The 56283-nt window shown below is 72.3% G+C and carries 49 protein-coding genes (2 of these 49 running past the window's edge); 22 read left to right on the top strand and 27 right to left on the bottom strand.

Going from position 1 to position 56283, the window contains the following annotated elements:
* From ACIBUY_RS35420 to ACIBUY_RS35405, 4 genes are all read right to left on the bottom strand, one after another.
* Positions 1–319 carry the 5' portion of an ATP/GTP-binding protein gene (locus tag ACIBUY_RS35420; RefSeq protein ID WP_365575223.1) on the bottom strand. Its footprint begins 287 nt before the window's first position, so the window shows 319 of its 606 coding nt (coding positions 1–319); its start codon is at positions 317–319; its stop codon lies beyond the left edge, outside the window.
* A 77-nt stretch (positions 320–396) separates the two neighbouring features.
* Positions 397–804, bottom strand: coding sequence for a DUF742 domain-containing protein (locus ACIBUY_RS35415; RefSeq protein ID WP_365575226.1), 408 nt, complete (start codon positions 802–804; stop codon positions 397–399).
* A gap of 9 nt (positions 805–813) precedes the next feature.
* Positions 814–1251, bottom strand: a complete 438-nt coding sequence (locus ACIBUY_RS35410; RefSeq protein ID WP_365575229.1) for a roadblock/LC7 domain-containing protein — start codon at positions 1249–1251, stop codon at positions 814–816.
* Entirely contained in the window at positions 1248–4016 is a 2769-nt protein-coding gene (locus ACIBUY_RS35405) for a nitrate- and nitrite sensing domain-containing protein (RefSeq protein WP_399154835.1), read from the bottom strand. Before ACIBUY_RS35405 ends, ACIBUY_RS35410 begins: the two co-directional genes overlap by 4 nt.
* A gap of 352 nt (positions 4017–4368) precedes the next feature.
* Here ACIBUY_RS35405 and ACIBUY_RS35400 point away from each other — a divergent pair, with 352 nt between their 5' ends.
* Positions 4369–4827, top strand: coding sequence for a hypothetical protein (locus ACIBUY_RS35400; protein WP_399154845.1), 459 nt, complete (start codon positions 4369–4371; stop codon positions 4825–4827).
* 149 nt (positions 4828–4976) lie between these two features.
* Here ACIBUY_RS35400 and ACIBUY_RS35395 read toward each other — a convergent pair whose 3' ends face one another.
* Positions 4977–5303: a bifunctional 3-phenylpropionate/cinnamic acid dioxygenase ferredoxin subunit gene (locus ACIBUY_RS35395; RefSeq protein ID WP_399154834.1), complete on the bottom strand. Its 327-nt coding sequence runs from the start codon at positions 5301–5303 to the stop codon at positions 4977–4979.
* Positions 5304–5461: 158 nt separating this feature from the next.
* Here ACIBUY_RS35395 and ACIBUY_RS35390 point away from each other — a divergent pair, with 158 nt between their 5' ends.
* The 4 genes from ACIBUY_RS35390 (at position 5462) to ACIBUY_RS35375 (ending at position 11329) form a co-directional block, all read left to right on the top strand.
* Positions 5462–6298: an IclR family transcriptional regulator gene (locus tag ACIBUY_RS35390; RefSeq protein ID WP_399154833.1), complete on the top strand. Its 837-nt coding sequence runs from the start codon at positions 5462–5464 to the stop codon at positions 6296–6298.
* A gap of 240 nt (positions 6299–6538) precedes the next feature.
* Positions 6539–9010, top strand: a complete 2472-nt coding sequence (locus ACIBUY_RS35385; RefSeq protein ID WP_399154832.1) for an FAD-dependent oxidoreductase — start codon at positions 6539–6541, stop codon at positions 9008–9010.
* A 29-nt stretch (positions 9011–9039) separates the two neighbouring features.
* The gene (gene solA / locus ACIBUY_RS35380) at positions 9040–10200 is read left to right on the top strand and encodes an N-methyl-L-tryptophan oxidase (protein ID WP_365575244.1); all 1161 of its coding nucleotides are present in this window, start codon (positions 9040–9042) and stop codon (positions 10198–10200) included.
* Positions 10201–10210: 10 nt separating this feature from the next.
* Positions 10211–11329, top strand: a complete 1119-nt coding sequence (locus ACIBUY_RS35375; protein ID WP_365575246.1) for an aromatic ring-hydroxylating dioxygenase subunit alpha — start codon at positions 10211–10213, stop codon at positions 11327–11329.
* Here ACIBUY_RS35375 and ACIBUY_RS35370 read toward each other — a convergent pair.
* The 4 genes from ACIBUY_RS35370 to ACIBUY_RS35355 form a co-directional block, all read right to left on the bottom strand.
* Positions 11326–15978, bottom strand: coding sequence for a hypothetical protein (locus ACIBUY_RS35370; protein WP_399154831.1), 4653 nt, complete (start codon positions 15976–15978; stop codon positions 11326–11328). The two genes, ACIBUY_RS35375 and ACIBUY_RS35370, sit on opposite strands and share 4 nt — an antisense overlap.
* Positions 15979–16041: 63 nt before the next feature.
* Positions 16042–16941, bottom strand: coding sequence for a hypothetical protein (locus ACIBUY_RS35365; RefSeq protein ID WP_399154830.1), 900 nt, complete (start codon positions 16939–16941; stop codon positions 16042–16044).
* Between the two features lie 31 nt (positions 16942–16972).
* Positions 16973–18499: a hypothetical protein gene (locus ACIBUY_RS35360; protein WP_399154829.1), complete on the bottom strand. Its 1527-nt coding sequence runs from the start codon at positions 18497–18499 to the stop codon at positions 16973–16975.
* Positions 18500–18668: 169 nt separating this feature from the next.
* Positions 18669–19367, bottom strand: a complete 699-nt coding sequence (locus ACIBUY_RS35355; RefSeq protein ID WP_365575255.1) for a GntR family transcriptional regulator — start codon at positions 19365–19367, stop codon at positions 18669–18671.
* A 132-nt stretch (positions 19368–19499) separates the two neighbouring features.
* On the opposite strand from ACIBUY_RS35355, the gene ACIBUY_RS35350 reads away from it, so the two are divergent.
* The gene (locus ACIBUY_RS35350) at positions 19500–20312 is read left to right on the top strand and encodes a putative hydro-lyase (protein ID WP_399154828.1); all 813 of its coding nucleotides are present in this window, start codon (positions 19500–19502) and stop codon (positions 20310–20312) included.
* Between the two features lie 247 nt (positions 20313–20559).
* Here the strand turns inward: ACIBUY_RS35350 and ACIBUY_RS35345 are convergent, their stop codons facing one another.
* The 5 genes from ACIBUY_RS35345 to ACIBUY_RS35325 form a co-directional block, all read right to left on the bottom strand.
* Positions 20560–21396, bottom strand: coding sequence for an SGNH/GDSL hydrolase family protein (locus ACIBUY_RS35345; protein WP_365575261.1), 837 nt, complete (start codon positions 21394–21396; stop codon positions 20560–20562).
* Positions 21393–22544, bottom strand: coding sequence for a glycosyltransferase (locus ACIBUY_RS35340; RefSeq protein WP_399154827.1), 1152 nt, complete (start codon positions 22542–22544; stop codon positions 21393–21395). Before ACIBUY_RS35340 ends, ACIBUY_RS35345 begins: the two co-directional genes overlap by 4 nt.
* Positions 22541–23665, bottom strand: a complete 1125-nt coding sequence (locus ACIBUY_RS35335) for a glycosyltransferase family 1 protein (RefSeq protein WP_365575267.1) — start codon at positions 23663–23665, stop codon at positions 22541–22543. Before ACIBUY_RS35335 ends, ACIBUY_RS35340 begins: the two co-directional genes overlap by 4 nt.
* 226 nt (positions 23666–23891) lie before the next feature.
* The gene (locus tag ACIBUY_RS35330) at positions 23892–25307 is read right to left on the bottom strand and encodes a HEAT repeat domain-containing protein (RefSeq protein ID WP_365575270.1); all 1416 of its coding nucleotides are present in this window, start codon (positions 25305–25307) and stop codon (positions 23892–23894) included.
* A 280-nt stretch (positions 25308–25587) separates the two neighbouring features.
* On the bottom strand, positions 25588–25980 hold the full coding sequence (locus ACIBUY_RS35325; RefSeq protein WP_399154826.1) for an ankyrin repeat domain-containing protein: 393 nt from the start codon (positions 25978–25980) through the stop codon (positions 25588–25590).
* Positions 25981–26261: 281 nt separating this feature from the next.
* Here ACIBUY_RS35325 and ACIBUY_RS35320 point away from each other — a divergent pair, with 281 nt between their 5' ends.
* A complete protein-coding gene (locus tag ACIBUY_RS35320) occupies positions 26262–26456 on the top strand; it encodes a hypothetical protein (RefSeq protein ID WP_018534760.1) in 195 nt (64 codons plus the stop codon).
* Positions 26457–26493: 37 nt separating this feature from the next.
* A complete protein-coding gene (locus ACIBUY_RS35315; RefSeq protein ID WP_365575275.1) occupies positions 26494–28086 on the top strand; it encodes a hypothetical protein in 1593 nt (530 codons plus the stop codon).
* Here ACIBUY_RS35315 and ACIBUY_RS35310 read toward each other — a convergent pair.
* Positions 28083–29582: a PLP-dependent aminotransferase family protein gene (locus ACIBUY_RS35310; protein WP_365575278.1), complete on the bottom strand. Its 1500-nt coding sequence runs from the start codon at positions 29580–29582 to the stop codon at positions 28083–28085. The genes ACIBUY_RS35315 and ACIBUY_RS35310 overlap by 4 nt on opposite strands.
* 98 nt (positions 29583–29680) lie before the next feature.
* Here ACIBUY_RS35310 and ACIBUY_RS35305 point away from each other — a divergent pair, with 98 nt between their 5' ends.
* The 4 genes from ACIBUY_RS35305 to ACIBUY_RS35290 all read left to right on the top strand — a co-directional run bounded on the left by ACIBUY_RS35305 (position 29681) and on the right by ACIBUY_RS35290 (position 33161).
* Entirely contained in the window at positions 29681–30367 is a 687-nt protein-coding gene (locus ACIBUY_RS35305) for a hypothetical protein (RefSeq protein ID WP_365575280.1), read from the top strand.
* On the top strand, positions 30364–31131 hold the full coding sequence (locus ACIBUY_RS35300) for a glycerophosphodiester phosphodiesterase (RefSeq protein ID WP_365575283.1): 768 nt from the start codon (positions 30364–30366) through the stop codon (positions 31129–31131). Before ACIBUY_RS35305 ends, ACIBUY_RS35300 begins: the two co-directional genes overlap by 4 nt.
* Before the next feature lie 45 nt (positions 31132–31176).
* Positions 31177–32532 carry an MFS transporter gene (locus tag ACIBUY_RS35295; protein ID WP_399154825.1) on the top strand — a complete coding sequence of 452 codons (1356 nt, stop codon included), beginning with the start codon at positions 31177–31179 and terminating at the stop codon, positions 32530–32532.
* A 254-nt stretch (positions 32533–32786) separates the two neighbouring features.
* Positions 32787–33161, top strand: coding sequence for an RNA polymerase-binding protein RbpA (locus ACIBUY_RS35290; RefSeq protein WP_003977404.1), 375 nt, complete (start codon positions 32787–32789; stop codon positions 33159–33161).
* Between the two features lie 120 nt (positions 33162–33281).
* On the opposite strand, the gene fxsA is transcribed toward ACIBUY_RS35290, so the two are convergent.
* From fxsA to ACIBUY_RS35270, 4 genes are all read right to left on the bottom strand, one after another.
* Positions 33282–33878, bottom strand: coding sequence for an FxsA family membrane protein (fxsA, locus tag ACIBUY_RS35285; protein ID WP_399154824.1), 597 nt, complete (start codon positions 33876–33878; stop codon positions 33282–33284).
* A gap of 46 nt (positions 33879–33924) precedes the next feature.
* Positions 33925–34707 (bottom strand): polyprenol monophosphomannose synthase, encoded by a 783-nt coding sequence (locus ACIBUY_RS35280; protein WP_399154823.1) that lies wholly within the window; start codon positions 34705–34707, stop codon positions 33925–33927.
* A 418-nt stretch (positions 34708–35125) separates the two neighbouring features.
* A complete protein-coding gene (locus ACIBUY_RS35275) occupies positions 35126–36739 on the bottom strand; it encodes an amidohydrolase (RefSeq protein WP_399154822.1) in 1614 nt (537 codons plus the stop codon).
* Between the two features lie 111 nt (positions 36740–36850).
* Complete coding sequence (locus ACIBUY_RS35270) at positions 36851–37291, bottom strand: Lrp/AsnC family transcriptional regulator (RefSeq protein ID WP_018534770.1); 441 nt, start codon at positions 37289–37291, stop codon at positions 36851–36853.
* A 128-nt stretch (positions 37292–37419) separates the two neighbouring features.
* Here ACIBUY_RS35270 and ACIBUY_RS35265 point away from each other — a divergent pair, with 128 nt between their 5' ends.
* Together ACIBUY_RS35265 and ACIBUY_RS35260 are read left to right on the top strand one after the other, a co-directional pair.
* The gene (locus ACIBUY_RS35265; RefSeq protein ID WP_365575298.1) at positions 37420–37548 is read left to right on the top strand and encodes a hypothetical protein; all 129 of its coding nucleotides are present in this window, start codon (positions 37420–37422) and stop codon (positions 37546–37548) included.
* A 191-nt stretch (positions 37549–37739) separates the two neighbouring features.
* A complete protein-coding gene (locus ACIBUY_RS35260; RefSeq protein ID WP_365575301.1) occupies positions 37740–38183 on the top strand; it encodes a hypothetical protein in 444 nt (147 codons plus the stop codon).
* A gap of 6 nt (positions 38184–38189) precedes the next feature.
* Here the strand turns inward: ACIBUY_RS35260 and ACIBUY_RS35255 are convergent, their stop codons facing one another.
* The 3 genes from ACIBUY_RS35255 to ACIBUY_RS35245 all read right to left on the bottom strand — a co-directional run bounded on the left by ACIBUY_RS35255 (position 38190) and on the right by ACIBUY_RS35245 (position 42180).
* A complete protein-coding gene (locus ACIBUY_RS35255) occupies positions 38190–39296 on the bottom strand; it encodes a phosphotransferase family protein (RefSeq protein ID WP_399154821.1) in 1107 nt (368 codons plus the stop codon).
* Positions 39297–39324: 28 nt separating this feature from the next.
* Positions 39325–40398 (bottom strand): hypothetical protein, encoded by a 1074-nt coding sequence (locus ACIBUY_RS35250; RefSeq protein WP_399154844.1) that lies wholly within the window; start codon positions 40396–40398, stop codon positions 39325–39327.
* A gap of 618 nt (positions 40399–41016) precedes the next feature.
* A complete protein-coding gene (locus tag ACIBUY_RS35245) occupies positions 41017–42180 on the bottom strand; it encodes an acyl-CoA dehydrogenase family protein (protein WP_399154820.1) in 1164 nt (387 codons plus the stop codon).
* A gap of 470 nt (positions 42181–42650) precedes the next feature.
* Between ACIBUY_RS35245 and ACIBUY_RS35240 the strand changes: the two genes are divergently transcribed.
* Positions 42651–43892 (top strand): glycoside hydrolase family 18 protein, encoded by a 1242-nt coding sequence (locus tag ACIBUY_RS35240; protein ID WP_399154819.1) that lies wholly within the window; start codon positions 42651–42653, stop codon positions 43890–43892.
* Between the two features lie 61 nt (positions 43893–43953).
* Here the strand turns inward: ACIBUY_RS35240 and ACIBUY_RS35235 are convergent, their stop codons facing one another.
* A complete protein-coding gene (locus ACIBUY_RS35235; RefSeq protein WP_365575313.1) occupies positions 43954–44583 on the bottom strand; it encodes a TetR/AcrR family transcriptional regulator in 630 nt (209 codons plus the stop codon).
* A gap of 100 nt (positions 44584–44683) precedes the next feature.
* Between ACIBUY_RS35235 and ACIBUY_RS35230 the strand changes: the two genes are divergently transcribed.
* The 3 genes from ACIBUY_RS35230 to ACIBUY_RS35220 are packed head-to-tail and all read left to right on the top strand — an operon-like array spanning position 44684 to position 47111.
* Complete coding sequence (locus ACIBUY_RS35230) at positions 44684–45277, top strand: DUF6230 family protein (protein ID WP_365575316.1); 594 nt, start codon at positions 44684–44686, stop codon at positions 45275–45277.
* The gene (locus tag ACIBUY_RS35225) at positions 45268–46203 is read left to right on the top strand and encodes a DUF6114 domain-containing protein (RefSeq protein WP_399154818.1); all 936 of its coding nucleotides are present in this window, start codon (positions 45268–45270) and stop codon (positions 46201–46203) included. The genes ACIBUY_RS35230 and ACIBUY_RS35225 overlap by 10 nt, the downstream gene beginning before the upstream one ends.
* On the top strand, positions 46200–47111 hold the full coding sequence (locus tag ACIBUY_RS35220) for a hypothetical protein (RefSeq protein ID WP_399154817.1): 912 nt from the start codon (positions 46200–46202) through the stop codon (positions 47109–47111). The genes ACIBUY_RS35225 and ACIBUY_RS35220 overlap by 4 nt, the downstream gene beginning before the upstream one ends.
* Here ACIBUY_RS35220 and ACIBUY_RS35215 read toward each other — a convergent pair.
* On the bottom strand, positions 47089–47244 hold the full coding sequence (locus ACIBUY_RS35215; RefSeq protein WP_365575322.1) for an SCO1431 family membrane protein: 156 nt from the start codon (positions 47242–47244) through the stop codon (positions 47089–47091). The two genes, ACIBUY_RS35220 and ACIBUY_RS35215, sit on opposite strands and share 23 nt — an antisense overlap.
* 191 nt (positions 47245–47435) lie before the next feature.
* Between ACIBUY_RS35215 and ACIBUY_RS35210 the strand changes: the two genes are divergently transcribed.
* Positions 47436–48947 carry a M1 family metallopeptidase gene (locus ACIBUY_RS35210; protein WP_399154816.1) on the top strand — a complete coding sequence of 504 codons (1512 nt, stop codon included), beginning with the start codon at positions 47436–47438 and terminating at the stop codon, positions 48945–48947.
* Positions 48948–49298: 351 nt separating this feature from the next.
* Here ACIBUY_RS35210 and ACIBUY_RS35205 read toward each other — a convergent pair whose 3' ends face one another.
* Positions 49299–50672, bottom strand: coding sequence for a peptidase C39 family protein (locus ACIBUY_RS35205; protein WP_399154815.1), 1374 nt, complete (start codon positions 50670–50672; stop codon positions 49299–49301).
* 240 nt (positions 50673–50912) lie between these two features.
* Here ACIBUY_RS35205 and ACIBUY_RS35200 point away from each other — a divergent pair, with 240 nt between their 5' ends.
* From ACIBUY_RS35200 to ACIBUY_RS35190, 3 genes are all read left to right on the top strand, one after another.
* The gene (locus ACIBUY_RS35200; protein ID WP_399154814.1) at positions 50913–51554 is read left to right on the top strand and encodes a uridine kinase; all 642 of its coding nucleotides are present in this window, start codon (positions 50913–50915) and stop codon (positions 51552–51554) included.
* Between the two features lie 415 nt (positions 51555–51969).
* Entirely contained in the window at positions 51970–53838 is a 1869-nt protein-coding gene (locus ACIBUY_RS35195; RefSeq protein WP_365575336.1) for an AAA family ATPase, read from the top strand.
* 32 nt (positions 53839–53870) lie between these two features.
* Positions 53871–54530 (top strand): hypothetical protein, encoded by a 660-nt coding sequence (locus tag ACIBUY_RS35190; RefSeq protein WP_399154813.1) that lies wholly within the window; start codon positions 53871–53873, stop codon positions 54528–54530.
* Positions 54531–54540: 10 nt separating this feature from the next.
* Here ACIBUY_RS35190 and ACIBUY_RS35185 read toward each other — a convergent pair whose 3' ends face one another.
* Together ACIBUY_RS35185 and ACIBUY_RS35180 are read right to left on the bottom strand one after the other, a co-directional pair.
* Positions 54541–55626 carry a hemolysin family protein gene (locus tag ACIBUY_RS35185; protein WP_365575342.1) on the bottom strand — a complete coding sequence of 362 codons (1086 nt, stop codon included), beginning with the start codon at positions 55624–55626 and terminating at the stop codon, positions 54541–54543.
* Positions 55623–56283: the 3' end of a hemolysin family protein gene (locus ACIBUY_RS35180; RefSeq protein WP_365575345.1), read on the bottom strand. The gene runs 677 nt beyond the window's last position; 661 of the gene's 1338 nt are visible here — the last part of the coding sequence; the start codon falls outside the window, past its right edge; its stop codon occupies positions 55623–55625. Before ACIBUY_RS35180 ends, ACIBUY_RS35185 begins: the two co-directional genes overlap by 4 nt.

The following is a 56283-nucleotide window of genomic DNA, read 5'->3' as shown; positions in this document are numbered from 1 at the left end:
CACCGGTGGCCAGTTCGTCCCACAGGAACCAGAAACGGTCCTGGCCCGGGGTGCCGAACAGGTACAGGACCAGGTCGTTGCGCACGGTGATCCGGCCGAAGTCCATGGCCACGGTGGTGGTGTGCTTGCCCTCGACGCCCTGGGTGTCGTCGACGGGGCGGCCCGCCTCGCTGAGCAGTTCCTCGGTGCGCAGCGGCCGGATCTCGCTGACCGCGCCGACGAGGGTGGTCTTGCCCACGCCGAAGCCTCCGGCCACCAGGATCTTGAGCGTGACGGGCTCGACGGGGACCTTCGCACGCGCGGTACGCCCAAGGATCATGGGTGTCTCTCCTGCCTCACTTGCTCACTGACTCACTTGCTCACTGACACACTGACTCGCTGAGGTCACGGGGCTCTTCAGAGGGCCCTGAGGCCGTCGATGACGTCGCGCAGGATGCTCTCGTCCGGCAGTTCGGCGGGCGGTACCGGACGGGTCACATGGACCAGTTCGTCGTCCACCAGGTCACCTATGAGGACGCGGACCACGCCTATGGGGAGGTCGAGTTCCGCGGCGAGTTCGGCGACCGACTGCGGGCTGTCACGGCACAGTTCGACGATGTCGACGTGTTCCGGCGACAGGGTCTGGTCGGCCACCGGGTCGGCGCCGCCGCGGACCTGGGCGACGACGACCGCGATCAGGTCGAGCCGGTGCTGGGCCGCGCTGCTGGTGCGGCCGCGCGTCATGGCGTACGGACGGACCACCGGCCCGGCGTCGTCGTCGAACCAGTGGTGCGTCTCCTGCGTCTGCTCCCCGTCTGCGCTCATGCCGACCCACTACCCCCCGGCGGGCAGGTCCGTGCGCGGAGCCGTCCCCAGATGTGCGCCCACCCGCTTGACCAGCAGGGTCATCTCGTAGGCGACGAGGCCGACATCGGAGTCCGCGTCGGACAGGACCGCGAGGCAGCTGCCGTCCCCCGCCGCGGTGACGAACAGGAAGGCGTCGTCGAGTTCGACGACGGTCTGCCGCACTCCGCCCGCGTCGAAGTGCCGGCCGACCCCCTTGGCGAGGCTGTGGAACCCGGAGGCGACGGCGGCGAGGTGCTCGCTGTCCTCCCGGCTGAGGTCCTGCGAGACCCCCGTCGGCAGTCCGTCGCCGGAGAGCACGATCGCCTTGCGGATGCTGGCGACACGCTCGACCAGGTCGTCCAGGAGCCAGTTCAGCTCCCCGGAACCGCCGTTCGTGGTGTGCGCGCCGGCCTTCGGTGCGGTCATCGACCGTCCCCCTCAGAAGTCGTTCCCTGTGCTGTGCCGTCGGCGCTCTGGTCACTCTCGGCGCTCGCCGTGCTCTCTTCGTTCTCCGCGTTCTCCGCGCGGCCGCGCTGCCAACCGCGCTGGAGCGAGGCCATCCGGCTGCGCACCTCGTCGGCGTCCCGGTCGGCGGGCGATGCGGAGACTGTCTCGTCGCGGCCCGTCGCGCGGTCGCCGCGCAGATCGGGTCCGTCCTTCAACTGCGGTGCCAGATTGGCCTGTCGTACGCGCTTGGGCAGGCCCTCGGCAGGCGCGTCCGGCCGCTCGGTCCCGGCGGGGACGCCGGGCGCGGCAGGCGCTGCGGGTGCCGTGCCCCGGGCCCGCCGCCTCGGCAGGTCGGCCAGGGGCGTCGGCGGTGTCGCGCGCAGCCCGTCGGCGCCGTCGCGGTCGTGCTGCTCGCCCGGTTCCCCGACGCCTCGGTCGAGCGGCACCGCCCGGGTCCGGGTGACGGGTCGGCCGTGGGAGCTGACGAGCTTGGGGGCACGCCTGCGCGGCAGCGGCACGAGTCCGTCCGGCGTCGTGGCGCGCTCCCCGCCGTGGCCGCCGTCGGCGTCGACCGCGTCGTCGGCCTGCGCGTGCTGCTCGCCGGGGATTCCGGCGACCGGGCGGCGCGGGCGGAACAGGTCGCCGCGCTCGCTGTCCTCGTCGCCGAGAGCGCCCGGGAACGCGGTCATGTCGGACGTGGTCAGCGGCGCTTCCAGCTCGACGGGGCCGTCGAGCACGGAGGCCGGCAGGCCGGGCAGACCCGGCAGTCCGTCGGACGTGGCGAGCCCGGCAGGCTTGGCGCGCAGCACGGCGTCGGGCCGGTCGAGGCGGAACCCCGCGCCCTCGGTGTCGGGCGCGTCCGTGAGCAGCGCGTCCGGAAGGAAGACGACGGCGGTCGTGCCCCCGTACGGAGACGGCTGCAGGGAGACGCGGACGCTCTGCCGCTGGGCGAGGCGGCTGACGACGAAGAGGCCGAGCCGGTCGGTGTCGGACAGTTCGAACTCGGGAGTCTCCGCGAGCCGCAGATTGGCGTCCAGGAGGGCGTCCGCCGCCATGCCGAGGCCGCGGTCGTGGATCTCCAGGGTGAAGCCGTTGGCGACGCGTTCGCCGAGGACCTGGACCGCGGTGTGCGGCGGCGAGAACACCGTGGCGTTCTCCAGGAGTTCGGCCACGAGGTGGGTGAGGTCGGCGACGGCGGGCCCGGTGACGGCGATCCGCGGCAGGCGGCGCACCTCGATGCGCTCGTAGTCCTCGACCTCGGCGACGGAGGCCCGCACGATGTCCATGAGCTGCACGGGCTTGCGCCACTGCCGGGAGGGGGCGGCCCCGGAGAGGATCACGAGACCCTCCGCGTGCCGGCGCATGCGGGTGGTCAGATGGTCGAGGCGGAAGAGGTCGGCGAGTTCGTCGGTGTCCTCGGTCCTGCGCTCCATGGTGTCGAGCAGGGTGAGCTGCTTGTGCAGCAGGACCTGGCTGCGACGGGCGAGGTTGACGAACACCTCGGAGACGCCGCGGCGCAACTCGGCCTGTTTCACGGCCGCTTCGACGGCGGACCGCTGCAGCGTGTTGAGGGCCTGGCCGACCTGCCCGATCTCGTCCTTGTCGTACTCGAGGCGCGGGGCCTCGGTCTCCACGTCGACCTCCTCGCCCGCGGCGAGGCGGCGCATCACGCCCGGCAGCCGGACGCCGGAGGCCTCGTGGGCCTCCATGCGCAGGCGTCGCAGGTCGCGGACGAGGCTCCGGCCGATGCGCATCGACATGAACAGGGAGACGAGCAGCGCGAGCAGACCGAGGACCCCGGCGATGCCGGCCCTGACGAACACCTGGACGGCGACGGGCCTGGCCCGGTCCTGGTAGCGCTCGGCGGCATCGGTGTTGCGGTCGACGAGTTGATCGAGCACGTGTCCCGCGGCCTTGTCCCAGCTCGCGGACGTGACGCCCTTGGGGGTGCCCGGCGAGGCGCTCACCACGGCGTTCTCGGCGATGCGCAGCGGGGTGGTGTCGGGGCCGCGCCAGTACCGCTCGAAGCGCAGGCGCTCGTTCTCCGGCAGCAGCGCGAGGCTGGTGTCGTACAGGATGCTCCGCTGGGCGACGAGGTCGGAGGCCTGGCGCAGCTCGTCCTTGTCCAGACTGCCGGTGAGGAGGCCGGAGCCGACCAACGCGTCTTCCTGGGAAAGGAGTTCGCGCGCCTTGATGACGCCGACGATCGCCCGGCCCTGCCGCTCGACCTTGGCGTCGTCGAGTGCGGTCAGCTCGAGGAGGAAGTCGTACGTCGGCTGGATCAGCCGGGTGTAGTCGGTCAGGGCCTGCACGCGGCTGACGGTGCCGTCGTCGACGTTGCGGCGCAGCGACTCGATGCCCTCGAACCCCTCGACGGCGGAGTCGAGCGCGGAGCGCGCGTCGCTGTCCAACTCGTCGCGGACGTCGCCGTTTTGAGCCTTCTGCTTGATGCGCGACATCTGCTCGTCGGCGGCGGAGCGCCGGGTCCGCAGGGTCGACTGGGCGTCGGAGGCGCGCGGATCGGCGAGATAGACGAGGGTCTGCCGGCGCTCGGCCTGCAGGGCGCGTCCCGCGTCGACCAGCGGATAGCCGATCGCGTCGGCAGCCCGGCCTGCGTCGAGCAGCTGTACGGCGGCGCGGCCTGTGATCACCGAGGCGAAGGCCCAGATCGCTGTGAGCGACAAGAGCGGCACGAGCAGCAACGCCACGATCTTCCGGCGGATGGACTTCCCGCGAAAGCGCATGGCCTCCCCCAGATCGGCCCCGTGCGGACAGGGGCACACATGTGCGTCAACAAACGGCGTGAGCCTACTACTGAGACAGGAGCAACTCGAAGGGCTGTCCGGATGCCGTTCGACTCAACACCGGTGAGGACGTCATGAGTTGTCCGGGCATGAGGGGAGATTGCATCCCGGGAATTCCGTACCGTGAGACGCTCACAATCGGACACTCCCACCGTGCAGTTGGCCGGAAATATTCGCTCTCTCCTTCCCATCCGGGGCAGTTGCCCGATTCTGGGAATCTTTCCCGGTTCCCGTTCGTCCTCATGACAGGTCGACCTCACCGTGGCGTAAAGCAGAGCAAACCGGGCAGTCACTGTGCAGGCCAGTGCAGGGGCATCGAGGCGAGGGCCCGGGAGCGGTGGGGAGTGACGTGGCGATGAGTACGGCGGAGCGGCGGGAGCTGTGGGTCGAGGAGCCGGCGAAGCGGCGCCGGATGCCCGACCCTGTGCGGACGGCGGCAGTGCGGGCCGTCCTCATCGTCGCGCTCACCCTGATACAGGCGATGGTCGCGTTCCTGTGCACGCTCGCCGACTCCTGGCTGGCGTTCCCCATGGTGCTCAGCAGCGTGGGCAGCACGGTGGTGGCGACGTGGGCCGTGCTGGACGTCTGGGTGACGCGCCAGGTGTGGAACCAGCGGAACGGGGTCGTCTCAGTCCCGGCGAGCACGGCCCGGCGACTGCGCAAGGAGCGGCGCCAGGCCCGCCGGGCGGCGCGACGGGCGCCGGAGAGCATACGGAGGCCGGGCGGGACCGGGCAGTTGACGCACGGCTGACCTTCGTACGGGGCTCGCCGGTACGGCTGCGCGGCCGCACGGGGCTCGCCGGTGCAGCTACGCGGCCGCACGGGGACGGGTCGTACGGCCACGCGGACGTACAGAGACGGGTCGTACGGCCCGCGGCCGTAAAGGGACGGGGCGTACGGCTACGCGGCGCTGCCCTCCTCGGCGGTCGCCGGATGGACATGGATCACGCCGTCCTCGACGGTGACCCGGTGCGTGCGCACGGGACGGCGGGCCGGCAGGCAGACCGGCTGCCCGGTGCGGAGATCGAATGAAGCCGCGTGGAGCGGGCATTCGACCTGACAGCCCTCCAGCCAGCCGTCGGACAGCGACGCGTCCTGGTGGGTGCAGGTGTCGTCGATGGCGTACAACTCCCCGTCCTCCGCGTGGAAGACGGCGATGGGCGGGACGGCGTCGATGCGGGCGGACTCACCGACGGGGAGGTCTTCGAGGCGGCAGACGGGAATCACGGGCCCCCTCCGGGTCCAGGACTCTTCGGTAACATGATGTTTCACATGGCGCTCGAAGTAGCGCTATGCGCAACAGAATCCGGTCGGGCGGCCGTCGCGTCAAGGGCTTCTCGAAGATGCGGCCTGCCCACGGGCCGCCAGGTGGTGAGAGTTGAGCTATGACCCGCAAGCAACTGCAGGTTGAGCCGGGCGCATCGGATCCGAAGGGCGTGGCGGGCGCGGACAGACCGGCCAAGGGCGGGGTCGGCGCCGTCCAGTCGGTGGACCGTGCCGTGAGCGTCCTCGAGTCCCTCGCGCGGCACGGGGAGGCCGGAGTCACCGAGATAGCCGACGAGTTGGGCGTGCACAAGTCCACCGCGTTCCGCCTGCTCGGCGTGTTGGAGAACCGGGGCCTGGTCGGGCAGGCCAAGGACCGCGGCAAGTACTACCTGGGCGCGGGGATGCTGCGCCTGGCCGGGGCGGCGGCGGTGCGCCTGGACATCTCGCAGGAGGGCGCGCCCGTCTGTCGTGAACTGGCGGACGAGCTGGGCGAGACGGTGAACATCGCGGTGCTCGACGAGGACATGGCGGTCAACATCATGCAGGCGCGGGGCGCCGCGTCCGTGACCGCGCAGAACTGGCTGGGCCGCCGCACCCCGCTGCACGCCACCTCCAGCGGCAAGGTGCTGCTCGCGCACCAGCCGCAGGTGCTGCGGGAGGGGCTGCTCGCGCGCACGCTGCCGCGTTTCACCGAGCACACGGTCACCGGCACGAGCGCGCTGCGCACCGAGCTGGACGCGGTGCGGGAGCAGGGATTCGCCGTGGCCGTCGAGGAGTTGGAGCGCGGTCTCGCCGCGGTCGCCGCGCCCGCCCGGGCGCACGACGGCAAGGTCGTCGGGGCGATCAGCGTGTCCGGCCCCGCCTTCCGACTGACCGAGGACAGCCTGCCCGCGCTGGCCAAGCGCACCGTGGCGGCGGCGGCCGAGCTGTCCCGTCGGATGGGGCACAGCCTCTGACGCCTTCGCGCCCATGGCGCCCTTCGCGCACGCGGAGCCGACCGGTTCAGGATTCGGGGCGGCTCCGCGTGCGCGCGTTTCGGGCGCGTTTCATGGCGCCGCCCCGTTTTGCCAAGGCTTAACTCCCGCCCCTTGACGGCGTCTTGATGGCGTTCCCACTATGTCTCCCATCGTCTCTCATCACGCAATGGCTCCCGCGATACGCAACAGCCGCTCATGTCATGGAGACTCAGGAGGGGCATGACCAGCGCACCGCAGTCCGACTCCCCCAAGGTCGTCGTCATCGGCGCCGGCATCGTCGGATGCTCGCTCGCCGACGAGCTCACCGCGCGCGGCCTGCACGACGTCACCGTCCTCGAACAGGGTCCGCTCCCCGCCCCCGGCGGCTCGACCTCGCACGCCCCGGGGCTGGTCTTCCAGACCAATCCGTCCAGGACGCTGACCGCGTTCGCCCGGTACACCGTGGAGAAGTTCTCCGCGCTCGAAGCGGACGGCCGCTCCTGCTTCACCCCGGTCGGCGGCCTGGAGCTCGCGACCACCCCCGGACGCTGGGCCGACCTGCACCGCAAGGCGGGCTGGGCAGCCTCCTGGGGCGTACGCGGGGAACTGGTCACGCCCGCCCGCTGCAAGGAACTGTGGCCACTTGTCGATGAATCGATGATTCTCGGCGGCTTCCACACCCCCAACGACGGCCTGGCTCACGCCGTACCCGCCGCCCTCGCCCAACTGCGGCGCGCACAGGGCCGAGGCGCCCGCTTCCTCGACCGCCACACCGTCACCGGCATCGAGCAGCAGGACGGCCGGGTCACCGCTGTGGTCACGGACCGCGGCACGTTCCCCGCCACCCACGTCGTGTCCGCGGCCGGTTTCTGGGGCCCGGTCATCGGCCGCATGGCGGGCGTCGAGGTCCCGCTCCTCCCGCTCGCCCACCAGTACGCGCGGACCGGACCGCTGCCGGAACTCGCCGCCGCGAACGGCCCCCGCATCGAGGCCTCGAAGCCGATCCTCCGCTTCCAGGACCGCGATCTGTACTTCCGCGAGCACAACGACCGCCTGGGCATCGGCAGTTACGCCCACCGGCCGTTGCCCGTCGACCCGTTCGCCGTGCTCCCCTACGACGAGGCGCGCGCCCGGGACCTGGACATGCCGTCGTCGTTCCCGTTCACCGAAGAGGACTGGGCGCCCAGCTGGGAGGATGCCCGGTCCCTGATGCCCGCCCTGCGTGACGCCGCCGTCGACGACGGCTTCAACGGCGTCTTCTCCTTCACGCCCGACGGCATGCCGGTCCTCGGCGAGTCCCGCGCGCTGCGCGGCTTCTGGCTCGCGGAAGCGGTGTGGGTGACGCACTCGGCAGGCGTCGCGCGCGCGGTCGCCGAGTCGATCGTCGACGGCCACGCAAGCCTCGACCTGCACGAATGCGACGTACACCGCTTCGAGGAGGCGCAGCGCTCGCCGGCGTACGTGCACGACCGCGGGGCGCAGCAGTTCATCGAGGTGTACGACGTCCTGCACCCGCTGCAGCCGATGGAGCAGCCGCGGCCGCTGCGCGTCAGCCCGTTCCACGCCCGCCAGCAGGAACTCGGCGCGTACTTCCTGGAGGGCGGCGGCTGGGAGCGCCCGCACTGGTACGAGGCGAACGCCCCGCTGGTCGGCGAGAACAGCGAGTCCACCAAGGTCCCCGCGCGCGATGCCTGGTCGGCCCGGTACTGGTCCCCCGTCGTCGCCGCGGAGGCCAGGGCCACGCGCGAGCGGGTCGCCCTGTACGACATGACGCCGCTGCGCCGCCTGGAGGTCACGGGGCCGGGCGCGCCCGCGTTCCTGCAGCACATGACGACCAACAACGTCGCGAAGAAGCCGGGCGCGGTGACGTACACCCTGCTCCTCGACGAGAAGGGCGGCGTCCGCTCGGACCTGACGGTGGCCCGGCTCGCGCCCGAGCGGTTCCAGGTGGGCGCCAACTCCCCGGCCGATCAGGTGTGGTTGGAGCGTCACGCGCCCGACGACGTCCACATCCGCGACATCACCTCCGGCACCTGCTGCATCGGCGTGTGGGGCCCGCTCGCCCGCGCCCTCGTCCAACCGCTGACCCGGGACGACTTCTCGCACGAGGCCTTCGGCTACTTCCGCGCCAAGGAGACGTACATCGGGCACGTCCCGGTCACCGCGCTGCGCGTCAGTTACGTGGGCGAGCTCGGCTGGGAGCTGTACACCACCGCCGATCTGGGGCTGCGGCTGTGGGACACGCTGTGGGCCGCGGGGCAGGAGCTCGGCGTGGTCGCGGCCGGGCGGTCGGCGTTCAACAGCCTGCGCCTGGAGAAGGGCTATCGCGCGTGGGGCGTCGACATGACCGAGGAGCACAGCCCGTACGAGGCGGGGCTCGGTTTCGCCGTCCGGCTCGACCGGGGTGACTTCCTCGGCCGTGCGGCCCTCGAACAACTTCCGCCCGTGGCACGCCGGTTGACGCCGCTGCTGCTCGACGACCCGGCGGCCGTGGTCCTCGGGAAGGAGCCGGTGTACGTGGGCGGGGTGCCCTCGGGATACGTGACCAGCGCCGCGTACGGGTACACGCTCGGCCGCTGCGTCGCGTACGCCTGGCTGCCGCCGCTGCCGGCCGGGACCGACGTTGAGGTCGAGTACTTCGGCGAGAAGGTCCCGGCGACCGTCGCCGAAGAGCCCCTGTTCGACCCGAAGATGACCCGCATCCGCCGCTGAACGCCCCACTGCCTCGGGAGGCCCGGGACATGTCCCCCACCTACGACGTGATCGTGATCGGCCTCGGCGGCATGGGCAGTGCCGCCGCGCACCACCTGTCCGCGCGCGGGGCGCGCGTGCTCGGTCTGGAGAAGTTCGGACCGGTGCACAACCGCGGCTCCAGCCACGGCGGTTCACGCGTGACGCGCCAGTCGTACTTCGAGGATCCTGCGTACGTCCCGCTGCTGCTGCGCGCCTACGAGCTGTACGAGGACCTGGAGCGGGCCACCGGCCGTGACATCGCGACGCTGTGCGGCGGCGTCATGGTCGGCCGGCCCGACTCGCGCACGGTCGCGGGTTCGCTGCGCTCGGCCGAAAAGTGGGACCTGCCGCACGAGTTGCTCGACGCGACCGAGCTCCGGCGCCGCTTCCCGACGCTGGCGCCGCAGGACGACGAGATCGCCCTGTACGAGGAGAAGGCCGGGCTCGTCCGCCCGGAGAACATGGTCGCCGCCCACCTCCAGCTCGCCGCGCGGGCCGGCGCCGAGCTGCGGTTCGAGGAGCCGATGACCCGCTGGGAGCCCTGCGCGGGCGGCGGCGTGCGGGTCCACACAGCCGAGAACACATACACGGCAGGGCAGTTGGTGATCTGCCCGGGCGCCTGGGCGCCGCAGCTGCTCACCGACCTCGGGGTCCCGTTCACCATCGAGCGGCAGGTCATGTACTGGTTCCAGCCGAGCACCGGGGTGGGCCCGTTCGTGCCCGAGAAGCATCCGATCTACGTGTGGGAGGACGCGGCCGGCGTGCAGGTCTACGGGTTCCCCGCCATCGACGGGCCCGCCCTCGGCGCCAAGGTGGCCTTCTTCCGCAACGGCGCGGAGTGCACCCCTGAGACCATCGACCGCACGGTCCACGACGACGAGGTCCGGGCCATGGCGGACCACATGGCGGGCTGCATACCGGCCCTGCCCGGCACCTTCCTCAAGGCCGCGACCTGTATGTATTCCAATACGCCCGACGAGCACTTCGTCATCGCCCGACATCCCGCGCACCCGGATTCGGTGACCGTGGCCTGCGGGTTCTCCGGGCACGGCTTCAAGTTCGTGCCCGTCGTCGGGGAGATCGTCGCCGATCTGGCGCTGACCGGCACCACCGAGCACCCCATCGAGCTGTTCGACCCGCGCCGGCCGACCGCCGCGCCCGCCGTCTGAGGAGTCCGCCGTGCCGACGCTCCCCCTGCCACCGAGCCTGGTGGCCACGCTTCCCGGCCGCTACTACACCGACCCCGGGCTCTTCCGCACCGAGCAGGAGCGGATCTTCGAGCGCATGTGGTTCTGCGCCGTGCGCAGCGCCGATCTCGACCGGCCGGGCGCGTTCCGCACGGTCCAGGTCGGCCGCGAGAACGTCCTCGTCACGCGCTCCCGCTCCGGCGCCCTCAGCGCGTTCCTCAACGTCTGCCGGCACCGCGGCGCCCGGCTGTGCACCGAGGAGCAGGGGCAGGTGCGGCGCGCGCTGCAGTGCCCGTACCACGCGTGGACGTACGACCTCGAAGGGAAGCTGATCGCGGCGCCGAACCTCGTGACGATGCCGGACGTCGACCGCGCCGCGTACGGCCTGGTCAAGGTCGCGCTGCGGGAGTGGCTCGGGTACGCGTGGGTGTGCCTGGCCGACGAACCGCCGTCGTTCGAGGAGACGGTGCTCGGCGCGGCGGTCGAGCGGCTCGGCAGCGTGGCCGCGATCGACCACTACGGCACCGACCGGCTCGCCCTGGGCAAGCGGATCACGTACGACGTGCGCGCCAACTGGAAGCTGATCGTCGAGAACTTCATGGAGTGCTACCACTGCGCGACGATCCACCCCGAACTCACCGATGTCCTGCCGGAGTTCGCACAGGGTTACGCCGCGCAGTACTACGTCGGGCACGGCGCCGCGTTCGGGGACGGCGTCAAGGGGTTCACGGTCGACGGCAGCGAGGGCTTCGCCGCGCTGCCCGAGGTCGCCGATGACCAGGACCGCCGCTATTACGCGATCACCGTGAAGCCAACGGTCTTCGTGAACCTGGTGCCGGACCACGTGATCCTGCACCGCATGTTCCCGCTGGCCGAGGACCGTACCGTCGTCGAGTGCGACTGGCTGTACGCACCCGACGTCGTGGCGTCCGGCGCCGACGTGTCGAAGTCGGTCGAGCTGTTCCACCGCGTGAACGCCCAGGACTTCGCCGCGTGCGAACGCACCCAGCCCGCCATGGCGTCACGCGCGTACCGCGACGGCGGCGTCCTGGTCCCGAGCGAGCACCACATCGGGACCTTCCACGCGTGGGTCCGCGAGCGGATCGGTTAGACCTCGTCGCCCTCAGGGTCGTCCGCGGGCCGCTTGAACATCCGGGTCGCCGTGATCTCACCGTGCACCGTCTCCCCAGCCCCGTCTGCGTACTGCTGCGGCAGGCCCGGGCGCAGATGCTCCTCCACGCTGATGTACTTCAGGCCCGCGCGCAGGTCCGCGTCGTTGCGCAGCCGGATCACGAGCGGGAACTCGGCGAGCGCCGTCGTGTCGAACAGGCCCGTGGTGTACAGGAGTTGGACGCCGAGCGCGTCGGACACGGCGCGCTGGAGCTCAAGGAGGTACGTGGCGTTGGCGCGGCCGATGGGGTTGTCGAGGAAGAGCGTGCCCGCGTGGCGGTGCTTGTCGCGTCCCCGGTCGTTCGACCGCAGCGCGGCCATCGTGCAGTACAGGGCGATGGCCGCGGTGAGCAACTGCCCTCCGGAGAACACGTCGCCCATCTGCCCGACGGGGACGCGCTCGGCGCGCAGCACCGCGTCCGGCTTGAGGATCTCGACGGCGACGCCCTTGGGCTCCAGGGCGGCGCCGACGCCGCGCAGCAGCAGGGACATGCCGTCGCGCCGCAGGTCGGAGTTCTTCTTCACGGCCGCGCGGGTCGCCTCGTCGATGACCTCGCCGAGCCGCTCGGTGAGGGTGGCCTGGTCGGGCTCCTCGAAGCGGATCCGCAGGAACTCCTGGCCCGACCACTCGCCGAGCCCTTCGGGAAGCCGGGACAACCGCTGGGCGGAGCGGAGGGTGGCGAGCGAGGACTCCACGAGCCCCCGCAGCCGGTCCACGATCGAGTCCCTGTTCCGCTCCAGCTGCGCCAACTCGTCCGTCAGCACCCGCAGTCGGGGCGCGAACGCGTCCGCCCACTTCTGCGCGTGCTCCGGCAGCGCGGCTGCGGGCAGCTCACGGATCTGCTGGCGCGCGGGCGTGCGCACCTGCTCGTAGCGCGTGGAGTTCGCATGCCGTACGAGGATGTCGCTCGCCTCGCGGACCGCTGCCTCGGCGGCGGACAGGTCGGCGGAACAGCCGCGCAGGGAGCGGCGGGTCTCGGCGGCGGCCGTGCGGGCCTCTTCCAGGGTGCCCGTGTGCGGCTCGGGCTGGTCCTGCTCCTCGCTCTCGGCGGTGTGGTCGCGCAGCAGGTCGCGCAGGAGCGCCGCGGTCTCGTCGAAGCCGCCCGCCCCGTCCTCGGCGGCCCGGTGGGCGTCGAGCAGCTCGCTGTGCGCGGCGCGTGCGGTGCTCAACGCGTCGGTGCGCACGGCGAGTTCGGTGGTGGCGGTGCGCAGCAGGGCCTGCGCGTGCTCGGTGTCGCGCGGGACGAGCTCCTCGGGCAGGTCGGTGTGGGCCTCGCCGTCCTCGGGCGCGTGCCGCTCGGCCTCGCCGCGCAGTCGGCCGAGCTGCTCGCTGGCCGTGGAGGCGCGGGTCTCCAGGAGCTGGACGTGCTCGTCGGCGCGGGCCGCGGCGGCCTGCCGGGACGGGCCGTCGGCTCCTTCGGGTGACTCGAGGAGAGCGGCGGCGCGCGTACGCACCTTGTTGCTGAGCCGGGTCAACTCGGCGAGCGCGGCGGACTCGTCGCTCTCCGCGCGGGCCTGCTCGGCCCTCAGGTCGGCGCCGACGCCGACCTTTTCGTACACCTGGGAGGCGGCGCGGTAGGCCTCGCGGAGCGCGGGCAGCGACGCCTTGGGAGCGTCCCCTTCGGGTACGTCGTCGGGGGCGCCGGCGATCTCGGCGCGCTCGGCGCGCAGGGTCCGGGCGGTGCGGTGGGCGTCGTCGGCGGCGCGCTGGGCGGCGCGCCGGTCCTCGTCGGCGGCGCGGGCGTGCTCCAGGCAGGACTGGGCGCGAGCCTCCGACTCGACGGCCTCGTCGGCGAGTTCGCGGACCTTGGCCTGCCAGGCGGCGCGCTCGCGGAGGCGGAAGGCGAGGCCCGCGAGCGCGTCGGCGGCGCGGCGCGCCTTCTGGGCCGCTTCCTGCCGCTCGTCGCGGACGCGGGTCGCCTCGGCGGCGGACTCGTCGGCCTCGGCGCGCACGGTGCGGGCCTCGGCCAGCTCGGCCTCGGCCTCCTCGGCGAACGTGCGGGCTTCCCGTGCCGCTGCGGCCAGTTCGGCGAGGCGGCCCGCCGGGCAGCCGGAGCGCCAGGAGCCGATCCGGGCGGTCAGCTCGCGGTCCTTGGCGAGGCGTCCGGCGAGGGTGCGGATGTCCTCGTCGCGCTGGGCCGCACGCGCGCGTAGTGCCTGTCGCTCTTCGTCGGCTGCGTGTTCGTCGTGCATCGCCGGGTTCGGCGGGACGAGGAAGACGGCTGTGTCCTCGGTGGACGACCTGTTCTCCGCCGGGGTGGGGGCGAGCAGCGCGGCGGCGGTGCCGACGGCGACGGCGGAGCGGGGCAGCAGGGCGGCACCGGCGAGGGCTTCGCGGGCCCGGACGTGGGAGTCGGGGTCGGTGATGACGACGCCGTCGACCAGCTCGGGCCGGGCGGCGAGCACGCGCGCGTGGTCGGCCGGGTCGACGGACTGCGCGAGGTAGCGCCAGCCCGGCAGGGCCGGGATGCCCTGCTCGCCGAGGAACTCGACGGTGGCCGTCACGTCACGGCCCGGCGGTAGCAGTCCGCCGTCGCCGAGGGCGCCGAGGATGCGGGAGTCGTCGGCGGCGGCCGTGCGCAGCTCGAACAGTTGCCGCTCGGCGGAGGCGACGGAGTCGTCGAGCAGGGTCTTGAGGTCGTCGGCGGCCCGGTCGAGGTCCTCGGCGGTGAGCGGGGCGTCGGCGGCCTCGGCGCGGGCACGCACGGCGCCGGGGAAGCCCGCGCTCTCCGGAGTGCTCAACGGGCCGTCCACGCCGAGCAGTTCGGCCAGGCGCTCCTCGGCGGCGAGGGAGGCGGCGGCCCGCTCGTCGGCGCGGTACGCGTGCTCCGCGGCGCTCGCGGCGTCGGCGGCGCGGGCCGCGGTCAGCTCGGCGCGCGCCTCCGCGGCGGCGGCCTCGCGCGCGTGCTCGGTGGCCCGTCGGGCTGCCTCACGGGCGGTGTCCCAGGCGGCGACGGTGGACTTCTCCGCGTCGGACGCGGCGAGCGCGGCGCGGGCCGGGTCGGCGTCGGGCGCGCTGTCGTCGAGCCAGCCGGCGCGGACGGCCTCGGCGGTCTCCTGCTCGACCTCGGCGAGGCGCTGGCGCAGGTGGCCGAGCTCGCTGCGGGCGCGCTGGGCCTCGGTGGCGGCGGCGGTCGCGTCGCGGTGCGCGGTCTCGCCCGCCTCCTGGAGGACGGCGGAGCGCTCCTCGCCCTCGTTCGCGTGCTGCTCGGCCTTCTCGGCGGCGCTGTGCAGGGCCCGGACGAGTTCGGAGGCGGCCTTGGCGCGGGCGGCGAGCGCGGGGGCGGCGTCGCGCTCGGCCTCGCGGATGGCGACGGCCACGCGCGCGGAGCGGTCGGCGGCGGCACGGTGGCGAAGGACGGCCTCGGCGGCCTGCCAGGCGGCGTGCAGGGTGCGGGCGTCGGCCAGCTCGCGCTTCTGCGCGGCCGCGGCCTTCTCGGCGCCCGCGAGGGCCAACGAGGCGTGCCGATAAGCCAGTTCGGCGGCGATCAGGGAGCTGCGGTCGCGCGCGGACTCGGCCTCGGTGACGGTGTGCCCGGCGGCGGTGACCTGCTGGGCGAGGTCTCCGGCGCGGCCGCGCTCGACGGCGGCGCGGGCGGAGAGCCGCTTCGCGAGTGTCCGCGTACGGCGCTCGGCCGCGGTGTGGATGTCCCGCGCGCGTGCCCGGGTGTCGGCGGCTTCGACGATGCGGGTGAGCAGGTCGACGGAGCCGGCGGTGAAGTCGCGCTCGGCGATCAGCTCGGCGCGCCTTCCCAGCTTGTTCCCGAACCCGCTGACCAGGTCGGCGAGGCCGTCCGTGTCGCGGGTGTCGGTGACGGCGCGCAGCAGCAGGTCGGTGAAGTCGGAGTCCTTCTTGACCGCGAAGAGTCCCGCGGCCTCGCCCTCGTCCGCGTTCATCTCCCGCTGGTAGCGGAAGAGTTCGGGGTCGAGACCGAGGTCACCGAGGTGTTCGTTCCACCGGTCGTGGATCTCTTCCCAGTGCACTTCCAGGTGGGGGTACGCCTTGACGGCCTCGGTGAGCGCGTCCCGGAAGCCCTTCATGGTGCGGCGCCGCCCCTGTGCGCCGGAGGCGCCCTCGGCGGAGGGGCGCACGGCCGTCGACTCGGCGACGGGCAGGGAGTCCAGGCTCAGGCCCGGGCCGGGCCGGAACGAGTACCAGGCCTCGGCGAACTTCCGCGGGTCGTTGGAGACTTGACGCCCCCGCCACTCGCTCACCTTGCCGACCACGACGCATTCACCGGTGAGCGTGTGCTGCCACTCCAGGGCGACGTGTCCGCAGTCGTCGGCGAGCAGGAACTTGCGCAGCACACCGGAGCTGGCACCGCCCAGCGTGTTCCGGTGGCCGGGCAGCATCACGGAGAAGATCAGCTTGAGCAGGACCGACTTGCCGCCGCCGTTCTCCAGGAAGAGCACGCCGGCGGGCGCCGGGCGACGCGGCGGGCCGACCGGCTCGTCCGCGAAGAACTCCGCCTGGGTGGGGGCCGGGTCGGGCACGGGCGCGCCGACGCCCCGCAGGTCGAGCACGGTGTCGGCATAGCGCGCACCGGCAGGACCGATGGAGTAGAGGCGAACCCGGGACAGCTCGTACATGGCGGACTCTCGTGGTAGGTACGGAACGTGAGACGACTGGGGTGACTGGGGTGACTGGGGTGGCTACGCGTGGAACGGCAGGCCCGCGTCGGCGACGAGCTCGCCCGCGTCCTCCTCCATCGGCGGCACCAGGCTGGCCGACCCGTCGGTGACGGGGACGACGCCGAGCTCGAGCAGTTCGCCCATGGCGGCGGTACCGGCCATGTCGCGGACCTGCAGCTGATAGCGGGCGGTGGTGCGGTACGTGCCGCCGCCGTCGTCGCCGGTTCTCTGCAGGAACCCGGAGTCGGTCAGGAACGCGAGGGCCTTGCCGACGATGCCGGTGGTGGAGCTGGCGAGGCGGCGGGTGTCCTTGGTCGCGCCGGTGGAGCTGCGCCGGGCCCAGATCCGCCAGGCCGCTTCGAGGCCGGGGGCGTCGGTGGCCGGGTCGGTGTTCTCCCCCGTCTCCTCGGCGCGCTCCTCCAGCCTGCGGCAGGCCTGGCGGACGAACGCGTCCACCCCGTTGACACTGACCCGCCCGATGTAGCCGTCGTCGGCGAGGTCCTCGGGGCGCGGGAAGGCGAGCGCGGCGACGGCGAGGTGGGCGAGGCCGTGCAGGAAGCGGTCGGTCGAGTCGGTGGCCGCCTTGCGTGCGTAGTCGCCCATGCGGACCGCGAACACGGAGTCCTCGGCGGCGGTGACGGCCATCCCCGCGCGCGGGGACACCTCCAGGACGACGAGGCCGAGCCCGGAGGCGACGGCGTCGGCGAGCCGGGCGAACGCCGGGTCCTCCCGGTAGCGCCGCAGCAGCTCCTGGTACTCCTGGTCACGGGACGGCTGGAGCTTGGGCTGCAGGCCGAAGGCGACGAGCCGGGCCGCGTCGGCGGCGTCGGCGGGCGTGACGGGAGCGGCGGTCTTCACCGAGCCCGAGCCGGCGGCCTCGGGCTCGCCCCACTCGGCGTGCTCTTCGGGGTGCTCGGTCACGGGCGGTGCTCCTTGATCATTTCTGGGTACGTCACGCCGCCTCCGTCCGGTCCGCGGCCATCCCGACGGCGTCGAGCAGCGCGGTGCCCACGATGAGGTCGGCGCCGCCGAACTCGGGGTCGTCCAGTTCGGTGCCGTCGTCGACGGCGAACAGCAGCTTCTCCTCGCCCTGCCGGTAGGCGGTGCCGACCGCGGGACTCGCCGCGTGGACCGACAACAGGGCTACCAGGTACGGCAGTTCGGGGTCGCGCCTACGGGCGTCGGCGAGCAGTCCCGACAGTCGGCGCGGGGCGTCGGCGGGCAGGTCGAGCAGCTCCTTGGCGTGCGCGAGCTGCTCCTCGCTGAAGCGGCTGTCGTCCGGGGTCGCGATGAGGTCGGGCTCGGGCATCTCGGCGCCGAGGTGCTCACGCTCCATGGGCGGCGTCAGCAGTATGTCGACGAGGTCGCCGACGCGTACGGACACGGGCGTGCGCAGCCCGGTGCCGTGGGCGAAGAAGGTGTCGGTCACCTTGAGCGCGCTCTCCACGGGCAGCGGCAGCAGCGGGGCGACCAGCTGCCCGTACAGATCGAGGCCCGCGCGCGCGGTGGGCGCGGCGAAGGCCTGCCGGTCCTGCTCGGCACGGAACAGCGGCCCGGCCTCGAGCAGGCGCGACTGCAGCTGCGTGTGGCGACGGATGCAGTCCTTGACGATGTCCACGAGCTCGGCGGCGCGGCGCTTCTGCTCGGGGTCCTCGGACTCGTCGCGCGCCTTGCGGATGTTCGTCAGGATCGCGTTCTCGTGGCGGTAGCGGTCGGCGACGTGGTCGAGGGCCTCGGCGATCATGTCGGGCACGGCCCGCAGCCAGTCGACGGCTCGCACATTGCGGCGCGTGGCGTCCAGCGCCTTGCGCAGCGTCTCCGAGTACTGCACGGTCCGGTAGCGGGCCTGCTCGGCGGCGAGCTGGGCGTCCGCGAGGCGGCCGCGGCTGATCAGGACCTCCAGCTTCACCTCGGCGGCGATCTGCGCGCTGGTGACGTCGGTGTCGAGCGCGCCGACGAGGACGTTCACCGCTTCGTCGGTGGTGCGGAGGTAGACGCCGCCCCCGTAGCCCGGGACCTCCTCGATCAGCTTGAAGTCGTAGTCACGGCGCACATAGGAGCCGTCCGTCGCGAACGTGCCGTACACGGCGCGGAATCCGCGGTCCACGCTGCCGACGTTGATCAGGTTCTCCAGGACCCAGCGGGCGACGCGCTCGTGCTCGGCGGTGGGGCGCTGGGGGGCCTGCGCGGCGATGCGGGGCACCAGGCGAGCCACTATCTGGTCGTGGTCGGCGCCCGTGTCGAAGTCCATGTTCAGTGTGACGAGGTCGATCGCGGAGAGGGCCACCTCGGCCATCCCGTACGTCGAGTACTCGCCCGCGAGATTGGCCTTGCGCACGTCGAGGTCGTGCAGCGGCGCGGTGCAGGCGAGCGCGCGGAGCCGCCGCGCGAGTCCTTCGTCGGCGGCCGGCCCCGGTGCGGGGCGCGGCCCCGCGCTGAGCTGGGGCGGAACGGATTCCGTGGTGGCAGGCGAAGTCACGGAGCACAGACTAGGCGCTGGGTCTGACAACGGTCGAAACGACGCAGATGCGACGGTGGCTCCCGGACGACGAAGGGACGGCGACGGGACGGCGACCGATCGACTGCCGATCGACTGCCGGTCGGCCACCAGCCGGACCTCGGTCGGCAAACGGCCGGGCCTCGGTCGGCTATCGATCGGCCGGTACCCGGTGCCCGTACGCCTGGACGAGACCGTCGCGGGAGTCGTCGAGGTACTGCGCGAGGAGTGCCTCCGCCTCGTCCCGTCGGCCGGCCTGCAGCGCTTCGACGATCGCGAGGTTCCGTGCGAGGTAGGGCTCGTGCAGGCCGCGCGGATCGTCCACGACGTGGAAGGCGAGCCGCAGTTCGGCCAGGACGCTGCGCATCAGTTCGTCGGTGCGCTCGCTGCCCGCGAGGGCGACGAGCTCCCGGTGGAAGTGGATGTTGGCGGTCGAGACGCCCTTCCACTCGCGCGCCTTGGCCGCGCGCTGCCCGTCGGCGACGGCGGCGGCGACCCGGTCGAGGGCGTACGGGGGCGTGCCGAGGGAGCGCACGACGGAGCACTCGATCATGCGCCGGGTCCGGTAGATGTCCTTGACGTCGTCGACGCTCAGGACGCGCACGAAGACGCCCCGGTTGAGCCGGTGCTCGAGAAGACGCTCGTGCGTGAGCAGCCGGAAGGCCTCGCGCAGGGTGTTGCGGGACACCCCAAGGGCGCCGCCGATGCTGTCCTCCGACAGGCGGGTGCCCGGCGGGAAGAACCCGTCGGCGATCCGGCTCCTGAGGATGTCCGCGACGCGCTCGGCGGTGCTGGTGCGGCCCAGCAGCGCGCGGTCGTCGGCGAGTGCGTTCAGATCTTCGGTGGCCACGGCCGAATTCAAGCGCACCGGGAAGAACGAAACAACGTAGGTATTGAGGGATTGTTCAACGATCCTCTACCTTGGCCTTCCGGGCAGACCCGGCACCGGGCCCCTTCTGTCCGTCCCGCGCTCACCGGCTCCATGGGAGGAACTCCTGTGCCCCGTACGGAAGAACGCACCGCCACCTGGTCCCCGTCCCGCGCCCGCACCCACTTCCGCGCGGGAGCGAGCACCCCGACCGCGGGCTGGTCGCGCGGACACACGCAGGCGAACCTGATCGCCGTACCGGCCGACTGGGCCTACGACATGCTGCTGTTCTGCCAGCGCAACCCGAAGCCGTGCCCCGTCCTGGACGTCACCGACGCCGGTTCCTGGACGACGGTGCTCGCGCCTGGCGCCGATCTGCGCACGGATCTGCCGCGCTACCGGGTCTGGCGGGACGGCGAATTGGTGGCCGAGCCGACCGACATCGCCGAACACTGGCGCGGCGACCTGGTGTCGTTCCTGATCGGCTGCAGCTTCACCTTCGAGTGGGCCCTTGCCGGGGCCGGGGTCCCGCTGCGCCACATCGAGCAGGACAAGAACGTGCCGATGTACGTCACCACGCGCGCGTGCCGACCCGCCGGCCGCCTGCACGGGCCGCTGGTGGTGTCGATGCGGCCGGTGCCGCCGCAGTCGCTGGACGCCGCGGTGCGGGAGAGTTCGCTGATGCCCGCGGTGCACGGCAGCCCGGTGCACCTCGGCGCCCCGGACCAGCTGGGCATCGTCGACCTCGGCTCGCCCGACTTCGGCGACGCGGTGGACCTCGAGCCGGGCGACGTCCCCGTGTTCTGGGCCTGCGGCGTGACACCACAGGCGGCCGTGATGGCGTCCCGGCCGCCGTTCGCGATCACGCACGCGCCGGGGCACATGTTCGTCACGGACACGCGCGACGCCCAGCACCGCGTCTTCTAGGGGGTGTCTTCAAACTCCCTCCCCCAGCCTTCGGCCGGGGGGACCCCCACGCCCGGAGGGCGGCCTTGCGGCGTCTGGTGCGTGCTCTGGGGGTCCCCCCGGCCGAAGGCTGGGGGAGTGCCGGGTGCCGACCCTCGTACTGGATGTACTTGGGTCTGCGCCCGGTGCGGCGAGAGTGCGTGCCAGGCGTCGTGAGGCTGGGGGCACCTCCCAGCGTTAGCTGGGGGAGGGAGTTTGAAGACACGCCCTAGGGCGTCGACAGGGCCGAGAGCGCCGCGGCAACCCCGCTGGACGCCCGCAGATCGAGCCGGGCGCTGGTGCCGCGCAGTCCGTGCCGCACCTCGTCGGCCGCGAGTGCCAGCAGCTGCGGCAGCAGGTCGGTGCAGCGCCGGGCCACCCAACCGGTACCCGCGGTGGCCAACCACCAGAAACCGGCCGTACGGGTCGGTGCGGGCGACTCCGGTTCGGTGCTGGGCGCCGGGCCGCGGGCCGCCCCCGAGGCGGTCAGTTCGGCATGGAAGCGGGCGGCGAGCAGCCGGTGTCCCGGCTCCCCCGGGTGGAGCCGGTCCGCGCTCCACATGGCGCGGTCGGCGACCCAGTCGCCCTCCGCGGCGTGCACATGGACCGCTCCGTGCCGTTCGGAGAGGGCGTGGACCACGGAGTTGACCGCGCGCTGGCGACGCGCGAGCGGGCGGGCCAGGGCCCCCGGCAGGCCCAGCATCGCGCCGGGGTCGGGCAGGCACGCGGTGAGGACGACCGCGCCCCGCTCGGCGAACGCGCCGTAGACCGCGTCGAGATGGGCGGCCACGGTGTGGATGTCGAAGGTGCAGCGCAGGGTGTCGTTGACGCCGACGACGACGGAGACGATGTCGGGCGCGAACGCGAGCGCATCCGGCAACTGGCGCCCGCGCACGTCGGAGGTCTGTGCGCCGCTGACCGCGAAGTTCCGGAACTCCACGGGGACTTCGGCGGGCGCGAGCCCTTCGGAGAGCAGTGCGGCCCAGCCCCGCCACCCGCCGTCGACCGGATCGCCGATCCCTTCGGTGAGGGAGTCACCGAGCGCCGCGAACCTGAGCGCCTTCATGCCGTGCCCCTTTCCCGCACCCGCACGGGCGCCTCGTGAGCCGCGAGGAACGCCTCCACGGCGGTGCCCCACCCGAAACACTCGGCACGCGCGCGTGCCGCTTCCCTGCGCTGCCGCGTGGGCCGCGCCAGCACCTCCCGCACCGCGTCCGCGAAGGCCGCACCGCTGTCGCCCGCCACGGCACCCGCCGCGCCGACGACCTCGGGCAGCGCCGACGACGCGCTCACCACGACCGGGGTGCCGCAGGCCAGCGCCTCCAGCGCGGCGAGCCCGAACGTCTCGGCGGGCCCCGGCGCCAGGCACACGTCGGCGGCGGCCTGCAGCGCGGCGAGCGCGTCCCGGTCGACGACGTGGCCGAGGAAGTCGACGGGCAACCGCCGTGTCCGTGCCCGCTGTTCGAGGCGCGTGCGCAGCGGCCCGTCCCCCGCGACGACCAGCCGCACCGGCACACCGCGCCTGCGCAGCTCGGCCACCGCGCCGAGCCCGGTACCGGGCCGCTTCTCCACGGACAGGCGCGTGCACATGACGAGCAGAATCTCGTCCACGCGCGCGTGCCGCCCTCGTACGCCGCTGTCGGCGGCCCCGGGACGACAGCGCTCGAGGTCGGCCCCGAGCGGCGCCCGGACGACGTTGCGCGCGCCGATGCGGACGAACTCCCGCTCGGCCCACTCCGTGGTGCACACCACGCGCGCGTAGGCGTGTGCGGTACGGGAGTTGAGCACGTCGGCGGCGCGCCGTGCGGCGCCCTCGGGCAGGCCCCAGGTGCGCAGGACGCCGTGCGCGGTCTCGTGGGAGACCATCACCGCGGGCACCCGGGCGCGGCGCGCCCACTCGCCCGTCCAGCGCAGGGTCGTGCGGTCCGAGACCTCCAGGCGGTCGGGCCGCAGCTCCTCCAACAGCCGTGCCAGACGCCTGCGTTCGGTGAGCACGCGGTACCCGCCGCTGCCCGGGAGCAGGGCCCCGGGCAGCGAGAGGACACGCCCCTGTGCGCTGTCCGCGTCCGAGAACCGCTCCCCGGGCACGATCAGCACCGGCTCGTGCCCGGCGGCGCGGTAGCCGGTCCCCAACTCCCGCAGGGCGGTGCGCAGTCCGCCGGAGGCGGGCGCGACGAAGTTCGCGAGCCGGACGATGCGCAGCCCCGCGCTCATGCCGCCACCGCCGTCCGTGCGTGCAGGACGTCGGCGTAGTGCTCGACGAGCTGGTCCCCGACGGCCTCCCAGGTCCGCCCGGCGACGGCTGCCCGCCCGGCCGCTCCGTAGGCCGCCCGCAGCCCCGGGTCGGCGGCCAGCGACCACACGGCGTCGCGCACGGCATCGGCGTCTCCCGGTGGCACGAGCAGCCCGGTCCTGCCGTGCGCGACGAGGTCGAGCGGCCCGCCCGCGGCCGGGGCGATCACCGGGACGCCGCTGGCCATGGCCTCCTGCACGGTCTGGCAGAAGGTCTCGAACGGCCCCGTGTGCACGAACACGTCCAACGAGGCGAAGATCCGGGCGAGTTCGTCGCCGGTGCGCCGCCCGAGGAACACGGCGCCGGGCAGGGCGCCGCGCAGCGACGTCTCGCTCGGCCCGTCGCCCACGACGACTACGCGTACTCCGCTCAGCCCACACGCGCGGGCGAGCAGTTCCACCTGCTTCTCGGGCGCGAGCCGCCCCACGTAGCCGACGAGGAGCTCGCCGCCGGGGGCGAGTTCGGCCCGCAGCAGGTCGTCGCGCCGCTCGGGCCGGAAGCGCAGGGCGTCGACCCCGCGCGGCCACAGGCGGACCCGGGGCACCCCGTGCGCCTCCAGGTCGAGCAGAGCGGCGGTGGACGGGGCGAGGGTGCGGTCGGCGGCGGCGTGCACGCCCCGGATCCGCCGCCACGCCGCGGCCTCGCCCGCCCCCATGTACGTACGGGCGTAGCCGGCCAGGTCGGTCTGGTAGACGGCGACGGCGGGGATCCCTTGCCGCGCGGCGGCCGCCATGCCGCGCACGCCGAGCACGAACGGGCTGGCCAGATGGACGAGTTGGGCCCGGTGCGCGGCGACGGCCTGCGCGACGCGGCGGCTGGGCAGGGCGACGCGGACCTGCGGATAGCCGGGCAGCGGCAGGGACGGTACGCGGACGACCGGGCAGGGTGCGCCCGCGTCCGCCTCGGGCCCGGCGGCGGTGGCCGGGGCGACGACGAGGGGGTCGTGACCGCGGGCGGCGAGGTGCCGCGCGGTCTGCAGGGCGCAGTGCGCCACACCGTTGATGTCGGGCGGGAAGGACTCGGTCACGATGACGACTCGCATACGGGAGTTCTCGCCGCGCCGGACGTGGCCACGTCAACGTGGATCTTTCCTGGCGAGGAACGTCCCATGAGCGTTGCCCCGCCCGGGAAAACAAGGGGCAACGAGGGCGAACAACGGGAGGCGGCCCCTGACCGACGGGCCGCCTCCCGTACACGAACCGGCTACGTCAGCCGGTCACATCGGCTGGTCACGCCCACCGGTCGCATCTGCTGGTCGCGTCCGCCGGTCACAAGGCCGTCGTCGGGTCGGATCCGATCCTGGCGCGGACGGCGGTCTGCACCTCGGCCTCCTCGGCCGGATCGGCGGCGAGCCTGCGCAATTGGTCGACGACCCGGGCGTCACCGGTCTCGGCGTGCCGTGCGGCGATCTCGCGGGTGGATTCCTCGCAGTCCCACAGGCACTCGACCGCGAAGCCCGCGGGGAAGGAGGCGTCGGTGGCGGCGAGGGCGCGGGCGGCCTGCCCGCGCAGATGGGACGAGGCGGTCTCGCGGTAGACGTGGCGCAGTACGGGCGCGGCGCCCGCGATGCCGAGGCGTCCGGCGCCGTCCACGAGGGGCCAGAGGGTGGGGGCGTCGGGCCCGTCGCCCCGGACGGCTTCGCGCAGGGCCCAGAGCACGAGGTCGCTGTCCTGGGCACCGCCGCGGCAGGCGAGCACCCGGCCGGCCGCGGCCCCGAGCGCGTCGGGCCGGGGGGCCCAGCGTCGGGCGCGCTCCACGGAGGCGACGCTGCGCATCCGCTCGAAGGCGTCGAGCGCGGCGTCCACGACGAGGCGTGAGGGTGATTCGACGGCGGCCTCGATGAGATCGAGCACGTCGGGATCGTGGGCGTCGGAGAGGTAGCGCAGGGCGGTGCAGCGCGCCCCGTCCGTGCCGTCCTGCGCGGCCCGCAGGATCTGCGCACGGTCCTCGGGTCCGGCGACCGCGGACAGGCAGCGGGCAGCGGGCACGTACAGCACGGCGCCGCGCTCGAAGCCTTCCTGCGCCCAGTCGAAGACGGCCTGCACGCTCCACTCGGGGCGCGGCCCCGACGGCCGCATCTGTCGCTGCCAGCGGTCGAAGGAGCCGCCCTCCTGTGCGGCACGCACGCGTGCGCCCACATGGGGCCGCGGATCCTCGGCCCACAGCCGCCAGGGCCGTGGCTCGAAGGCGTCGCGGACGGCGGCGACGAGGTCGGCCTCGGCGTCCGCGGGGAATCTGGCGAGGATCGGCTCGGCGAGGGCGCGCAGGCCCGCGTCGTCGTCGCGCAGGGCCAGCTCGTCGAGAGCCCAGGCCCAGTTGCCGCCGAACGCCGCGTACCTGCGCAGCAGCTCGAGAGCGTCCCGCCTGCCGTACGAGGCGAGGTGGCCGAGGACCGCGAGCGCGAGCCCGGTGCGGGACTCGTCGGTGTCGAGGACGTCCTCGGGATCGAAGAGGTGCCGCTCGATCTCCCCGAGCTCGCCGTGGAGGTCGAGGTAGAGACGGGCGTAGTACAGAGAGCGGTTCTCCACCTGCCAGTCGTGGCGGGGGTCGCTCAGGACACAGTGGTTCAGAGCCGCGAGAGCCTCGTCCCGCGGCGCCGTCAGCGCGTGCAGGGTGCCGTCGCCGCGGCCCCTCTGCAGCAGGCCGAGCAGCGTACCGCTGGGCGCTATGAACGGTTCGAACATGGGAAACAGCCTCACATCAAGCGTCGACGCAACCGGGAACCTGCAACTACCTGGCCACGCGACAACACGTCGGAGCGCCCGCCGTCTTTTGCTTGCTGTAAGCCATCTCTCTGCCTCTCGTCCAAGGCCCGAATCCGGGCCGCTTACGGCCCACGCGGCACGTGGGCACCACCTGCCCCGCCGTCGCGTCCGTAAATCACGCCGTCATCATGACCCAGCGGTTCCGCCCGCCGCGACCACATTTCCCGCACCCCCGTTTTGCCTGGTCAGAGCCGGTGCTTCAGGAAGCTCCGAAGAGCTCCAGGAGCTCGGCCTTGCCGAACATCCGAGCCGTGTCGAGCGCCGACGGCGTCCCTGCGGTCGGATCGGCTCCCCCGTCGAGCAGCGCCCGGATCACGCCCTCCTCGCCCTTGAAGACCGCCCCGGCGAGCGGGGTCTGGCCCTTGTCGTTGGCGCGGTTGGCGTCGGCTCCGCGCGCGAGGAGCTCGCGCACGGCCTCCGAGTGCCCGTGGTAGGCGGCGAGCATGACGAGCGTGTCACCGCGGTCGTTCGTGAGGTTGGCCGGAACGCCCGCGTCCACGTACCCCACGAGCGCCTCCGTCTCGCCCCTGCGGGCGAGGTCGAAGATCTTGGTGGCCAGCTCCACGACCTCCGGGTCGGGGGCTTCGCTCATCGGCCGAACCGCCTTTCGCATGCGTGCTGGTACGACCGTGCGGCCGTACGAGTGAATCGCCAGAGTACTGCCCGCCGGGGCACATGAGCCGACCCCGCCGAGGCAAAGATCACCAGCAGTGCGGACGACCGTCCGGCAGCACGCCCGGGTGGCTCACCAGCCGCCTGCCGATTGGGTGAAATCTCTAAAAATCCACCCATTTGCACCTTTTATCGTATAGATACATGCTGTGAGCCTGGAAGAACTCATGGTGACTGTCCCCATCAACCAGGAGAACCCTCATGATCCTGTCCATCTCGGGCGTCGTGCTGCTCGGCATCATCGTCTTCCTGTTCTTCCGCAAGGACGGCCTCAAGGCTTCGCACGCCCTGGTCTGCGCCCTCTTCGGCTTCTATCTGGCGGGCACGGCCATCGCCCCGAGCATCAAGGCGGGCGGCGCGAGCCTGGCCAGCCTGCTCGGCGGGATCAAGTTCTGACGGACCACTCACCCGCACACACCTTCAGGAGACCGACGTGGCCAGGCGTCCACTTCCCCGCATTCTGAGCACCGGCAGCGCCCCCATCGCCCGAGGCCGGGAAGTGGCTACCCGTAGCCGGGAAATGGCCCGGACGGCCGCCGACGGCGCCACCGACGTCCTCCACCCCCTCATCACGATCACCCGCGGACTGCGCCGCCTCGCCTCGGCAGGACGGCGCAAGTGGGCGGGCACCCCCAAGGACCGACGCGGACCGCTGCTGTTCCTGGTGGCCGCCGTGGTCCTGGTCGTGGTGTTCCTTCCGTACGGGCCGCTGCTGGCGCTCATCACCCTGATGGCGGCGGCCGCATGGAAGGGACGCGACCCCAAGCAGCCGGAGCCGACCGGCCCCGACGAGTCGCAGGTCCAGCGGCTGTCCTCGCTCTACGAAGCACTTGTCCCGTATTTCTCCGTGCCCGAGGACCCGAGCCCCCTGTACGCACACGGGGGCGAGTGGGAGAAGGCCTTCGAGACGTACGACTTCGACGGCGACGGCCGCTTCGACCGGCTGTCCATCCGCTACCCCGCCTACTTCACCGACGGCGAGGCCGAGTCCCGCGCCCGCATCGAGCAGTTGCTCCACGCGAAGCTCGGCCGGGGCCGCGAGTACCACTTCCTGTGGGACGAGGAGGGCAACCACCTGACCGTGACGGTCCTCGATCCGCTGCCCACGGACATCGCCGCCCAGCGGTTCGTGACCTCCCCCGGCGAGACCGTCCTCGGCTTCACGGACGAGACCGGCGTACAGCGCACGTTGCCGGTCATGGACGGTGAGGAGCAGCGGGACGTGCCGCCCGTCGTGTGGCGCACCGGCATCCGCTCCACCGAGCCCCATCTGCTGATCGTCGGCCAGCCAGGCAGCGGGACGACGTCCCTCGTCCGCTCGATCGCGCTCCAGGCCCTGCAGCACGGTGACGTCCTCGTCGTCGAGGGCAGCGGCACCGGCGACTTCGCGTGCCTGGTCGGGCGCGACGGGGTTCTGGCCGTCGAGTGCGGTCTCGCGGGCGCGCTCGCCAGTCTCGAATGGGCCGCGCACGAGACCGAGCGCCGGCTGATCGCGGCGAACCGGGCCCGCCAGGCCGGGCACCCCGCCCCGGACGACATCAAGCGCCCGCTGTGGATCCTGCTCGACCGTCCCAGCGCCCTCGGGCACCTGGCGGCGGCGGACGGGCGCAAGGACCCGCAGACGCTGCTCCAGGTACCGCTGCGGCACGGCCGGGCGGCCGGCGTGACGGTGGTCGTGGCCGAGCAGTTCGACAGCCTCGACGGCCTGATCGAGCCGGTCCGGCAGCACACCCGCGCGCGCGTGGTGCTCGGTCCGGCCACGCCGGAGGAGCTGCACGACGTCCTCGGCACCCTGCCCCAGACGACGCCGACCGCCGACGTCCCGCCGGGTCGCGGCTATGCGCGTCTGGGTGCCGGACCGGTGCACCGCCTCCAGGTGCCGGCCACGCCCGACCCGTACGACGAGGCGACGAGCGAGGCCCATCGGCAGGCCGTGACGGCCCTGCTGCCGCGGCGCGCGACCCCCGCCGACGCGACCGGGACCGAAGCCGTCCCCGAAGAGGCCGAGGCGCTCGCGGAACGCTAGGCGATCAGGGTGCGCGGCACGTCCCCGCCCGCACCCTGGCCCACGCCGACCTGCCGGGCCGCCGCCGCGAGCCGCAGAGCCGCCTCGTCCGCGACGGCACCGCCCACGGTGAACGGCAGGCGCACATAGCCCTCGAAGGCGCCGTCGACACCGAACCGCGGGCCGGACGGCACCCGCACCCCCACCCGCTCGCCGACCTCGGCCAGGCGTGAGCCCGACAGGCCACCCGCCTTCACCCACAGGGTCAGCCCGCCGTCGGGGACGTCGAACTCCCAGTCGGGCAGCTCCCGGCGCACCGCGGAGACCAGGGCGTCCCGGTTCTCCCTGGCCTGGCCGCGGCGCAGCTCCACGGCCTCCTCCCAACCACCCGTGCTCAGCAGCCAGTTCACGGCCAGCTGTTCCAGGACGGGCGTGCCCAGATCGGCGTACGCGCGCGCGGCGACCAGGCTGCGGATCACGTCGGGGGCGGCCCGCACCCAGCCGATCCGCATGCCCGCCCAGAACGCCTTGCTCGCCGAACCGACGGTGATCACCGTGGACCCCGCGGGGTCGAACGCGCAGACGCGGCGCGGCATGGCGAAGTCCGCGTCGAAGTACAGCTCGGTCATCGTCTCGTCGACCACGAGCACCGTGCCCGCCGAACGCGCGGCGTCCACCAGCGAGCGGCGCTGCTCCTCGTCGGCGAGCGCCCCGGTCGGGTTGTGGAAGTCGGCGACCACGTACGCGAGCCGGGGCGCGGCCTCGCGCAGGACCTGCCGCCAACGGTCGAGGTCCCAGCCCGTCAGGCCGTCGGCCATGGCCACGGGCACGAGCCGCAGGCCCGCCTCGCGCATCAGCTGCAGGATGTTGGCGTACGACGGCGACTCGACGGCCACCCGCTCGCCGCGGCCTGCGAACAGGTGGCAGATCGCGTCGATGGCGCCCATCGCGCCGGTCGTCACCATGATCTGCTCGGGCATCGTCGGGATGCCGTGCGCGGTGTAGCGCTCGGCGATCATCGTGCGCAGCGCGGGCAGGCCCGCCGGATAGTCGCCGTGCGTGTGGGCGTACGGCGGAAGCTCTTCGAGAGCGCCCTGGACGGCGCGGGTCAGCCACGGTTCGGGGGCGGGCAGGGCGGCCGTGCCGAGGTCGATCATCGAGCCGAGGGCCTCGGGCGGCAGGGGCTCGAGGCCGCGCGCCGGGAGCGGGTTCCCGGCCGGGACGGCGGTCCAACTGCCCGCTCCCCTGCGGGACTCCAGGAAGCCCTCGCCGCGCAGCGCCTCGTAGGCGGCCGCGACGGTCGTGCGGCTCACCGAGAGTGCCAGCGCCAGTTCGCGCTCGGCAGGCAGCCGCGTGGCCACCGGGACGCGGCCTTCCAGGACGAGCAGCCGGATGCCGTCGGCCAGGGCACGGTAGGCGGGCGGGCGGCGGGTGCCGGGACCCGCCGGGCGCGGCTGCTGCGAGGTGAGCAGCCGGGCGAGCTGGGTCGAGCCGATCGCCGAAGTCCACTGGGCCATGCAGACCAGTCCACCTTCCCCGAATTGGCCATGGTTGGCATCCGATTCCGAGCCACAGAGTGTCATGAGTCAGGCCACTACCACTACAGGGGGACCTCTTGTCCACGTCGCAGCCCAGCCCGCCCGGCCCGTCCGGCCCACCCGGTCCCCTCCCGCGTCGCCTCGTCCAGCTCTACGTGGGTCTGGTCCTGTACGGCGTGAGTTCCGCGCTGATCGTGGAGGCGGGACTCGGCCTCGAGCCGTGGGACGTGCTGCACCAGGGGCTCGGCGAGCTGACGGGCCTGTCCATCGGGGTCGTGTCGATCGTCGTCGGCGCGATCGTGCTGCTCCTGTGGATCCCGCTGCGCCAGCGGCCCGGACTCGGCACGGTCTCCAACGTCTTCCTCGTCGGCCTCTCCATGGACGGCACCCTCGCCGTCGTCCCGGACGTGCACGCCTACGGGGCGCGCATTCCGCTGCTGGCCGCCGGGATCGTGCTCAACGGGATCGCGACCGGCCTCTACATCGCGGCCAGGTTCGGCCCCGGGCCGCGGGACGGCCTGATGACCGGACTGCACCGGCGCACCGGCCGCTCGATCCGGCTGATGCGGACGAGCATCGAGGTCGCCGTGGTGGTCGCCGGGTTCCTGCTCGGCGGCTCGATCGGCGTGGGCACGGTCGCCTACGCGCTGGCGATCGGCCCGCTCGCCCAGTTCTTCCTGCGGGTCTTCGCCGTCCCCGCGCCGTCCACCGGCTCGACCGTGGTCGCCGGGGCGTCACCGCGGCGGGCGATACTGCGACGGTGACCGAGCCCGTACGCCACCCCTACCTCGACCATCCCGGGCCGCTCGCCCTCGCCCATCGCGGCGGCGCGGCGGACGGCCTGGAGAACACTGTCGCCGCGTTCCGCCGTGCCGTCGGACTCGGCTACCGGTACATCGAGACGGACGTGCACGCCACGGCCGACGCCCGTCTCGTCGCCTTCCACGACGAGACGCTCGACAGGGTCACCGACGGCAGCGGCCTGATCGCCGATCTGCCCTGGGACGACGTGCGGCACGCGCGCGTGGCGGGCAGCGAACCGGTGCCGCTCTTCGAGGAGTTGCTGGAGACGTTCCCCGACGTGCGCTGGAACGTGGACGTCAAGGCGGAACCCGCGCTGCTCCCCCTCCTCGATCTGCTCGAGCGCACGCGCGCGTGGGACCGCGTCTGCGTCGGCTCGTTCTCGGAGGAGCGCGTCGCCCGGGCCCAGCGGCTCGCGGGCCCGCGCCTCGCCACGTCGTACGGCACCAAGGGCGTGCTCGGCCTTCGCCTGCGCTCGTACGGGATACCGGCCGGGCTGCGCCGCTCCGCGGTGTGCGCCCAGGTGCCCGTGGCCCAGTACGGCGTGCGCGTGGTCGACGAGCGCTTCGTGCGGGCCGCCCACGCGCGCGGGCTGCAGGTCCACGTCTGGACGGTCAACGAAGAGGACGAGATGAGACGCCTTCTCGACCTCGGGGTCGATGGCATAGTTTCCGATCACATCGAGACGCTGCGCGACGTCCTCAAGGACCGGGGAAGCTGGATCTGAGCCCCGCTCGCGGCGTCGCACCACGGGGACGGCAAGGGGACACGGGTGGGCACCGACACCGTGCGGGAGACGGCGACCGGGGCCACCGCCCTCGCCGACCGCAAGCGCGAACAGCGCGGCTGGTACTTCTACGACTGGGCCTGCTCGGTCTATTCGACGAGCGTCCTGACCGTGTTCCTCGGCCCCTATCTCACCTCGGTGGCCAAGGCGGCGGCCGACGCGGACGGCTTCGTGCACCCGCTGGGCATCCCGGTGCGCGCGGGCTCCTTCTTCGCCTACACCGTGTCGCTTTCTGTCATCCTGTCGATCTTCGTGATGCCGCTCGCGGGCGCAGCCGCCGACCGTACGGGCCGCAAGAAGCCGCTGCTCGCGATCGCCGCCTACGTGGGCGCGGCCGCCACGACAGGCATGTTCTTCCTGGACGGTGAGCGCTATCTGCTCGGCGGCGCTCTTCTGGTGGTCGCGAATTCCGCGCTCGCCGTCTCGATGGTGCTCTACAACTCCTACTTGCCGCAGATCGCGTCCCCGGAGGAGCGCGACGCGGTCTCCTCGCGCGGCTGGGCCTTCGGCTACGCGTCGGGCGCCCTCGTGCTCGTCGCGAACCTGGTGCTGTATTCGTCCCACGACACCTTCGGTGTCTCCGAGGCGACGGCGGTGCGGATCTGTCTGGCGTCGGCGGGCGTGTGGTGGGGCGCATTCACGTTGGTGCCGCTACGCCGCCTGCGCGACCGGCGCTCGACGCGCGCGCCGGGTGGTGCGACGCCCGGACTGCGCCAACTGACGGCCACGGTGAAGGACATGCGCCGCCATCCGCTGACGCTCTCCTTCCTCCTCGCCTACCTCGTCTACAACGACGGCGTGCAGACCGTGATCTCCCAGGCGTCGGTGTACGGCTCGGAAGAACTGCGCCTCGGGCAGTCGACGCTGATCGTGGCGGTGCTCCTCGTCCAGGTCCTGGCGGTGGCCGGGGCCCTGGCGATGGGCCGCCTCGCGCGCACGTACGGCGCCAAACGCACGATCCTCGGTTCACTGGTGGCCTGGACCGTGACGATCGGGGCGGGCTACTTCCTGCCCGCGAAGGCACCCACGTGGTTCTTCGTCCTCGCCGTGGGCATCGGCCTCGTCCTCGGGGGCACCCAGGCCCTGTCGCGGTCGCTGTTCTCGCACCTCGTACCGGCCGGCAAGGAAGCCGAGTACTTCTCCGCGTACGAGATGAGCGACCGGGGCATGAGCTGGCTGGGGCCCCTGGTGTTCGGGCTCGCCTACCAGCTGACCGGGAGCTACCGGGACGCGATCGTGTCCCTGGTGGCGTTCTTCCTGATCGGTTTCGCCCTGCTGGCGCGGGTACCCGTCCGGCAGGCGGTGCGCGACGCGGGAAATTCTGTACCCACCCGGATTTAGCACCTGAAGCCAAAGGCCGGTAGTGTACGCGGTTGGCCTGCCAGGCGTACCGTTACTGCACGTCAAGAATGTGAAGCGCCAGGTGACATCTGGTGTCAGATGTGACAAACCGGGCGTTGGTGGGTACAACAAGGGGCGGCTACGACGGCGACGCATGACCCGGAACGGGAATCTTTACCGCCGACCGGACGTTGACCGGATGACGACGACAGCGACACCTGTCCTGTGGGCGACAAGCCCGGGAGGCACGATTCATGAGTGAGCGAGCTCTTCGCGGCACGCGCCTCGTAGTGACCAGCTACGAGACGGACCGCGGCATCGACCTGGCCCCGCGCCAGGCCGTGGAGTACGCATGCGAGAAGGGCCATCGTTTTGAGATGCCCTTCTCGGTGGAGGCCGAAATTCCGCCGGAGTGGGAGTGCAAGGTCTGCGGGGCCCAGGCACTTCTCGTGGACGGTGACGGCCCTGAGGAGAAGAAGGCGAAGCCTGCCCGTACGCATTGGGACATGCTGATGGAGCGACGCACCCGCGAGGAGCTCGAAGAGGTCCTCGAGGAGCGTCTGGCGGTCCTGCGGTCGGGCGCGATGAACATCGCGGTCCACCCGAGGGACAGCCGCAAGTCGGCCTGACCCTGCGGGGCTGGAGAAGTACGCAGAACGGCCGGGGGCCGGACACACATCGTGTGTCCGGCCCCCGGCCGTTCGTCATGACAGCCGTTCGTCATGACGGCCGTTCGTTCGTCATCACCGCTAGGGCATGAGCGGCGGGCGCGGGTCCGTGTCGTCCCGGTCGTCCCGGTCGTCCCGGCGCACGTACTCGTCGTCGCGGATCACTTCGCCCTGGATGACGGTGCCGTCGGGGTGGTGCATGCGCGCCTGCTGGAACGCGCTGCCCAACGAGCCCGGGGTGGCCACGCTCATCTTCTTCTCCAGCGTCCGCTCCGTGTAGCGGCTCAGGGCTGTGCGCAGCGGCGGGACGAGCAGGAGGAGGCCCAGCGCGTCCGAGATCAGCCCGGGGATCATCAGGAGGAGCCCGGCGAGCAGCAGCAGTCCATTGCCCTGCCGGCGCTGTTCTCCGGCCTCCACGATGCCCTGCTGCTGGCGGCGCAGCGTCTCGTTCAGGTTCTGGAAGGCCCGGCGGCCCGCCGCCTTGATGACGACGGCGCCGAGGACGATGCCTGCCAGCAGGAGCAGGAAGAGCGTGAAGCCGCCGACCGCTCCCGCCACCACCGTGAGCAGCCAGATCTCCAGGACCACCCACGCGGCGACGCCGAGCGGCAGGAGCGTGCGGACCCGGGAGCGCCGGGCTCCGGCGGGCCGGTTGCGGGACGGGGTACCTGTGGTCATGTCCCCAGTGTGCCTGGGGACACGTCCGAGTGGCGTAAGCGGAGGATCAAGATCCCTTGGGGGCCGCGGGGCCGCGGCCGAGGATCTTGCCGACCCGCTCCCCCACGCCCCAGGTCGTGACCCGCCACAGGGCCTCCACGACGATGTCCTTGCTCATCTTCGAGTCACCGAGCTCGCGCTCGACGAAGGTGATCGGGACCTCGACCACGTGGTACCCGGCCTTCACGGCCCGGCGGGCCAGGTCGACCTGGAAGCAGTAGCCCTGCGAGGCGACCTCGCCGAGGCCGAGGCCCTCGAGGGTCTCGCGGCGGAAGGCACGGAAGCCGCCGGTGACGTCCCTGATCGGGACGTCCAGCATCAGGCGCGAGTACGTGGAGCCGCCGCGGGAGAGGTACTCGCGGGACTTGGGCCAGTTCACGACGCGGCCGCCGGGCACCCAGCGCGAGCCGAGCACGAGGTCGGCGCCCTTGAGGGCGGTGAGCAGCCGGGGCAGTTCCTCCGGCTGGTGGGAGCCGTCGGCGTCCATCTCGATCAGGACGCCGTAGTCGTGCTCCATGCCCCAGCCGAAGCCCGCGAGGTACGCGGCGCCCAGGCCTTCCTTGCCCGTGCGGTGCAGGACGTGGACCTGGTCGTCGGCCGCGGCCAGCTCGTCGGCGAGCTTGCCCGTGCCGTCGGGGCTGTTGTCGTCGGCGACCAGGACGTGCGCCTCGGACACCGCCGCGCGGACACGACCGACGATGGTCGTGATGTTCTCGGCCTCGTTGTAGGTCGGGATGATCACCAAGGCCGTACCCAGAGGGCCGAACTTGCGCCCGCCGCCGTCGTTCACAGCTTCCCCTTAGAACTTCCGTGCACAGGGGACCACCATAGCGAGCGCCGCAGGTCGGGCCGACACTGCGGATCGGGGCCGGACGTCCTTCGGGCCGACCAGGGGCCCGCTGGCTGCGGGTCGACCGAAAGCCGTTGTCTACTGAACGCCCGGGCCCCACCCGGGTCGCACCTCGCCGACCGGCCGGAACGTTCCGGCGCCCCGTGGCGCGGGCGCCGGCCTGCGTTCTACGACTGCGTGGGCCTGCCCGGTCGCGCGAAAGGTGGTGGACCCGGCCGAACCTACCCGCCGACCGCGGAGGTCTGTCAACAGCCGTTTGACCTGGGCCTCTTCGCGAACTCGCCTGGTCAGGGCCGAGGATGCGCAGGTCGCGTGGGACGGCGCGGGGCCGGGATCCGGTGCGCGCCGCCCCGGTACATCACTCGTCCGGCCGTACGAAGACCGTCTGTCCGAACACGACCGTCCGCAGGCAGACCGGGAGGGCGGCGCCGGGCGTCAGGTCGGGCAGGCCCGGGGTGCCGGAGCGCGGGTCGGTGGACCAGCGGGCCACCCGGTCGTCGGGCGCCTGGACGATCAGCTCGTCGGTGCGCCACACGGCGTAGTCCGCGGGGGCGCCGGGCACCAGGACGCCCGCGTCGTCGCGGCCCACGGCGCGCCAGCCGCCGCGGGTGTGGGCGGTGAAGGCGGCGCGTACGGAGACCCGGTGCTCGGGCGTGCGGTGGAAGGCGGCCGCGCGGACGGTGCCCCACGGGTCGAGCGGGGTGACCGGGGCGTCCGAGCCGAAGGCGAGCGGGACGCCGGCGCGCAGCAGGGCAGCGAAGGGGTTGAGGGTGCGTGCCCGGTCGGCGCCGAGGCGGTCGGCGTACATGCCCTCCTCGCCGCCCCACAGCGCGTCGAAGGCGGGCTGCACGGACGCGGTGAGCCCCAACTCGGCGAAGGCCGCGACCGATTCGGGCGTCAGCATCTCGGCGTGCTCGACGCGGTGCCGGGCGGCGCGCACGCGGGCCAGGCCGACCTTCTCGGCGGCGGCGCGCATCCCGTCCACCACGGCGGTGACGGCGGCGTCCCCGATGGCGTGGAAGCCCGCCTGGAGGCCCGCCTCGGTGCAGGCGGCCACGTGGGCGGCGACGTCCTCGGCGGTCAGGTAGGCGGTCCCCGTGTGGGCCGCGTCGGCGTACGGGGCGTGCAGGCAGGCCGTGTGCGAACCGAGGGCGCCGTCCACGAAGAGGTCGCCCGCCGCGCCGAGCGCACCGAGGGCCCTGGCCCGCTCGATGTCTCGGTCGGCCCAGTAGCCGACGACGCGGGGGCCCGGCTCCGAGCGGGCGAGGTCGAGCAGGCCCGTGAAGTCGTCCTCGGAGGAGATGTCGGGGCCGCCGCACTCGTGGACGGACCCGATGCCGAGCGAGGCGGCGTGACGCAGGGCCGCGCGCTGGGCCTCCGTGCGCTGCTGGGGTCCCACGGCGCCGAGGGCGGCGGCGCGCACGGCGTGGTGTGCGTCGCGGGTGAGGGGTGCGTCGGGCTCGTACCCGGCGCGGTCGGTGATGCCGGGGACCAGGTCGAGCAGGGCCGTGCTCGCGACGGCGGAGTGCACGTCGATCCGCGACAGGTACAGGGGGCGGCCGCCGGTGGCCTCGTCGAGTTCGGCGCGCGAGGGCGGGCGGCCGTCGGGCCAGCGGGCGGCGTCCCAGCCGTGGCCGAGGAGGACCTTGTCCGTGGGGTGGGCCGCGGCGTGTTCCCGTACGAGGGTCAGGGCCTCGGCGCGCGAGCGTGCGGCCGTGAGGTCGAGCCCGGTGAGTGCGAGGCCGGTCGACGTCGTGTGGACGTGGGCGTCGGTGAACGCCGGGGTGACGAGGGCTCCGTCGAGGTCGACGACCTCGTCCACGCCGTCCGCGAACGCGTCCGCCGCGCCTTCCGAGCCGACCCAGGCGACGTGTCCTGCCTCCACGACCATCGCGGTGGCGAACGGGTCTGCGGGGCTGTGGACCTCGCCTCGGCGCAGAAGGACGGTGCGGGTGTTGGGGGGCGTGCTCATGGGGGACAGTTTCGCGTGCTGTCCGGGGGCGTTCCGACGCGGGGTCCCATTTGTCGCCGAGCCGCGTCGAGGTGCGGGCCGAGGAAACGCTCGCCCCGCGCCGGGGGCCGTCTAGATGCGCGGAGGCCTCGCCTCGTACGGGGTCGAGAGGACCACCGTCGTGCGGGTCGAGACTCCGGCCAGGGAGCGGACCCGGGCCAGGAGGTTCTCCAGTTCGTGCGGGGTTTCCACCCGCACCTTCAGGATGTAGTTCTCGTCGCCCGCGACGCTGTGGCACGCCTCGATCTCGGGGACGCCCGCGAGGCGTTCCGCGATGTCGTCAGGGGCGCTCGGGTCGAACGGCTTCACCGAGATGAACGCGGTGAGCGGCAGGCCGACCGCCTCGGGGTCGACGACCGCGGCGTAGCCACGGATCACGCCGCGCTGCTCCAGGCGGCGCACCCGCTGGTGCACGGCAGACGTGGACAGGCCCGTGGCCTTGCCCAGGTCGGTGTAGCTCATCCGCCCGTCCTTGACGAGCAGCTGCACGATCTGTCGGTCGAGCTCCTCCATGCGGCAGAACCTACAGGGCGGGTGATCGACCCGGATACCTGAGTGACGTCGGCAGAGGACCACCGCCCCGTGAGAACACGGCCGATCGGCCGGTGCCCCGGCCCGTGGAGAGGCGCACGATGGAAGGCATGAGGCACGTCGTGCATGAGATCTCCGCCCACCGGGCCACCGCGCTGGCCCTCGTCCTCTTCCTCGGCTGCGTGGCGTTCATCGCCTTCTGCGCCGTGCAGTACGCGCGGGCCGCCGGAGGGATCTGAGCCGGCCGGGGCGGCCGTTACGCCTACCTCCTCACCGGCACCTGCAATCGGCATGTGACGAAGACCACACCCTTCGAACAGTGTCCTGGCGCATGGCGCGATTACCCCGCGGACGGGGCGGGAAGTGCTTGCTGTGGCCGAGGCCGCGACTCATGGACAACCGCGCCGGCCCACCCGAGGGGGAGATTCCCATGCAGAGTGTGAAGCGTCCCGGACGCCCTGCCACGCGAAGTCGCAAGCAGACGGTCGTGGAGCCCCAGCCGGAGGGCGTCGAACCCGACGTCTTCGACGAGGACGAGACCGACGCGTACGACACCTTCGAGATGTACCGGGTGATCTGCCCGGACTGCGCCCAGCCCATCGCGCTCCTGGCGGACGAGGACGTCCTGCCCGAGCACGCGCTGTGCGCCTCGCCCTGGAACCCGTTCGGGCTCACCGTCTGCGCGGGCACCGGCCGTGCCGCCGCCGACGCGCGGCCCGCCGACGAGCAGACGGGCACTCAGGAGCAGGACACGTCCCTGCTGTTGACGCTGCCGCAGGGGCTCGACTGGCGCACCCAGCCGTTCTCGCACGTGGGCGGACCCGGCTCGCGCCCCATCCGGGTGCCGGGCCAGGCCTCGCGCCGCGCCGCCTGACCTACCTCAGGCCGACAGCCCCTCCCAGTAGCTGCCCTGCACCATGGCCCGCAGGCTGTCGTGGTGCAGGATCAGTGTGTCCGGGTCCGCGGGCACGGCGACCTCGCCGAAGTGGGCCTGGCGGTAGGCGACCCGCAGCATCACGACGGCGTGCCGCAGTGCCGCGTAGAGCGTGTAGAAGTCCATGTCGCGCGGGGTGTGGCCGGTGAGTTCGGCATAGCGCGCCTCCACCCGGTCACGGCGCAGGAAGTCCGGCAGGCCGCTCTGCCCGAAGCTCTCGGTGAGGTCCTGGAAGAACCGGTGCAGGTAGATCGTCCAGCCGAGGTCGACCTCGCGCGGGGCGAGCGCGGCCATCTCCCAGTCGAGGACCGCGGCGGGTTCGAAGCCGTCGTAGATGATGTTTCCGATGCGGGCGTCGCCCCAGTTGAGGACGGCGTCCCCGTCGTCCTTCGGCCACAGGGACTCGAGGCGTTCGAAGGCGGTCTCGATGAGCGGTGAGGGTGCCAGGCCGCCCACCACCCAGGCGTAGTACGCGCGTTGGGAGTCGACGTGGCGGCGCAGGGCGCTGCCCTCGCCCGGAAGCGTCAGGAAGTCCGCCTCGGCCGCCGGCACGCCGTCGTGCAGCCGGGCCAGCAACCGCAGGCTCGCGCCCTCCAGCCGTGCGCGCTCGCCGTCCGTCGCCGCGTGCAGCCAATTCCCCTCGTACGTATAGGGCATGACGTCGGGCGGGACGCGTCCTTCGACCCGCTCCATCACGAAGAAGGGCGCGCCGAGCGGGCCCGGGTCCTCCTCCAGCCACAGCACGCGCGGCACCGGAAGGCCCGTGCGCTCGGCCGCGAGACGCATCGTGCGGTACTGCCGCGGCATGTCGTACACCGGGAAGATCGTGTACGCCGACGGGTCCGCGGCGAGTCTCAACGCACAGGCCCTGACGGGTGGTTCGGGGTGTTCGATGTCAAAGAGGAGGGTCTCGCTCGACATGCCGTTGGACTCGGGGACGGTGACGTTCACCGCCTTCGCGCCGGGCAGCCTGCGCGCGAGCCACGCGGTGAGGCGGCGGGCGATCTCCTCGGGCTCGCGGGTGGACGTGCGGGGGCGCGGTGCGCTCGCCATGGCCGAACTCCCTTGGTGTGACGGGTGGTTACGGGCGCGCCGGCGCCACTGAATCGAATCCGGTGAATCCGCTCGGTTCGTGCCGCCCGAAGCTGCCGTGCTCGAAGATGCCGTGGCCGACCTGCCCGTCGAGGGTGAAGCGGGCCGCGTGGTCGATCACGCCGTAGGCGGCCAGGGGGTGCGCCGTGGGGTCGGAGAGGTCGTAGGCGCGGCGGTCGGTCCAGCCGCGCCCCTGCCAGGTGCCGTGCTGCCAGTCGTCGGCGGGCGGATAGCCGGCGCCGACGGCGAGCGGGGAGGAGGCGAGGATCTCGACGCCGACCTCGAGCGGCTTGCGGTCGACGGGGTCCACCAGGTGGATGACCGCGCTCTGCGGGTGGCGGGTGCCCGGGCGGTAGGTGATGTCGGTCCGGGGCCAGCCGAGTTGGCGGTCGCGGTGCCCTTCGCGGACGAGCGTCGCGTCGTTCAGGCTGCGGTACCCGTCGGCGTCCTCCTGCGTGATGACCATCAGGAAGCGGTCGTCGAAGCGGACCGGTGCCCAGATCCAGTGGAAGCCCTCGGTCGGGTGCTCCTCGGCGAGCCAGCCGCCCTCCTCACCGGGGACGGGCCGCACGCCCCAGCTGCGGTCGCGGGTCCCCGTCCAGCCGCGCACCTCGATCTCGCGTCCACCGATGCGCAGCCGCCCCTCGCACCGCCCGGCCTGTACGAACCGCCTGCCCTCCAGGGTGAGCCGGGCGCCGCGGCGCTGGGTGTGGTGCGGCTCCCACAGGGCCGGGAAGTCGGCGTGCCAGGTGATGTCGTACGAGAGTCCGTCGGGGTCGTCGGGGTCCGCCGCGCACGTCAGGACGAACTCCTTCAGCGGGCGCTCGACCTTGATCCGCAGGGGGCCGACCTCCATCCGCGTACGGCTCTCGTCGGTCAGCGCGTCCGAGGCGCGGGCGGCGTGCAGGGTGTCGCCGACGCGCAGGGTGGCGTAGGCGTCGATCACGCCGAGGTTCGGGTAGACGCCGAGTCCCAGGATGAGCAGGAACCGGCCGGTGGGGTCCACGAGATGGAAGATGCAGCGGTCGTAGGCGTTGCGGTCGCTCGTGGCGACGTGCTTCATCGACAGCGGCACCTGATGGATCGGGTACTCGTCGAACCCCACGGGTCGGTCGGCGGTCTCGTCTTCGGCCACGGCAAGTCTCCTTGGGCGCACGGCAGTTGACGTCGCCCGGAGGGGGTACGGCCCGCCCGGCGGCGGAGTTGACGGTACGTCAGCTAGCAGGCGCTGAACAGATGTTGACCGGACGTTCGACCTTCGACGGCCCGCGCGCACGGTTATGCCGCGAACTGACGCTCGATTGCGTCAATCGGTGACCTCTCCTGTCCCCCACACGTTGAGCTGGCATGACCCCGACGCAGACCACCGACCCTGCGCCCACCGGCCGACGCAGGCGCGTCCTCGTTCCCGTCTCCGCAGAATCGGTTCATCAGGCGCCCCACCAGGCGCACGAGTCACACCAGACGCACGCCTCGCACACGTCACACACCACTTCGCATGCCCCACATACCCCACACGCCTCGCATGCCGCGCACGGGTCACATGCGGCCCAACCGCTCCAGGACCCACCCATCTACCACGCCCTGATGACCTCCTGGGCCGACCGCGGCAGGACGCTGCCGGGGCACTACGACCCCGAGTGGGTGCGGCTCGTGGCACCCACCGTGCGCGCCGGGCAGTTCAGCGGGACTCAGGTCCCGCGAGGTGACGGGCGATGACCATGCGCTGGATCTGATTGGTGCCCTCGACGATCTGCAGCACCTTGGCCTCGCGCATCAGGCGCTCGACCGGGAAGTCGGCGGTGTAGCCATAGCCGCCGAGGACCTGCACCGCGTCCGTGGTCACCTTCATCGCGGCGTCGGTGCACAGCAGCTTCGCCATGGCCGCCTGCTTGGAGAACGGCCGGCCCGCGTCCCGCAGCCGGGCCGCGGACAGATACAGGGCGCGGCCCGCCTCGATCTGCGTCGCCATGTCGGCCAGCATGAACCTCAGGCCCTGGAAGTCGGCGATGGGCCGCCCGAACTGGGACCGGTCCGTCGCGTACGACACGGCCTCGTCCAGCGCCGCCTGCGCCACGCCGATCGCGCACGCCGCGATCCCGAGCCGGCCCGAGTCGAGGGCCGACAGGGCGATCTGGAAGCCCTGCCCCTCGTCCCCGATGCGGCGCGCGTCGCTCACCCGCACCCCGTCGAAGTGGACCTGGGCGGTGGGCGAGCCCTTCATCCCCATCTTCTTCTCGGGCACCGCCGCGCTCAGCCCCTCGGCGTCACCGGGGACCAGGAACGCGGTGATGCCGTGCGCACCGTCGCCGCCGGTGCGGGCGAGCACCGTGTAGAAGTCGGCGACGCCGCCGTGGGTGATCCAGGCCTTCGTCCCGGTGAGCACCCAGTCGTCACCGTCGCGCACTGCCTTCGTACGCAGGGAGGCGGCGTCCGAGCCGGACGCGGGCTCCGAGAGGCAGTAGGCGCCGAGCAGTCCGCCGCCGAGCATGTCGGCCAGCCACTCGGAGCGCTGCTGCTTCGTACCGAAGTTGGCGAGTGCATGGCAGGCGAGCGAGTGCACGCTGACGCCGAGGCCGACGGTCAGGCGCGCCGCGGCGAGCTCCTCGAGTACCTGGAGATAGACCTCGTAGGGCTGGTCGCCGCCGCCGAACTCCGCGTCGTACGGAAGGCCGAGCAGTCCGGACCCGGAGAGCAGGGTGAACGTCTCGCGCGGGAAGCGGCCCGCGTCCTCCTCCTCGGCCGCGCGCGGCGCGATCTCGCGCTGCGCGATGTCACGGACGAGCCGCAGCAGATCCTGCGCTTCGTCCGTCGGCAGCTGACGCTCGACTCCTGGCTCCGGCATGGCGACGCTCTCCTCCCTGGGCGGGCCCTGCGGCGACACGCGTGGGGTCGAGCGGCGCCGCCTGGTGATCACTACCGAGCCGGTGCCGCCCCTCCGGGTCACGGAAGAGCTGGTCAGCGGGTTCGGCGTGTTGAGTATTCCCGATATGGGGGCGCGCGTCACTAGTTAACGACCGCTTACTCCAGGTTTTTCGAGCGAGGGTCGAGCAGGGCGGGGAGCAGAAGTCGAGCGGGCCGCTCCGCGGCGATCGAGCGGACCTTTGCGCGGAGATCGTTCGAGGCGCCCGGCGGAGATCGAATGACCCGCGAAATTGGTTCGGACCATTGACCTCACTGGTCTAGTCCTCCTACTGTTCCGCTCAACGTCTTAACGCGTTCATGTCAGATCGTCGGACGGGCGCGCGATGACGGCTCCACTCAGGTCCACAGCACCACTTCCCCCCATGTTTCCCTCCCCCACGAGGAGACACGATGCTCAGACCGCACCTTCCCCGCGCGCGCTTCAAGGCGCTCGCCGCTGCCGCGTGTTGCGCCGTCCTCGGCGCCGGGCTGCTCGCTTCCGCGGGCACCGCCACCGCGCAGCCCGAAGTCAACTCCACGCAGGCGGCGGCCGGTTCGAAGGTCGTCGGATACTTCACGGAGTGGGGTGTCTACGACCGGAACTACCACGTCAAGAACGTCGAGACGTCCGGCTCCGCGGACCGGCTGACCCACATCAACTACGCCTTCGGCAACGTCCAGGGCGGCAAGTGCACGATGGGCGACTCGTACGCCGCGACCGACAAGGCGTACACCGCCGACCAGGCCGTGGACGGCGTCGCCGACACCTGGGACCAGCCGCTGCGCGGCAACTTCAACCAGCTGCTCAAGCTGAAGAAGAAGCACCCGAACCTCAAGGTCCTCTGGTCGTTCGGCGGCTGGACCTGGTCGGGCGGCTTCACGCAGGCCGCGCAGGACCCGGCCGGCTTCGCCCAGTCCTGCTACGACCTCGTCAACGACCCCAAGTGGGCCGGTGTCTTCGACGGCATCGACATCGACTGGGAGTACCCCAACGCCTGCGGCCTGTCCTGCGACACCAGCGGGCGCGAGGCGTACAAGAACCTGATGGGGGCGCTGCGTTCGAAGTTCGGCAGCAGCGCGCTCGTCACCTCCGCGATCCCGGCCGACGCCTCCGCGGGCGGCAAGCTGGACGCCACCGACTACGCGGGCGCCGCCCAGTACGTGGACTGGTACAACCCGATGACGTACGACTACTTCGGCGCGTGGGACGCACAGGGGCCGACCGCCCCGCACTCGCCGCTGACCGCGTACAGCGGGATCCCGAAGGACGGGTACAACACCGACGCCACCATCACCAAGCTCAAGGGCATGGGCGTCCCGGCGTCCAAGCTGCTGCTCGGCGTCGGCTTCTACGGGCGCGGCTGGACCGGCGTCACCCAGGCGGCGCCCGGCGGCACGGCCACCGGTCCGGCGGCCGGCAAGTACGAGCAGGGCATCGACGACTACAAGGAGCTCAAGACCAAGTGCCCGTCGACGGGCACGGTCGGCGGCACCGCGTACGCGTACTGCGGGAACAACTGGTGGAGCTACGACACCCCGGCGACCATCGCGGGGAAGATGGACTACAAGAACCAGCAGGGACTGGGCGGCACCTTCCTGTGGGAGCTGTCCGGTGACACCGCGAACGGCGAGCTGATCCACGCGATCAACTAGCCGGTTCCGTACGGCACTTGGGGCGGGGTCCGGGACACCGGGCGCCGCCCCTCGGCGCGGATCAGGGGCGTGGCGGCGCCGGGTAGGACGGTTCGAACTCCTCGATGACCTGCAGGGTCTCGCGGAGCGTGCGCACCAACAGGGCCCGCACCGTGTCCCGTTCGAGCGCGTGGTGGCCGATCCAGTCGAGCGTGACGCCCTCGACGCTGCACAGCCAGCCGAGCAGCGCCATCCGGACCAGCGGGGGCAACTCCGGTTTGCCGTAGGCCCCTTGGGCGATGGTCGCGATCATCGCCTCGCGCACGCCGTCCCGTATGGCCTGCACCTCGGTGTCGAAGCCGACGCCGCCGGTGATGATCGTGCGGTACGCGGCCTGGTGGTGGTCGGCGTAGCGCAGGTAGCCGTCGACGGTGCGGTGGACGCGGTCGGCGGGGGCCAGGTCCGAGACGGTGCTCGCCCGTTCGACGAGGTCGCCGACGGACTCCTCGATGATCGCGAGGTAGTAGCCGCGCTTGGACTTGAAGTAGTAGTAGATCAGCCCCTTGGCGACGCCCGCGTGCTGGGCGATGTCGTCCATGGACAGCGCGTCGTAGGACGTGTCGGCGAACAACTTCCGTCCGATGGCGATGAGTTCGGCACGGCGGGCGACCGAGCGGTCGGTGCCGCGCGCCCGCTGTTGACTATTATTCAATTCCGGCCCTAGTCTCCAACTCCCTGCGGATTCCGCAGTATGGCACCTTCCCGCACCTGCACTTCCCCCTGCGCACCTCACCGTCATCCGGGAGGACGACATGAGCGAAGGCAGAACCAACTGGAGGAAGACGGCCGTCGTGGCCCTGCCGGCCGTGCTCGCCGTCGGCGTGATGACCTCCGTGATGGCACAGGGCGTGCTGGCCGCGTCCTTCGCCGTATCCGGCACCAGCTTCCAGGTGTCGTCGGGCAATCTGAGCAGCAAGGGACTCGCGTCGTACGTCCAGACGGACCGGTCCGTCGACGGGCGCGGGCATCCCGTCGCGCTGCTCGGCATCGGCGACGCGACGCTCTCCGACATCTGCCAGTCCGCCGAGGTCAAGACCCCGGTCGGCACGGTGGTGTTCAAACTGACCGCGGGCGGCGCCGCGGGCGAGGTCACGGCCAGCGACCTCGTCATCGACGGCGAGGACCTGGTGGGCGACGCCCGGTTCGGGACCGCGCAGATCGGGCGGGACGCCTCGACGCTCGACTCGGTGCCCGGAGTCCGGGGCGAGAAGGGGAAGTTCGGGCTGCAGGCCGGGGACATCGAGGTGTCGGGGGTGCGCTCGCACGCCTGGTCGGCGACCGGCGGCAACTTCCGCCTGAAAGGGATGAAGGTCGACGTCAGCATCGGCGGCAAGAAGTGCTTCTGATCCGGCGGGGATGGCTCGACGAGCGGCTGCCGCTGCCCGACGCCCGCCGGGTGGTGCGCCGCTGGCGCCGGACCCGGCCGTTCTGGGCCGGGCTGCTGCTGGTCCTCGGCGGCGCCGAGCTGCTGCTCGTGCCGCTGTCGCCGCTGACCGTGCTGGTGAGTCTGGGGCTCGGCGGGATCGCCGCGATCGGCATCGGGCTCGCGCTGATCGTGGCAGGTCTGTTCCTGTGGTTCCTGCCGCACACCCGGCAGTACGTGAGCATCAACGCCCTTATTCTCTCGGTCCTTTCGTTCGCGGCGACGAATCTGGGCGGGTTCCTGGTCGGCATGGTCCTGGGCATCGCGGGCAGTGCGATGGGGTTCGGCTGGACGCCCGACGAGAGCCGCGGCGGGCGGACCCGGGTCCGCGATCACCAGGGGACGCGCACCCTGACGGTGCTGCTGCCGGTGCTGATCGCGGGCGCGTCGCTGCGCGGCGGCCCGGCGCGCGCGGCGGCCGCGGACGGCGCGGATCAGGTGGTCGCCCCGCGCGTACCGCCCACCGTGACGACGACGCGGTTCTCGCCGAAGGGCTTCCTGTTCGCGGGCGTACGCGAACTGCCCACTGCCGACGGGCCGTTGAAGGTGATGGTGCTGCACATGGATGCCGCCTCGCTCACCGACTACCGGCTGCACACCCGGGACGGCTCGCGCGAACTGGCCCTGGGCGCCGACACGTTGGACCTCAGCGGACGGGTGACCCTGTACCTCACAAGGTTCAGCGGGTGCCTGGAGGGCGTGCTGTGCCTGACGTTCACGCCGGACCGGCTGCCGGTGCCGCCCGTCGTGCCGCCGTTCGTGTACATGACGCAGGTGGACGCCGAGCAGGCCCTGGTGACCTCGGACTCCATCGTCGCGGGCGGGCTCACCCTGGGGGCGACGCCGTGATCGAGATCCAGGCGGCCCTGTTCTGGGCGTACGGCGCGGGCGCCACGTTCGCCCTCGCGGCCGGGCGGCAGCTCCAGCTGTGGGAGCGGATCAACGCGGGCGAGGGGCCGCGCACCCGCAGCCGCGCCGCCAATCCGTATCTGACGCTGACGATCCTGTTCGCGAGCGTGCTGATGGTGCCGACCGGCCTGTTCCTGCTGTGGCAGAACCCGTCGTGGGCCACGATGCACGTCGCGGACGGGCACCGGGGCGTATGGGCGGGCTTCGTGCTGCTGTACGCGGGCGGGATCCCGGTCGCGGCGATCCTCGGGTTCCTCGCGGCGCAGGCCCTGGTGCTCGTGGGCGCGGGCTACTGGGCGTACTTGCAGTGCGTCGGCGGATACTTCCTGCTGTTCGGGACGCTGATCCACGGCTGGGACGGGCGCGGGTACGAGCGGTTCCTGTCCCCGGGGTCCGGCGACTTCGCGCGCTGGGCGCACGACAGCGTCGTCAATCACGTACTGGACTTCCTGACGTCCGGGACGTTCCTGGCGCTGTTCCTGTTCGGGGCCGTCGTCATCGGCACGATGCTGATGACGGAGATCGGCTGGCTGATGGAGGGCTGGACGCTGCCCGGCGCGGACCGGGACCGGAAGGTGCCGCGCGTCGTCGCCGTCGGGATCGCGGCAGCAGGGGTGTACGGGCTGCCGTTCGCGGGCGCCCTGTGCGCGAGCGGCCTGGTGCGGCTGCTCGGCGGGTGGCTCGGGCTGCCGCTGTTCGCGGTCCTGGCCGGATTCGTGCTGCTGGCCCGGCGCTCACCGGTGCGGTGGCTGTACGGGCTCGTCGGCGTGCCCGACCGGCACTGGCGGGTGGAGCCCGAGGCCGAGTCGGCGGTCGTGGCTCAGGTCACATCCAGCCGACCTGAGTGACGAACATCGCGAGCACCACCACGAAGGTCCAGCCCAGGACGTGCTCGAGGATCTTCGGGCCGTCGTCCTTCGGGCCGCCGGTGCGGGCGCGCGAGCCGACGGGTGCGGAGCTGGTGGCAGAGCTTGCGGTCATGGGTGTCTCGCTCGGTTCGTGGGCGTGGTGCTGACTCCCCCGGTGCGCCCGGGTCCCCTCCGGCGCTCACTCCACCATGCCATCGGAACGGCTCGCCGCGGCCGAGACCTTGGTCACGCACAACCGGGCCACAGTGCCGTGCGTCCCACACTGCGACGCGTTCCGTCCGACAGGAAGGTGCACGATCCACGATGAGCACGCACCGGACGCCCCGCCGCAGAACCCGGCTCGCCCTCGCCGCGGCCGTCACCGTCACCGCCGCGCTGATCGGGCCGGCCGCGGTCTCGCGGGCCGACGCCACGCAGTCCGACGCCACGCAGGCCGCCGACGAGACGCCGACGCCGGGCGCCGCCGGTCTCGGTGACCCGATGTTCCCGCTCGACGGCAACGGCGGCTACACGGTCCGCCACTACACGCTCGACTTCGACTGGCAGGCGCCGCGGACCCCGTTCGCCGCGCAGACGACGATCAGAGCGACGGCAACGCAGGCGCTGTCCCGCTTCGACCTGGACTTCGCGGGCAACGAGCTGCGCTCGGTCACCGTGAACGGCCGTGCGGCGCAGACCAGGCGCGACGGCGACGAGCTGATCATCACGCCCACGTCCCCTCTCCACAAAGGCAGTTCCTTCACGGTGAAGGTGGCGTACACCGCGGATCCGACCCAGCTGCGCCACCGCGACGACGCGATCGAGGACTACGGCTGGATACCGACGCCCGACGGCACGGTCCTGTACCCGCAGCCCAACGGCGCCAAGATGATCTTCCCGGCCGATGACCACCCCGGCCGGCGCGCCCCGATCACCTTCCGCGTCACCACGCCCGCCGGTCTGACGGCGGTCGCGAACGGCAGGCTCGTCGACCGGTCCGCGCGGCCCGACGGCCGGGTCCGCTGGACGTACGACTCGGAGCAACCGGTGGCCACGCAACTCGTCCAACTGGCCATAGGGAAGTTCCGGTTGATCGACGGCAAGGACCCGGGCGGGTTACCGCTGCGCGACGTCGTCCCGGACGCACTGGTGGCGCCGACCCAGCAGTACCGCGACCTGACGCCTGATCACCTGGCCTGGTTGCAGGCGCGGTTGGGCCCGTACCCCTTCGACCGGTACGGCGTCCTCGTCGGCGACACCGACCTGGGCGTGGCCCTGGAGACCCAGACCCTGTCCCTCGTCCCGAAGGCCGACCTGCTCGGCACGAAGGTCGACGCGGAGCGCAACCTGGTGCACGAACTGACCCACCAGTGGTTCGGCGACAGCGTGTCCATCGCCACGTGGTCCGACCTGTGGCTCAGCGAGGGCCACGCCCGCTTCTACGAGCGCCTGTACTCCGAGGCGCACGGCGGCGACAGCTTCGAGACCGCGATGAAGACGGCGTACGCGGCCCACGACCAGTGGCGCCACGACTACGGCGCCCCCGCCGAGCCCACCGAGCCGAACCTCTTCAAGCGCATGCGCTACGACGGCTCGGCGCTCGTTCTGTACGCGCTGCGCGAGCAGGTCGGCGCGGACACGTTCCAGCGGATCGAGCGGGCCTGGCTCACGCAGTACCGGGGCAGGGCGGCCTCGACGGCGGACTACATCGCGCTGGCCTCGCAGGTCGCGGGCCACGACCTGTCGGGCTTCCTGCGGCCGTGGCTGTACGGGGCCAAGACCCCGCCGATGCCGGGGCATCCTGACTGGGTGGTGACGCCGGTGGCGACGGGCTGATCGACGGTCCTATTCTCCTGCCGTGGCGAACTGGCGGCGTTCTCTGGCGAGGTGGTTCTGGGCCGCGGACCGGGCTCTCGGCGGTCTGCGGCCACCTACGCGGTCGCAGAAGTGGGCGGCCCGGCATCCGATCGGCGTCGGTCTGTGCATGGCCGTTCCCTTCGCACTCTTCTTCTTGGCGCTGTCGAGTGACGGGGAAGCGGCCGATCCCGTGGGCGCCGTGGTCGGTGGCCTGCTGATCGGACTCGTCTTCGGCCTCACGGCCTTCAGCGAGCGACTCAGGCAGAGGCGGCTTCGGCGCCTGGGCGTATGGGACGGATCCTGACGGCCAGGCGCCGACGTCACGTCACGTCAGCGGATGCCCACGGCCGCCAGTGCCTTGCGCTGCTTCGGGGTCGGGCGGGCCGGGAAGTACAGGTAGCAGACGCCGCCCGTGCCGGAGACGACCTTGCCGGTCGCGTTGTAGCGCTTGGTGCGCAGCCAGATCGTCTCCCACTCCGAACGCTTGTAGACGCGGCGCACCGCCGGGTCGCTCGGTGAGGCCGGGTCGTTGGCGATGACGTCGCCGTCGGCGGTGAAGCCGATGACCGTCATGAGGTGCCCGGACGTGCCGTAGCCCGCGCCGGTCAGCTCCGTCTTGAGGAACGACTGGGACGTTATGGCCGGGATGCCGGCCGCGATCAGGGTCTCCAGGTCGGTCAGCGAGGACAGCCGGGTGACGACGCCCTGGAGGTCCTTGTACGTCGCCGCGTACGCCGCGTTGAAGGGCCAGTTGCCGCAGCCCTCGTACTGGTAGTCGTACGTGAAGCGGGCGGCGTTGCAGACCTGCGGATCGGTGTAGGAAGGGTCGACCCAGGACAGCTGGTCGGCGCTCGGCCTGCGGCCCCAGTACTCGATGATCATCTGCGAGGAGGTGGGGCTGCACCAGGCCTCGCCGCCGTTGTCGTACTCGGGGTACTGGCCGTCGTGGATGCTCTGCGAGTAGCGCGGGACCGCGAGCTCCTTGGCCAGGTGCGGCGTGGACGCCGGGACCGTGAAGCGGTCCGGGACGTCCGAGCCCATGGCGCCGAGCCGCCAGACCGTCGGCGCGGCCTTCGACCCCGGGGTGCGCAGCAGGGTCAGCCGCAGCCGGTACGAGACGAGCCGCAGCCCGGAGGCCGCGTCGTCGATCGAGAAGGTGTCCGTCCAGATGCTCGACCTGCCGTCGCTCTGGTCGTCGACGGACGTGCGGCGGATGTCGACGTCCTTGTCGTCCCCCGCGGTCCAGCGCCCCATCACGTACCAGGGTGTCTGTGTCCCGTCCGTGTAGGTGCCCTGGAGCTCGATCTGGATCCAGGTGCCGGCCGGGGTGTGCGCGTTCCACGAGGCGATGACCTCGGTGGCGGGGACGCTCAGCCGGTGCAGCGGCGAGAGCCACTGCGCGTACTCCCACTCGGCGGTCCGGTTCAGGTGCGGATCGGTGTACGTCGTCGTGCCGGCGGCCCTGGCGATGCTCACGCCGGGGCGGGCGCCGGCCACGACGTGGATCCCCTCGCCCGCGCCGGAGTGCCAGTCGGCGTACGTCGTCCAGGCGCGGTTGTCCACGAGGCGTGCGGGGTCTTTCTTGTGCGTCGTCGTCGCTTGTGCGGTGCCCGTGGCCGCCGTCGTGGTGGCGAGTGCGACGCCTGCGGCCGCGGCGAGGACGGTTCTGCGGGAGGGGCGGGAGGCCGGATCGGGTCGGGTCATCGGGTGGATCCCCCAGTCGACGAGTGGGACGGACGGAGCGAGAAGGGTGTTGAGGGTGGAGCGTGCGGCCGGGGCAGCTGCGGGGCCTGGTGGAACAGTGCGCCAACTATGGCCGCAGGAGCGGGATTTCCACCAGCGTTTCGAGGGCTGTCACACGGACCAATATTGGTATCGACCACTGGCATGACCTGCGGCGGCGTGCGCCAAACCTGCGGCGCCCGCCGACGTACGCTTGCCGCTGTGAGCTATCAGCGCGTCCCCCTCGCCCCGTACGCCGACCGGCTGCGCCGGCTGCCGCCCTCCGTCGGTCCCGTGCGCCTCGTCGGCATCGACGGGCACGCGGGCTCCGGGAAGTCCACCTTCGCGACCCGGCTGGCCGAGGCGCTCGGCGGGGCGCCGGTGCTGCGCCTCGACGACATCGCGAGCCACGACGCCCTGTTCGCGTGGACGGACCGGCTGCGGACGCAGGTTCTCGCCCCCCTCGCGCAGGGCGAGAGCGCACGCTACGAGACGTACGACTGGCACGCCCGCGGCTTCGACGGCGTACGTCAACTCCCGCCCGCGGACGTGGTCCTGGTCGAGGGCGTCGGTGCGGGTCGGCGTGCGCTGCGGCCGCATCTCGCGCGGCTGCTGTGGATGGAACTGGCGCCCGAGGCGTCGTGGGCGCGCGGGCGGGCCCGGGACGGTGCGGCACAGGAAGCCTTCTGGGACGGCTGGATCCCCGCGGAACGCAAACACTTCACCGAGGACCCCTCCCGGCCCTTCGCCGAGGAATTGGTAAGAGAGTGCCCCGAGGGATACGAGATGCGCGAGGGGCCCGGTGGGACCAGGTCGGCCCGTTGGAATGTCACTCAGGGTGAGGGACCGCCAGCGGTGCGCTGAACCCCTCGAATCGGCCTTCCGCCAGTTTCTCCGAGTGCCCCAACTCTGCTTGACCGAGGGGCCGTACAGGACTTACGTTCTCAATGTGCGGCCTTCGGGACCGCCCGCAGACGCGAAGCCCCCGGTTGTTCCCCCGTGATCGGGGGCTTCGTTCTGCCCGCAATGCCCTTTCCCGCACGCGCCCGGGCACGCTTCGTTCACCCTGGGTTACCATCGGGCACCGCGCTCACCTGCATGAAATCCCCGCTGTGCGCCCGCCGTTGCACCGATCCGACGCCGCCGCGCCCTACGGCCGATCAGGCCCCCGCAGGTACGATGCCTTCGGTGCGGCCTACGGACGGCTTGCTGTCCGCACCGTGGCAACTCCCGTCCATGACAGAGCGGTTCATCGGGGGCACGGTTTGTGGGGGACGTGATGGACTTCGGCACTGGTGCGCCGACGGGCCCGGCCGACCTCGCCTGGCTGCGGGGCGTCGACGCCTACACCATGGGCGCGTATCCGCAGGCGGAGGAGGAGTTCCGGGCCGCCGTGCGGATGGACCCCGGGATGGCCGACGGCTGGCTCGGGCTGCACGCCCTGCGCATCGACACGACGACGGCGCTGCTGCGGATGTTCCGGCACCGCGACCGGTTCGGCGAGCAGCGCACCCGGCACCGGCGCACCCTCAACTCCTGGTACTGGCTGGGCTGGTGGGTGCAGCCGGTGCTCGAGCATCCGCGGGACCTGTTATTGGCGCACGCCTCGCACTGGCTCGACGGGCGTCATGTCCCGGAGCTGGACCAGGCGTTGGCCACCCTGCCGCCGGTCGAGGCCGATCCGCAGGTGCGGTTCCTGCACGCGTGCCGGGCCTATCTGGTCAAGGACTGGGAGCAGTTGGTCCGGCACACGGAGTCCCTGATCGACGACGCGATGCTCGGCATCGAGGCCGGGCTCTTCGGCGGGATGGCGCGGGTGCGCCTGGAGATGTACGGGCAGGCGGAGCCGCTGCTCTCCTCGGCCCTGATGCGCTGCCGCAGCGAGCAGCCGCAGCGCAAGGAACTGCGCTACTGGCTGGCCAGGGCGCACGAGGGCACGGGCCGCAGCGCGGCCGCGCTGCCCCTGTACCGGGCGGTGCACCGGGTCGACCCGGCGTTCATGGACACCTCGGCGCGGCTCGCGGCCATCGCCGAGGCGGACGGGTACGGGGACTTCGGGGACGGCCCCGACCTCGCCCCGCTGACCCTGACGGGATATCAGGACGGCCTGGACGGTGGGGAGTCGGTCGATCCGCTGTACGCGAGCGACGGGCGCGACCTGAAGGTCACCGAGCCCGACCTGCCGCCGCCCGCGGAGGACGCGGAGCCGGACATGGTGCGGGAGAAGGCCGTCGTCCCGGTGTCGGCGCCGCTGCCCGCGGGTCCGGCCGATCCGGCGCTCCTGGAGGAGGCTCTGTCGGAACTGGAGCTGATGGTGGGCCTGGAGCCGGTGAAGCGCCAAGTGAAGGCGCTCTCCGCCCAGTTGAACATGGCGCGGCTGCGCGCCGGACAGGGCCTGCCCGTACAGCCGCCCAAGCGCCACTTCGTCTTCTCCGGCCCCTCGGGCACCGGAAAGACGACCGTCGCCCGGATCCTCGGCCGGGTCTTCTACGCGCTCGGCCTGCTCGGCGGCGACCATCTCGTGGAGGCGCAGCGCGCGGACCTGGTGGGCGAGTACCTCGGCCAGACCGCCGTGAAGGCGAACGAGCTGATCGACTCGGCGATGGGCGGGGTCCTCTTCGTCGACGAGGCGTACGCGCTGTCCAACTCCGGCTACGGCAAGGGCGATGCGTACGGCGACGAGGCGCTGCAGGTGCTCCTGAAGCGGGCCGAGGACAACCGGGACCACCTCGTGGTGATCCTGGCCGGCTACCCCGAGGGCATGGACCGGCTGCTCGCGGCGAACCCCGGCCTTTCGTCGCGCTTCACGACGCGGGTCGACTTCCCCTCGTACCGACCGCTCGAACTCACCTCCATCGGCGAGGTGTTGGCGGCGGAGAACGGGGACGCCTGGGACGAGGAGGCGCTGGAGGAGCTGCGCTCGATCGCCGGGCACGTGGTGGAGCAGGGCTGGATCGACGAGCTCGGCAACGGCCGGTTCCTGCGGACGCTGTACGAGAAGTCCTGTGCGTACCGGGACTTGAGGCTCACGGGCTATCTGACCGATCCGTCCCGCGACGACCTGGCCACGCTCAGGCTGCCGGATCTGATGCAGGCGTACGGAGAGGTGCTCAGCGGGCGGGGGCCGCAGGATCCCGCGGGGCCCTGACCGGTGGGCTCCCGCACCCTTAGGGTGTCCGCATGCTGACCGGTACCGCCGCGCGTCAATGGTCCACCACGCTGGACCGCTCGTTCCTCGACGTGATCGAGGCGTACGGCCTGGTGGCGCAGCCGGACTCGCGGGCGTTCGGCGCCCACGTGGAGAAGGCCGTCAAGGACAGCTGGGAGGACCTGTGCGGCCAGTGGCGGGCCGACCCGCTGCCGGAGCCGGGGCGCCGGTCCATCTATGACGCCGGGTTCCGCGCGGCGGGTGAACTGGTGGGCGTCGACTTCAAGTCCAAGGACCTGGCCGAGGGCCGGTACTCCGACGGCGGGGTGTGCAGCGTCGGGAACCTGCTGCGCTTCTACGCGGACGGCGCCAACTACTTCATCACCGAGTTCGGCTACGCGCTGACGGGCCGGACCGCCCGGTTCTCGTACGTGCGGACCGCGCCCTTCCACGTGCTCCCCGCCTCGATGTACCGCATCGAGAACCTGGGCACGGGCCAGGTCCGTCTGAACGGGACGCTGGAGAGCTGTTGGGGCGACATCGAGTGGGACAGACCCCTCGCGGGCTTCCTCGACCTCTTCCTGGAGCTCGCGGAGGCCCACTACGACCGCGTCGCCCGGGCCGCACAGGCCCGGGCGACGACACTGGCCCGCTACCGGGCCTCGGGCTACACGGCCCTCGGGCGGTTCTGAGCCCTGCCTCTCAGGAGGCCTGGCTCAGGGCGGGACCCGCCTGCCGGGCCGGCGGTACCGGGGCCTCGTCGCGGTGCGCCGGGTCCCTGACCTCCCCCACCAGCAGTTCCAGTACGTCCTCCAGCGCCACGAGGCCGAGCACGCGGCCCGAGGCGTCGGCGACCTGGGCCAGGTGCGTGGCCGCCCGGCGCATCACCGTGAGGGCGTCGTCCAGCGGAAGCTCCGCGCGCAGGGTCGTCATCGGCCGCCAGATCTGCTGGGGGACGGCGCGGTCCGTGTCGGGGCCGTCGATCAGGTCGAGGACGTCCTTGACGTGGAGGTAGCCCATGAAGGCGCCGGACTCCGCGCTGACGGGGAAGCGGGAGTAGCCGGTGCGGCCGGTGAGTTCGATGATCTCCGCCGGGGTGACCGAGGGGCCCACGGTGATCAGGGACGCCCGGTCGAGGAGCACGTCCGTGACCGGGCGCGAGCCCAGCTCCAGCGCGTCCTCGAGGCGCTCCTGCTCCTCGGGGCCGAGGAGTCCCGCCTGTCCCGAGTCCTCCACGAGGCGGTTCAGCTGCTCGCTGGTGAAGACCGCCTCGACCTCGTCCTTCGGTTCCACGCGGAACAGTTTCAGGACGAGGCGGGCGCAGGCGCCGAGGGCGATCGTGACCGGCCGGCACAGACGGGCGAAGGCGACGAGCCCCGGGCTGAACCACAGCGCGGTCTTCTCGGGAGCGGCCATCGCCAGGTTCTTCGGCACCATCTCGCCGATCACCAGGTGCAGGGAGACCACCGCCGCGAGGGCCACCACGTAACCCAGCGGGTGGATCATGCCGTGCGGCAGGTGGACCGCCTCGAAGACGGGTTCCAGGAGGTGGGCCACCGTCGGCTCGGCCACCGCGCCCAGGGTCAACGAGCAGACGGTGATGCCGAATTGGGCCGCCGCCATCATCTGCGGCAGGTGCTCGAGCCCGTACAGGACCTGCTTGGCCCGCTTGCCGGGGACGGGCTCGATCTGACTGCGGCGTACGGAGACGAGAGCGAACTCCGCGCCCACGAAGAAGCCGTTGGCGAGGACCAGCAGGACGGCGAAGACGAGTTGCAGGGCGCTCATCGGGCCGCCTCCAGGACGGGCTCGGCGGCGTCCGTCGTACGGACGATGCGGACGCGTTCGGCGCGGTAGTGGTCGACCTGGCGGACCGCGAGGCGCCAGCCCGGCAGCTCGGCCCTGTCGCCGGGGGCCGGGATCCGGCCCAGGAGGTCGGCGACCAGGCCCGCGACGGTCTCGTACGGGCCCTCGGGGACGTCGAGTCCTATGCGGCGCAGGATGTCGACGCGGCAGCTGCCGTCGGCGTCCCAGGCGGGCCTGCCGTCCTCGGGCGGCGCCGCGGCGAGTTCGGGCAGGTCGAGCCGGTCGTGCTCGTCGCGGACCTCGCCGACGAGCTCTTCCACGATGTCCTCCAGGGTGACGACGCCGGCCGTGCCGCCGTACTCGTCGACGACGACCGCCATGGGCTGCTCGCTGCGCAGGCGGGCGAGGAGCGGCTGCACGGGGAGGGTCTCGGGGACGAGCAGCGGGGGCTGCGCTATCCGCCCGACCGGGGTGCGCAGTCTCTCGTGCGCGGGCATCGCCAGGGCGTCCTTGAGGTGGACCATGCCGATGACCTCGTCGATCCGCTCCCGGTAGACGGGGAAGCGGGACAGGCCGGTGGCGCGGGTCAGGTTGATCACGTCCTCGGCGGTGGCCGACGCCTGCAGGGCGCTCACCTTC

It is taken from the genome of Streptomyces sp. NPDC050085 (assembly GCF_044460595.1).
GTDB lineage: Bacteria > Actinomycetota > Actinomycetes > Streptomycetales > Streptomycetaceae > Streptomyces.
This window is presented reverse-complemented; position numbering and strand designations above follow the sequence as displayed.

Coding starts and splice junctions, on each gene's coding strand:
- ACIBUY_RS35415 (WP_365575226.1), bottom strand. CDS start 804: ATGAGCGCAGACGGGGAGCAGACGCAGGAGACGCACCACTGGTTCGAC.
- ACIBUY_RS35410 (WP_365575229.1), bottom strand. CDS start 1,251: ATGACCGCACCGAAGGCCGGCGCGCACACCACGAACGGCGGTTCCGGG.
- ACIBUY_RS35405 (WP_399154835.1), bottom strand. CDS start 4,016: ATGCGCTTTCGCGGGAAGTCCATCCGCCGGAAGATCGTGGCGTTGCTG.
- ACIBUY_RS35390 (WP_399154833.1), top strand. CDS start 5,462: ATGACCCGCAAGCAACTGCAGGTTGAGCCGGGCGCATCGGATCCGAAG.
- ACIBUY_RS35385 (WP_399154832.1), top strand. CDS start 6,539: ATGACCAGCGCACCGCAGTCCGACTCCCCCAAGGTCGTCGTCATCGGC.
- solA (WP_365575244.1), top strand. CDS start 9,040: ATGTCCCCCACCTACGACGTGATCGTGATCGGCCTCGGCGGCATGGGC.
- ACIBUY_RS35370 (WP_399154831.1), bottom strand. CDS start 15,978: ATGTACGAGCTGTCCCGGGTTCGCCTCTACTCCATCGGTCCTGCCGGT.
- ACIBUY_RS35350 (WP_399154828.1), top strand. CDS start 19,500: ATGGGAGGAACTCCTGTGCCCCGTACGGAAGAACGCACCGCCACCTGG.
- ACIBUY_RS35345 (WP_365575261.1), bottom strand. CDS start 21,396: ATGAAGGCGCTCAGGTTCGCGGCGCTCGGTGACTCCCTCACCGAAGGG.
- ACIBUY_RS35340 (WP_399154827.1), bottom strand. CDS start 22,544: ATGAGCGCGGGGCTGCGCATCGTCCGGCTCGCGAACTTCGTCGCGCCC.
- ACIBUY_RS35335 (WP_365575267.1), bottom strand. CDS start 23,665: ATGCGAGTCGTCATCGTGACCGAGTCCTTCCCGCCCGACATCAACGGT.
- ACIBUY_RS35330 (WP_365575270.1), bottom strand. CDS start 25,307: ATGTTCGAACCGTTCATAGCGCCCAGCGGTACGCTGCTCGGCCTGCTG.
- ACIBUY_RS35325 (WP_399154826.1), bottom strand. CDS start 25,980: ATGAGCGAAGCCCCCGACCCGGAGGTCGTGGAGCTGGCCACCAAGATC.
- ACIBUY_RS35320 (WP_018534760.1), top strand. CDS start 26,262: ATGATCCTGTCCATCTCGGGCGTCGTGCTGCTCGGCATCATCGTCTTC.
- ACIBUY_RS35310 (WP_365575278.1), bottom strand. CDS start 29,582: ATGGCCCAGTGGACTTCGGCGATCGGCTCGACCCAGCTCGCCCGGCTG.
- ACIBUY_RS35290 (WP_003977404.1), top strand. CDS start 32,787: ATGAGTGAGCGAGCTCTTCGCGGCACGCGCCTCGTAGTGACCAGCTAC.
- fxsA (WP_399154824.1), bottom strand. CDS start 33,878: ATGACCACAGGTACCCCGTCCCGCAACCGGCCCGCCGGAGCCCGGCGC.
- ACIBUY_RS35275 (WP_399154822.1), bottom strand. CDS start 36,739: ATGAGCACGCCCCCCAACACCCGCACCGTCCTTCTGCGCCGAGGCGAG.
- ACIBUY_RS35270 (WP_018534770.1), bottom strand. CDS start 37,291: ATGGAGGAGCTCGACCGACAGATCGTGCAGCTGCTCGTCAAGGACGGG.
- ACIBUY_RS35265 (WP_365575298.1), top strand. CDS start 37,420: ATGAGGCACGTCGTGCATGAGATCTCCGCCCACCGGGCCACCGCGCTG.
- ACIBUY_RS35260 (WP_365575301.1), top strand. CDS start 37,740: ATGCAGAGTGTGAAGCGTCCCGGACGCCCTGCCACGCGAAGTCGCAAG.
- ACIBUY_RS35255 (WP_399154821.1), bottom strand. CDS start 39,296: ATGGCGAGCGCACCGCGCCCCCGCACGTCCACCCGCGAGCCCGAGGAG.
- ACIBUY_RS35250 (WP_399154844.1), bottom strand. CDS start 40,398: ATGAAGCACGTCGCCACGAGCGACCGCAACGCCTACGACCGCTGCATC.
- ACIBUY_RS35245 (WP_399154820.1), bottom strand. CDS start 42,180: ATGCCGGAGCCAGGAGTCGAGCGTCAGCTGCCGACGGACGAAGCGCAG.
- ACIBUY_RS35240 (WP_399154819.1), top strand. CDS start 42,651: ATGCTCAGACCGCACCTTCCCCGCGCGCGCTTCAAGGCGCTCGCCGCT.
- ACIBUY_RS35230 (WP_365575316.1), top strand. CDS start 44,684: ATGAGCGAAGGCAGAACCAACTGGAGGAAGACGGCCGTCGTGGCCCTG.
- ACIBUY_RS35215 (WP_365575322.1), bottom strand. CDS start 47,244: ATGACCGCAAGCTCTGCCACCAGCTCCGCACCCGTCGGCTCGCGCGCC.
- ACIBUY_RS35210 (WP_399154816.1), top strand. CDS start 47,436: ATGAGCACGCACCGGACGCCCCGCCGCAGAACCCGGCTCGCCCTCGCC.
- ACIBUY_RS35205 (WP_399154815.1), bottom strand. CDS start 50,672: ATGACCCGACCCGATCCGGCCTCCCGCCCCTCCCGCAGAACCGTCCTC.
- ACIBUY_RS35195 (WP_365575336.1), top strand. CDS start 51,970: ATGGACTTCGGCACTGGTGCGCCGACGGGCCCGGCCGACCTCGCCTGG.
- ACIBUY_RS35190 (WP_399154813.1), top strand. CDS start 53,871: ATGCTGACCGGTACCGCCGCGCGTCAATGGTCCACCACGCTGGACCGC.
- ACIBUY_RS35185 (WP_365575342.1), bottom strand. CDS start 55,626: ATGAGCGCCCTGCAACTCGTCTTCGCCGTCCTGCTGGTCCTCGCCAAC.